We start from the raw sequence: 56,159 nt of genomic DNA, 5'->3' as shown, positions 1-56,159 counted from the left end.
ACTGGTGGAGGGCCCGGCCCAAAAGTTGCTGAGGCGCCGACTCAAGACCGCCCTCGCACAGATCAGTGCCGGTGGCGGCAGAGGGCCGGATCCGAACAGATGATCTGGGCCCCGGCAAGGCGCCTGCGGTTGCGCGGTTGACGACAGGTCCCCGTCGGTACCGGTGCCCCGCATCGGGTTGATCCTGAGGGCATGCCACGTGTGCCCTTATGCTCCCTAAGCGATGATCTCCTCCCGCGCTGACCGTTTCCGCGCGTTCGGCGCCGCACACTGGCCCTTCCTCACCCTGCTGGTGCTCGGTGCGCTCCTGCGAGTGGTGGCCGTGCTGGGCTACCGCTGGGCGAACTGGTTCCCGGACTCGTTCGAATACCTGGCCGGGGCGATGGAGCCGTCTCCGCACCCGGCCCGCCCGGCCGGCTACTCCCTCTTCCTGCGGGCACTGTGGCCGTTCCACAGCTTCGAACTGGTGATCGTTGTCCAGCACCTGCTCGGGCTGGGCGTGGCCACGGCGGTGTACACGCTGCTGCGCGGCCGGTTCGGCCTGCCCGGATGGGGCGCGGCGCTGGCGGCCGCGCCGATGTTGCTCGACGCGTACGAGATCCAGCTCGAGCACATGGTCATGTCGGACACGCTGTTCACCGCGCTGCTGATGGGGGCCGTCACCGCGGCGCTATGGAACCGGAGACCCGGGCCGGCGGCGGCGGCCACGGCAGGCGGCCTGCTCGCACTGGCCACGCTCACCCGTGCGGTGGCGCTGCCTCTGATCGTGCTGCTGCTCGCGTACCTGTTGATCCGCAGGGCCGGATGGCGGGCGGTGGCCCTGGCGGTCGCCGCCGCGGCGCTGCCACTGAGCTTGTACGCGACGTGGTTCTCCTCCGAACATGACCGCTACGCGCTCAGCAACAGCCGCGGGATCTTCCTCTACAGCCGGGTCATGACCTTCGTCGACTGCGCAAAGGTCGACCCACCGGCCCGCGAGCAGCCGTTGTGCCCCCACCGGCCGCCAGGAGAGCGGCCCACCTCGCACTACTACATCTGGAACGGTAAGGCGGCGCTGCGCAGCGACCCCCGACTGCCACCATGGTTCTCGGCCGAGCAGGAGAAGCTCGCCGGCGACTTCGCCATCCGCGCCATCCGTGCCCAGCCGGGCGATTACGCCTCAACGGTCTGGGAGGAGATGCAGCTCGGTTTCTCCTGGACGCGGCCTCTTTTCCCGGACAAGGTGACCTATCGCTATTACGAATTCGGCCGTCAGGAAAGGTCGCTCCCGCGTTTCGTCAAGGTCGACGTGGCGGCGTACGACGCGGGCCGGGCCAAGACGCGCATCATCGAGCCGTACGCGGGGTTCATGCGCGGCTACCAGGACCGGGTCTACATGCGCGGGGGCATTCTCACCGGCCTGCTGGCCATTGGCCTGATCGGGGTGGCGGCCGGATGGCGGCGGCGTGGCGGGCCCGCCCTGCTGCCCTGGAGCATGGCGCTGGCGCTGACCGTGATCCCGCCTATCACGGTGATGTTCGACTACCGTTACCAACTTCCCGTCGTCCCACTTGTCTCCCTGGCGGCGGCCCTCGCCTTCCCGCTGAAGAACCGGCGAAACGGCGCGGATCACACGGCGCGGCTCAAGACCGGTCTCGGACAAATCCGAGCGGACGGCACCTCCTGATGACACGTGTCCGCGGCCGAATACGGTCACGGACCACAAGGCAGGCCCAATCCTTTCCTGCGATTGTTCGGGACGTATGGAGTGGCGCATCTTCCTTGCCGGTGGCGTGCACTACGGGTTTCCCGCCGCGCTCATTTAGGGCTCGGGAGCAGCGCGGTGGTGACGGCATGCCTTGGCTTTCAGTCGCGGTGCTGCCGCGTGGGCAGAGGGCGACCGGACGGTCGTCTGGTGTTTTCGTTGGCGATTGGCAGCGTTGCAGAGGTTTCCGAAGTCCCTGCTTGTTTCCTGCAGCGTGGCGGTCAGGCTCGGTCCCGCGCTTGGGCGAGAGCGGCCTTGTATTCGTCTAGCCATTCGGCTTCGGCCTGGTCTGCGGGCATTCCGGTTAGGCCGGCGTTGAGCAGTGCTGCGGCGTCGCCGTACTCGCCGATGTTGTTGTGGATCATGCCGATGTTGAGCTGGAAGAACGGCTCGGAGTACCAGTAGACCGGCGGCGGTGGTTCGATGTCGTCTGCGGCTCGTTCGGTGGCCGTGTCGAGCAGGCGGCGTGCCTGGTCGATCTCGCCGAGGGCCGCGTATCCCTGGGCTGCCTGCAACTGGTCGAAGGTTCGTTGAACGGGATGCCCGCCCGGGGTGGCCAGAGCTGCGGACGAGGCGCGTACGACCGCGCGGGGGCGACCCTGCTGGCGGGCCACATACCCACGGAAACTGGTCGCGATCCCGGCGATGGTGCCGTCCGCGAAGTCGTCGCCCAGGTCCTCACCTTGCGCGAACAGGTTCAGTGCCTGGCCGTCCTGACGGACTGCGGCGTGAAGCCACCCGGCGTACACCGTCCACTCGGCCACGAACCGGCCGAGCCGGTCACGCAACGGACCGGACGCATCCCGGAGCATCGCCACGAGGGCGTCGAGTTGGCCGGTGACCGGGCCGAGCAGTGCGGTGGGGCCGACGGCGTCTTCAAGGCGTCTCTGGCCGGCGAGCACGGTGGCGAGGGCATTCAAGGTGCCCACGTCCAACCTTGATGGGCGCCGGACAACCTGCGTGACGCGCTCTTTGTCGTCGGGCGTGAGGGTGGTGCCGAGTGGCCTGGGAGCCGGTGAGACGGCGAGCGTCACCAGTTCGCCATCGGCGCCCAAGGCGTCGTCGAGTTCCTGGGCGAGTTTGGCGGACGGGGGCTTGAGATCCCGGGATATGCGGCTGAGATGGCCGACGTCATAGAAGGTGGCCGCTGCCAGCCTGCGCAACGACATGCCCCGCTCGGCCATGAGCGCGCGCATCTTCTCGCCGAACGTCATCCGCTTGCCACCGTTTCGCCCCGGTGTGCCCCGTTGTCTCTGTTGACCAATCCCGCAGGGCAACAGGTCAACGGCTTCCACGGTAGCCGCCGGTGGGCTCGGCTGGTGCCATGAACGTGCCGCACGGCACGAAGAGCGGCCCCGGCTGGTGGGTGAACACCAAGAGCCCCAGGGCCTCGACCCGACAGGAGGCGTCGGATCCATGTCGAATCGTACGAGCGCACAGCAGAGGCTCGCTGCCCTGGGCGCACGGCTTGGTGCACGCGGCTTCACCGTGGAGCTGGCTGCGGACGGGCTCCGGGTCGCGAACTGGGACGTGACCGGCTGTTGTGACGAGGTGGCCTGCGCGGCGGACACCGTCACCTGCCGTGCGCGCCCGGAGGACGGCGGCCGGATGTGGTTCTGGACGTCGTGGGGCGCGCCGCTGGCCGGGACTGACCGACTAGATGACGCGGTCAGCGCCGTCATACGGAACCTGCTCACTCGGTCCGAAGTGGCGGGATCCGGACGGTGACGCTGGCGGCGCCGTGGGCGTACGTCGACATCGACCCCGAGTTCGCGGTGGCGGAGCTGTTGCGCCGGTTCCCAAGGGCTCGGGCTTGGAGGGGTGAATTCACTGGCTCTTGGTGGGCGATTACGCGGGACCTGGATGGCCGGGACCGGTTGATCGAGGCGGCCGACCCTGCGGAGCTCGCGCGGCGGCTGGAGGTGGTCATCGGCCGGTTCGTCCCGCAAGTCAGTCGTACGGGACCTCAGGCCGGATCGGCGATGCGGTCGACGTCTGCCTCGCCTTGGGAGGCCCGTCCCGCTGCTCATTCAGTTGAAGCAGGGCGGGGACGGCGGCGTCAGGCGGCTCGGCGTCGAGGGTGGGCGGGGCGCTTGTTCGGTCGATAGCCCAGCCGTAGGGCCGTGACTTCCAGGCTCCGGGTGCGGGTGCGGGTGAACGGTCCAGAGCGACTCTTCGGGCGTTCAGTTGCTGCGGGGTCTCGGCGGAGCTGGGGTGGGTGAGCAGGAACGTGTGCCTCTGCAGGGGATGCCGCTGCAGGTGGTTCTGAGGTGGCGGTTCAAGGGCACTCACGCTGACCGGGGCCGCTGGGGGGTTGGCCGGATGTGGTCAGGGGCCGCAATGGGGGTGCCCGATCTTTCCCCCAGGTGACCCTGATGACCGAAATGACGCCCAAAGTGGGCCATCGGGGTCACTGTTCGGTTGAACGGGGCGCGCGGATCGCGGATCCTCTTTAGTCTGTGCTGAGGAGGAGTCCACCCCTGATACCAGGCGTTCCACACCATCCCGTTACACCCAGAGGTCTCTCGACGTGACGGATATGGCGAGCGGGTCCGCGATGGCGCGGTTTGTTCAAGCCGGCCGCGTCTATGTGGGCTGGCGCTACGCACAACAGCATCCTGACCCGGGGCCACCGCCCGGGCGGCCTGAGCCGCCGGAGCCGGTACGGGCCCCGCCGCCCGAGCGGCGTCCCGGCGAGTACCTGGCGGTGCGTCCGTTGCGGATCGCGGCCGTCGGTGCCGGGGTCGGCATGGTCCTGTTCCTGCTGTGCGGCATGTTCGGCGTGCTGCCGTGGGAGTTCGCCGTGGTGGCGATGCTGGCCTGCGGGGTGGCCGTGGGGATCCCCGGCTACCTGTTGTGGCAGGACGAACGTGCCGTACGGGCGAGGCTCGTACGGGAACGGGTCCAGAGCGAGCGGGAGCGGGCCGACTGGCAGCGGCGGCGGGATGCCGCGGAGTCGGAGTACGTCGAGGCCTACCGCGAGTGGGAGCAGCGCCAGCGGGCGTACGCGGGACAGCGCGAGTGGTATCCCGTGGCGGTTCCGCCCGATGTGGACCGCGTCGATGTCGTAGGCGGCACGCTGGCCGGGTGGTCGGCGGCGGTGACCACGATGGGGGCGGCCCGGCTGGCGGTGGGCGCTCGGGTGAGTGTCATCGACCTGTCCGAGGGGGCCGTTGCGCATGACCTGCTGCGGCTTGCGGCGGCGCGGGGTGATGATCCGCTGGTGTGGGTGCTGCCCGATGACCTGCCGCGGATGGACGCGACGCGTGGGCTCGGGCCCGAGGCCTTGGCGGACGTGTTGTCGCTGGTGGTCGGGGCGGGCGAGGAGCAGAGCAGTACGCGGGACCTGTCGTTCGACAACTCCATCCTGGAGCGGATCATCGAGGTGCTCGGTGAGGGCGCCACGATTCCGCGGATCACGGCGGCGCTGCGGGTGCTGGCTCAGGTCGGGGACCCGCGCGATGATCTGCGCAAGGGGTTGCTCACCGATGAGCAGCTGGAACGGATCGCCACGCTGTTCGGGCGGGACGCCACGGACCGGATCGTCGTCCGGCGGGCCTGGGCGCTTGAGGCGCAACTGCGCAAACTGGAGAAGCTCGCCGCTGAGCCGGTACGGCTGCCGCCGTCCAGGCTGCACGTGGTGTCGATGGACCGGCGGGCGGGCGTGCTCACTAACCGGGTGCTCGGTACGTACGTCACGACCGCGCTGACCCACCGGATCCGCGAGGCGCCGCCCGGCAGCCGCTGGGACCACACGCTGTTCCTGTGCGGCGCCGAGAAGCTGCGCGGTGATGTTCTCGACCGTCTGATCGACGCCTGCGAGGCGACCGGGACCGGTCTGGTGCTGATGTACCGGTCGATCCCGCAGCACGTACGAGAACGGCTCGGACGGCGCGGCCACGCGGCCGTCGGCTTCATGCGGCTCGGCAATCCCGAGGACGCGCGGGTCGCCGCCGAGCACATCGGGACCGATCAGCCGCTGCTGGTCGCCGAGATCACCGACTCGGCCGGCGAGGTCCTCACCGATGTGGCCGCCGGAAGCTACGCCAGTACGGTCGCGTACTCCCGAAAGCGTGGGGACGAGCTGAACGATCCCGCGTGGTCGCCTCTGCCCGCTCCGGTCGACGACGACAGTGCGTTGGTCGAGGGCATCAGCTCGGCCACCGACTGGGGGCGCGGACTGGCCGCCACCGAGGGACGGCGCCGCGACGGCGGGGGCGAGCTCAAGCAGGGCTTCCGGGAGCTGCTGATCGAGCCGCCGCAGCTGCAGGAGCTGCCGCCCACCGCGATGGTCTTCACCCATTCCGGCGCGACTGGACGGCGCATCCTGCTGGTCGACGCCAACCCCGGCATCATCACCCTGCCGACCGCGCACTCCATCGAGTTCGAGGAGTACCTGCGCCAGCAGGAGCAGAACGGCCATGCCAACGGCGAGGCCGTGGTCGAGGAGACCGAGGACGAGCCCGGCGACGACGTCGAGGGGACGCCGATGCCCGCTCCGACCGGGTCGCGCGCGCAGGGTTTCCCCTGGACGTCCCGCGCCCGGCACGCCCTTCCGCGCGGTACGGGCTCGCGCAGCACCAACCCGCGCGGGACCCGGATCGTCCCGCCCATGAAGTCCAACGGCAAGCACGCCGCCGACCCGCCCCCTTGACGCCCACCTCGTTGACTCGTGGCGTGTTCGCCCTTCCCCGGGGTCCGAAAAGGCGAACACGCCACGAGTCGACGGGGGAGGCGGTGGCGCTGGGTGGCGTACCGGAGTAAGGATTCTCGGGTGACCACGCCCCCGCGCTCGCACATGCCCGTGCCCCCGCCCGTACGGCCTGTCCTGCCGGGGCCCTGGTACCGGATCCAGGCGATTCCCGCGCCTGAACGGGCTGCTTCGGCGGAGTGGGACTTCGTGAGCGTGCTGCCCGCCGCGCTGTCGGCGGCCCGGCTGCGGCGGCCGTTCGTGGTCGGCTGGCTGTCGCCGGGCGGCGGCGCCCCGCTGGAGCTGATCACGAACGCGGGGCCGATCAATCCCGCGCCGGGCGGGCGCCAAGGACTGCTGTTCCCCAGCGGTGCGAGGGGTGTGCCGGTCGGGGAACGGTGGATGCGGCAGGCCGAGCGGATGGTGTGGACGCGCTGCCCGGGACGGCTGGCTCCGCAGGTCGCGCGTTCGGAGGCCGGGGCGACCCTGTTCGAGTCGACGCTGGTGACGTTGATGGAACGGCCGTTCGGCTGGTTCGTGGTGGCCGAGCCGTGCGACGAGCGCCGGCTCGAGACCGAGATGCGCGAGCTGCAGCACGACCTGCGGATGCTGCGGCGGGGCGAGGACGAGCGCGCCGGGCTCGAGGTGGCGCGTGCGGATCAGCGGCTCGCCGAGCTGGACGCGTTCCGCGAGGCGGGGCTCTGGGAGGTACGGGTCGTGGCGGGCGCCGCCGACCGGGCCGAGCTGGGCCAGATCGCCCCCGTCCTGGTCGGCTCGATGGAACTCGGGCACCATCCGTACCGGCTCAGGTCGGGGCACGGCGGCGGTTCGTTCGGCGAGGTGCTGCGTCCTGAGCCGCTGCCCGCGACGCAGCGGGGCGTGGTGGAGTCCGCCGACCGGTACCCGTTCGTGGCCACCGCCGGGGCCCTGGCGGCCCTGGCCGGGCTGCCGCGCCGCGAGGTCCCCGGGCTGCGGGTCCTGGACGCCGGCTACTTCGACGTGACCTCCGAGACCGAGGAAGCCTCGACCGGGACGCCGATCGAGCTGGGCGCGATCCTGGACGGGCAGGACCGGGAGGTCGGCCGGTTCACCGTGCCGCGCTCGACGATCAACCGGCACGTGTTCGTCACCGGGTCCACCGGGTCCGGCAAGTCGCAGACCGTACGGCACCTGCTGGAGCAGCTGACCCGCGCGGGCATCCCGTGGCTGGCGATCGAGCCGGCGAAGTCGGAGTACGCGGCGATGGCCGGCCGGATCCGCGATCTCGGCGGCCCGGTCACGGTCGTCAACCCGTCCGATCCGGGCTCGGTGCCGCTGTCGGTCAACCCGCTCGCACCCGAGCCTGGATATCCGGTCCAGGCCCATATCGACATGGTCCGGGCGCTCTTCCAGGCCGCGTTCGACGCCGAGGAGCCGTTCCCGCAGATCATGGCGCAGGCACTCCAGCGAGTGTACGAGAGCAACGGCTGGGACGTGGTCACCGGTGGCGGCGTCCCCGGTTCGCTGATCGAGCCTGCCGTACCGACCCTGGAGCAGCTGCAGAGCGCCGCGCTGCAGGTCATCAGTGACGTCGGGTACGGCAGGGAGCTGATGGCCGACGTCAAGGGCTTCGTGGACGTACGGCTGCGGTCGCTGCGGATCGGCTCGGCCGGACGGTTCTTCGAGGGCGGCCACCCGGCCGACATCGGCGGGATGCTGCGCGACAACATCGTGCTGGCCATCGAGGACGTCGCCAACGACGAGGACAAGGCGTTCCTGATGGGCACGCTGATCATCCGGATCGTCGAGCATCTGCGGATGCGCGAGCGGCGCGGTGGCGGTGGCGCCGACCCCGGGCTGCGGCACGTGATCGTGATCGAGGAGGCGCACCGGCTGCTGCGCAACCGCGGGCCCGAACGCACCAGCTCGCACGCCGTGGAGCTGTTCGCCGGGATGCTGGCCGAGATCCGCGCGTACGGCGAGGGCATCATCGTCGCCGAGCAGATCCCGACCAAGCTCGTCCCCGACGTCATCAAGAACACCGCCCTCAAGGTCGTGCACCGCCTGCCGGCGTTCGACGACCGGCACCAGGTCGGCTCGGCCATGAACCTCGACGAGCACCAGTCGCGCGAGGTGGTCTCGCTGCGGCCGGGGGTCGCCGCCGTGTTCGCCGACGGGATGGACCGTCCGCTCCGGATCCGGATTCCCTTGGGGGAGGGCAGGGAAGGCGCGATGCCCGGCCCGCCGCCGCCGGTGGACGGGCGCCGTTCGGCCGCGTGCGGGTGCGAGTGCCGTTCAGGACGGGCCTGCACCCTGTACGAGCTGCGCGAGGCCGACCTGCTCGCCAGCCACCACGACTGGGCCTGGCTGCGCTTGTGGGCCGACACGCTCGTCCTGGCCCACGTCGTCAACCGTCCACTGCCCGCCGTACCGCAAGAGCTGGGCCGCGCCTGGTCGCGCCTTGCCCCGCGCCTGCGCGAGTGCACCCTGGCGACCATGCTGGAAGGGGCCGTCACCCGCCGCTCGTGGGCGCTCCGTACCGTCTACGCACCGTCCGAGCTCACCGCTGCCGCCGCCGCTGTGGCACAACGGCTCCTGGGTGGCGACACCGCGCCGACAGGCACGCTCCCAGGGCCGAACTGGGTCATCCCCCAAGTGCGGTGGCTGCACGAGATGGACCGCCTCTTCCCGTACGGTGCCGGCGCCCCCGACAAGCACAGCCCCGCGCCACCGCTGGAGTACCAGCTGCCCGGCCTGAAGCAGCCCCCGGAGCCCAAGCTCGGCCACCGCCTGCGCGCACTGCGCCGCCACCCCCTGTCGATGGAGCTGGAACGCAACCGCCCCGTCGCCATCACCGCCCTGGGCGGCGAGGACGACAACGCGAGCTTCTACAAGGACCTGACCGTCGTCGCGATCGGTGTGGCCGAAGAGGACCAGATCGCCGACGCCGCCGAGACGATGCGCGTCGGGGCCTGGCTCGAACCCGTCCTGAGCTGGCCCGAACGCCTCGTCATCCCGTTCGCCGACCCCTCCGGCGCCCTGCCCTTCCTGCACGGCTGACCATTCCTTCTGCGGCTGACCGCCTCCGATCAGGCCGGACCGTGACGGTTCTTTGCAGGCCGGATGTGACAGCTCTCCGCGGGTTCGAGCCGTGACGACGGCTCCCTGCGGGCTCGGTCCGTGACCGGCTCCTCGCCAGGCCGGACCGTGACGGCTTCCTGCGGGCTCGGTCCGTGTCGGTTCCGTCACGATCCGGTGCCGACCTACGAAACTGTCAGCCCCACGGGTTAATTTCTTTCCCGTCCGCCCCCTTCCCCGGAGATGGTCATGAGCGCCGAGGCCGCAGAGCCGTTCTTCCGGCACGCGTCGCCTGGTGCGGCCATGGCCGGGGAGCCGCTGCAGAACGACACCCGCTACCTGGCCGCCGCCATGTACCTCGACCGCAGCCTGGCCGACCGGGTGATCCACGAGTACGTGGACGACGACAACCGCGCGGTCGTCCCGTCGTTCGGATTCGACCTGCGGCCGGTGATCCTGCACGCGCTGCGGGCCCGCCGCCTGCGCCTCTACCGGGATCTCATCCTCGCCGCGGTGTGGATCGTCGCGTGGATCCTCGTCCCCGCCGGAGCCTTCGTCTACGGCTTCCTGGCGCTCTACGCGGCGCTGCTGTACGCGATCCCGTGGCGGCGGATGCGCTGGCGCTGGCGGCTGGTGGCGATCTGGTTCATCCTCAACCTCGGGATACCGCTGGCGTGGCTGGGCATCAACGGATTCCGGGATCTGCGCGACTCGTCCTCCTCCCTCAGCGGCTATGACCAGCCCATCGAGGAGCCGGGGCTGCTGGACTCGTTCGAGACCGAGCACCCGTTCCTGCTGATGCTGGCCTTCACCGCGGCGTTCGCGTTCGTGATCATCGGGCATCTCGCGCTGGTCTTCCGGATCCTGGCCCGCGACCTGGGCCCCGAGGCGACCGGCCCCGGGCCCGCCTCGTACGGCGAACGGGTCGGCGGCCTGCTCGACCGCGTCGACTCCGCGCAGCGCGGCAACGTGACCCTCTACTCGGGCGAGAACCCGTTCATCGGTGCCGGAGACGTGAAGGCGCCCTGGGCACGGGCCTGGTCGGTGGTGCTGGAGCTCGACCGTCCCGCCTCCGGAGTACTGGGCACGCTGCAGAAAGCCATGCCCGTCGACCCTGTGGTGATGCACCAGCGGGTACGCACCCGCCTGCAGGAGATGCGTGACGAATGGCCGCCGCGTGAGCCGGGCGCCCCTGAGCCCGATCGGTCGCTCTGGCTGCCGCCGAACGAGCGGATCGCCGGACTGGTCACGGACGTGCACATCGTCGGCCGCGGCGAGTGCGCGCAGCGGCGGCGCCCGCTCGACCCCATCAGCGGGCGCTACTTCGACGGGCATCCGCTGATCGACGCGCAGGCCGGGGTGCCGTTCTCCGTCGCTTCACCGGAGGCGGTGGAGGCGATCATCCGGCATCCGCAGGGCGGCGTCCGCTGCTACCAGCGCGTGACGGTCGGCGCCCGGGGTCAGGCGATCATGGGTCCCGGCGACCGCGCGGTGGCGCCCGCCGAAGACCAGGACATCGCGCTGTCGGCGTTCGTCTACCTCGCGGTCGAGGGCCGGATGCTGTACGCGCAGTTCGTCGCGACCGTGCTGCCGCCCATCCGGCGCGAGTTCCGGCTGATCGACTTCCTGCCCAACTGGAGCGTCCCGACGCTGCTGGCCAAGTCCCTGCGGGCCGGCTGGAGGAGTGTCCTGAGCGGCCTGCTGCTGGCCGTCCCGAGGATCCTCTCGTCCTGCTGGGCGATGTCGCGGGGCGTCCGGGCCGGCCTGACGTCCCGGCACCCGTCCAGGTACATGGCCTACGACTACGGCGCCCGCATCAGCGTGCGCGAGCTGGCCGCCGAGGAGGAGTTCCACACGTTCCTCCAGGAACTCGACGCCGACAAGTACACCCGGCTCATCGAGCGCCGGGTGAACGAGGCGCTGCTCGACCACCTGGAGGGCGAGTGCGGCATCGACGTCTCTGCCTACCGCACCCAGGCCGGCGTCATCCTGAACGAGGGAGTGATCATGACGGGCGGCAGCGTCAGCGGCCAGATCGCCGTCGGCGGCGAGGGTGCCCGGATCGAGCAGCGGCAGACCCGGCAGCCCCCGCGTACCGGAACATCGGGCATCAATCCCTGACTTCTCGAGGAGCGACATGACGCAGCACGGTGGCGAGCGGAGCGTCAACATCGGCGGGAACGCCAGCGTCTCCGGCCAGATCTCGACCGGCGACGACACCGTCCAGATCCAGCGGACCGAGGCGCCGGTGTCCGCCGCCGCCGAGTCGCTGGACCGGGTGGAACGGCTGCTCGAACGGCACGCGGCCGAGATCGCCGAGGTCGACAAGGCGCGCCGGGACCTCGCCGACATCCGCCGCGAGATCGAGGAGAGCGACCCCGACTCCGAGCGCATCGGCGGCGCGCTGGACCGGCTGGGCCGCCGCGTGGCCGGGGTCGCGGTCCTCACCGAAGCGGTCGGCCAACTGACCACCACCCTCGGCCTCGGCTGACCACCGGCTCGGGTCAGATCGTGTCGGCGTTGCGGACGGCGAGGCCGGCCTTCTCGGCGTTGGGGCGCCAGTAGTCGATGAACTCGCGCTTCGCCTGGCTGGCCCGCTCGTTGATCGGCTGGACGGTGTCGTCCGACGGGCAGCCGGGGCCGATGTCGACGTAGCGCTGGTTGGACTCGACGGAGGCCGTGAGCGCCCGGACGAGCGCGGACCGCATCTCGGTGCCGTTCTCCATGGCGTCCACCTCCAGGGCCCTGGCCTTGTCGAGTTGCTCCTTGCGCTGGTCGCGGACCCGTTCCATGTCCGAGATCGCGCAGCCGCCGGTCACGACCGAGCCCAGCTCCGTACGGGTACTGGACATCTCGGTCAGCAGCGCGTCGACCTGGCCCGCCTGCTTGTTGAGGCCGGCTCCGCTGTCCGTGGCGCTGGGGTCGCCGGCGGACTCGGAGCCCGGGCTCTCACCGGCTCCGGCGGTCGGGGTGTTCGCCGCGGACGTGCCGGACTGCTGGGAACTCGGCCAGAAGATGATGGCGAGCGCGATGGCCATCAGTAGCACCACGCCGCCGCCGGCCAGGATGTACGGGAGTGCCTGCTTCTTGGGCGTGGGGCCGGGTGCCCAGACCTCCTCCGCCCACTTCTCGTGCTCCCAGGGCTCCTCCGACAGCGAGATGGTCCGTTCGCCGGAGTCACCGGGAGGCGGCCCGTGCGGGGGAGTCCCGTGCGGGGGAGTCCCGTGCGGGGGAGTGCCCCAGCCGGGGGGATCGGAGGGCGGGGACGACCAGGGCGGTGGGACGGGAGAGTCGGGACCTGGCCCGGATCCCGCGAAAGGGTCGGGTGTGGTGCCTTCCTCGCCGTGTACGCCGCCCAGCGGAGCGTTGCATCGCGTACACCGCGGCAGCGACGGGGTGGTGTCGCTCCCGCATCCTGGGCACCGCATGCCAGAACCTCCCCCGTGAAGCCTCGACGCAGTCAAGATACTGCGCAGTGGACGAACGGGGAGCTTCCCGGCCATGGTTGCAATCCGGTTGTGATCGGACCCCTACAAGCCGTTCCATTGCCGTTGTGGCTGCCCCGCCGCGCGAGCCACAGGATTCCACATCGCGACGAAGTTCTTCTTGGCGATGGTGGCGCGGCGTTCGGCGGAGATCCGCCCGGGCGCCTTCGCGACATTGGGACGGGGCTTGCCGCGGCACTTGCGCTTGGCCTTGTCGGCCCACACCAGCAGGCGCTGGTCGGCCTCCAGCGAGGCCTTGAACGCCTGGTACAGCGTCAGCTTCATCTTCGCGCCGTTGCGCAGCTTGTCGACCTTGAGGGCCTTGGTACGGCGCATCTGGTTCGAACGCTGCTGCGCCACTCCCTGGAATCCCCTGATGGCGGCGGGCAGGGTCTCGCACTTGGCGGTGCCGTTGAGGGCCCCGGCGAGCGCGCGCCGGGCGCTGGCGCTGGTGTTCAGCAGCTCGTTCACCTTGATGGCCTGCTGCCGCGCCGGGCCTATGGGCTTGTTCTGGGCGACCGGAGTGTTCTTGCTCGCCGAGGGCGTCGGCTGGGCCGCCGGGGGCTTGGCGTCGCCGCCGGGCCACAACACCAAGCCGACCGACACCACCGCCACCGTGACAAGAGCGGACACGGCCACGAGGAGCGGTTTGCTGGCCTTGCTGCCACGCGATGCGGGCGGGTACCCGTGCGGCCCGTCCTCATAGCCCATCGGCCCGTACGGCCCTACGGGCCCGAGGGACGAGTCCATGGGGCCTGTAGGCCCGCCCATGTTCATGGGCGACTGGTCGAGCTGGGTCGCGCCGCCACCCGGGTAGCCGGAGTCGAGGAACGTCGCCTGCCCGTTGTCCATACCGAAGCCCTGCGGCTGGGGAGCCCACTGCTGGACGCCCTGGTCCTGCTCTGACTGCGCGCCAGGCTTGCGGGGACGCGCGTACCAGGACTCCGGGACGATCGACTCGGGCGCGCTCACCGAGGGGTCTCCCAGGCCGCCGGGCGACGGACTGCCCATGGGGTTCGCCTGCAGGCTGCCCACAGGCGCCGGGGGCGCCGGGGGCGGCGCAGGCGCCGAGGGGGCTGGGGGTGCCGCAGGGGCGTTGTTCACGAAGTTGCCGCCGGACGGCTGCTCGGAGGCCGCCCAAGCGGGCGGAGGGGGCGGTGCCGTCTCGTAGCCCCCGGTGTCCTCTTCCGCCTCGAAGGACCAAGGCGCGGTCGACTCCGAAGGTCCGTTGGCCGGCCCGAGCGCGCCGTTGTCAGGCCCGAGCGCGCCGTTGGCGAGGGCACTCGCCGGCTCCGCGGGCGGGTCCATGCTCCACGACGGCATGGGCGGCACCACCATGGTCTGGTCGCCCAACGAGGAGGCCGCAGGAGGTCCTATGGGCGCGCTGAGCGGGTCAATGGGTGCGTTGCAGTTCGGACACGTGTCGAGCGTCCCGGGCGTGTTCGTACCGCACGTCGGACACTGCATCGCTCAGACCTCGCCTTGTCGCCGCTTCGTCCGCCAGAGCGCGGGGATCCTTCCCCCGCCGAAACCGCAGGGCTCCCGACAAAGTACTGGCTCGACGCCTCACTCAGGCGTGCTCATGGGTATCCGAGACCCCATTGTTCGGGCTGCCGCGGTCGCACCGAATCATGACATGTTCACATAGGTCAAGATTGGGTGGGACGGTTTACACCAAATGCTGTGATCCTCCTCGCAGTCCGTCCCAGCGGCCCGGGACTGGTCGAGGATCGGCCGAGGACCGGTCGAGGGTCGGCCGACAGACCCGGCAGAGGAGCGGCAGGGAGCCAGAGTCGCACCGCTAAGTCCCCGTACCGGCTAGGCTCGGACCGGTTCCAGAGGCGCTACCGGAGAAGACGGAGTCCATGAGCGATCTTCCGCTGCGTTCGCAGCTGGCCGTCGCGCTCGGGCGCACGGCGGCGAGAATGTCCCGGCTCGCGGGCAAGGGCGACGGCTCGGTGATCGGAGGCCGGATCGGCCTGCGGTTCGACCCCGAGCTGCTGACCCGGCTCTCCCGGGACCGCAAGCTCGTCCTCGTCAGCGCCACGAACGGCAAGACGACGACCACTCGGCTGATCACCTCGGCGATGACACCGCTGGGCGAGGTCGCCACCAACGCGTTCGGCGCGAACATGCCCACCGGGCACGTGTCCGCCCTCGCCTCGGCGCGCAGTGCCCTGTACGGCGTGCTGGAGTGCGACGAGAAGTACGTCCCGATGGTGCTCGCCGAGACCGGTGCCAACGTGGTCGCGCTGATGAACCTCAGCCGCGACCAGATGGACCGTGCCGGGGAGATCTGGCAGCTGGCGGGCAAGTGGCGCAAGGCCCTGGAGGCCGCGCCGCACAGCCACGTCATCGCCAACTGCGACGACCCGCTGGTCACCTGGGGCGCCTCCACCGCCAAGAGCGTGACCTGGGTGGCCGCCGGCCAGCACTGGCGCGAGGACTCGTGGTGCTGTCCCGAGTGCGGCGGCCCGCTGGACCGCCAGGACGCCGACGAGGACAGCGACTGGCGCTGCCGCGAATGCCACTTCTCCCGGCCGCGTCCTGACTACATCCTCAAGGGCGACCAGGTCACGGTGCCCGGCGGCAGGACGTTCCAGCTCTCGGAGCTCTCGCTGCCCGGCCGCGCCAACCGTTCCAACGCCGCGATCGCGCTGGCCGTGGTCGCCCAGTTCGGCGTACCGCCCGAGCAGGCCCTGCCGCTGCTCAGCCAGGTCAGCTCGGTGGCCGGCCGCTTCACCACGGTCGAGCACCAAGGCCGCCAGATCCGGCTGCTGCTGTCGAAGAACCCGGCGGGCTGGCTGGAGGCGTTCGACGTCCTGGACCCCGCGCCCGGCCCGGTCGCCCTGTCGATCAACGCGCAGGGCCCCGACGGCCGCGACACCTCCTGGCTGTGGGACGTCGACTACCGGATCCTGCGCGGCCGCCCGGTCTGGGTGACCGGCGAGCGCCGGGTCGACCTGGCCGCTCGCCTGGAGGCAGCCGAAGTGCCGTTCACCGTGGTGGACGACATCGACCAGGCCGTCATGGCGGTCCCGCCGGGACGCCTCGACGTGATCTCCAATTACACCGCCTTCCAGGACATCAGAACGAGGTACGGCCGTGTCGTCTAGCAGTGAGTATGGCCAGGCCACACCGCCTTCCAGCCGAGTCGTCCAAACGAGGTACAGCCGTGTCGTCTAGCAGTATCAAGATCGTCTGGATCTACCCGGACCTGCTCAGCACGTACGGCGACCAGGGCAACACGATCGTCCTGGAGCGCCGGGCGGCGCTGCGCGGCATCCCGACCGAGACCGTCCATGTCCGGTCCGACGAGCGGGTGCCGGCCGACGGCGACATCTTCCTGCTCGGCGGCGGCGAGGACCGGCCGCAGATCCTGGCGGCCCAGCGGCTGAGCCGCGACGGCGGCCTGCTGGAGGCGGCCGGGCGCGGCGCCGTGGTGTTCGCGGTCTGCGCCGGCTACCAGCTGCTCGGCCATGAGTTCGGCGGCGAGGAGGGGCAGCCCGTCGCGGGGCTGGGCCTGCTCGACATCCGCAGCGGCCGCGGCGACACTCGCGCGGTCGGCGAGATCGTGGGCGATGTCTCGGCCGAGCTGAACGTCCCCCGGATCACCGGCTTCGAGAACCACCAGGGCGTCACCCGGCTGGGCCCGAGCGTCCAGCCGCTCGCCAGGGTGGTCGCGGGCGTCGGCAACGGCGACGGGAACGGCTTCGAGGGCGCCTACCGGGGTCACGTGCTCGGTACGTACATGCACGGCCCGGCCCTGGTCCGCAATCCGGGCCTGGCCGACCTGCTGCTGCGCTGGGCCGTGGGGCAGGAGCTCCAGCCCATCGACGACTCCTGGGCCGGACGGCTGCGCGAGGAGCGCCTGAAGGCCGTCCTGCCCTCCTGAGCCGATCGGTCCGGATCCAGGCCGTCCAGGATCCGGCCGGTCGGGATCCGGCCGTCCAGGATCCGGCTTTCGGGACGAGGACTTCCGGGATCAGGACGAGGAGCTGCGTTCCTCGTCCTGCTGCTTCTTGGACTTGCTCGCCCGCAGCGCCCCGGCGTGCGCCTTCTCCTCCGGGTGCACCCGTACACGCAGCAGGCTGGCGATCGTGGTCGCGACGAGGATCACCAGGATCACGACCAGCGAGACCGGCGTCGCGATGTGCGGGATCGACTCGTTGACGTCCTCGTGCAGGAACTGCAGGATCAGCTTGACGCCGATGAAGGCCAGGATGAGCGACAGGCCGATCGACAGGTAGACCAGCCGTTCCAGCAGGCCCTCGATGAGGAAGTACAGCGCGCGCAGCCCGAGCAGCGCGAACGCGTTGGCGGCGAAGACCAGGAACGGGTCCTTGGTCACGCCGAACACGGCCGGGATCGAGTCGAGCGCGAACAGCAGGTCGGTGCTGCCGATCGCGACGAAGACCAGCAGCAGCGGCGTCATCACGCGCTGCCCGTCCTCGTGCGCCAGCATCCGGCCGCCGTGATAGTCGTCGGTCACCGGCATGATCTTGCGGGCCCGCCGGACCAGGAAGTTGTCCTCGACGTCGGGTTCCTCGTTGCGGTGCCGGATCAGCTGGACGGCGGTCCAGATCAGGATCAGCCCGAACAGCAGGAACGTGAACGAGAACAGCGAGATCGCCGCCGCCCCGACGGCGATGAAGATCGACCGCAGTACCAGCGCGGCCGCGATCCCGAACAGCAGCACCTTCTGCTGGTACTCGTCCGGGACCGTGAACTTGGCCATGATGATGACGAAGACGAACAGGTTGTCGACCGAGAGACTCTTCTCGACTATCCAGCCGGCGAAGTACTCCGTACCGGCCGTACCGCCGAGGAATCCCCACACGGCGAGGCCGAACAGGATCGCCACCGTGATGTAGAACACCGACCAGAACGTGGCCTCACGCAGCCCGACCGCGTGCGGCCGCCGCACGGCCACCAGCAGGTCGAACACGAACAACCCGACGACCAGGACGATCGTCGCCACCCAGAACCACACGGGGATATCGATCAAGCCGCTCACTCCCTCCGCACGCCCCTGCTTATGTCCGCTGGAGTGGAGATCATTCGGATCCCAGGGCCCTCAGTACACGAGGGCCTGGACGCCGTCGGCGCTGATCTCCTCGACGAAGGTGGGCGCCCCGGCGATCCGGACGCCGGGGATCACGTCGTCGGGGCCGATCTCGCGGCGGGCCGCGCACTGCGTGCAGACCGTCACCGTGCCGGCCGCCAGGACCACCGCGAGCAGGTCGTCCAGCGGGGTGGCGTGCGCCAGGTCGAACTCCTTGGCGCGGCCGGGCAGCGCGTACCAGGCCGACTCGCCGGTCAGCCACAGCGACACCGCCAGCCCGCTGGCCACGGCCGCCGCCGCGACCGTGAAGGCCTGGTTGCACCGCTCGGGAACGTCCGCGCCCGCCGTCGCCTTGATCACCAGAGCTCTCGCCATACCGGCAGCGTAACCCGAGGCCGGCCGGGCCGGGCGGTACGGCCCGGCGGGTCGGCGGCGCGGCCCGGGGTACGGCCCGCGGGGCGGGCATAGGATCGGGCACCGTGGGCGGAATGGTGAACGCGGGCGTGCTGGTCCTGGTCTTCGCTCTGATCGTGGTGGGCGCGGTCCTGCTGGTGGTGAAGCTGTCCCGGCTCAGATGAGCGGGACGGCCATGATGTCCCGCCGCGGCCGCGGCGCCGCTACGCTCGGTTGTCATGTCCATGGAGCTTGAGCTGCATCCCGATCTCGAACCGCTGACGTTCCTGCTCGGTACGTGGGAGGGCGCCGGTGTCGGCGGCTACCCCACGATCGAGGGGTTCAACTTCGGGCAGGAAATCTCGTTCAGCCATATCGGCAAGCCGTTCCTGATCTACGCCAGCCGGACCTGGCTGATCGAGGAGGACGGCGCGCTGGGCCGCCCGCTGGCGACCGAGACCGGGTACTGGCGGCCGCGTCCCGACCATCAGGTCGAGGTCACGCTGGCCCATCCGACCGGGATCGTGGAGATCTACCTGGGGAACGTGGCGTTCAACCGGGTCGAGCTGGTCACCGATGTGATCGCGCGGACCGACAGCGCCAAGGAGGTCACCGGCGGCAAGCGGCTGTACGGGCTGATCGGCGAGGACCTGGGCTGGGCGTACGACATGGCGGCGGTGGGCCAGGAGCTCCAGTCGCACCTGTCGGCGCAGCTCAAGAAGGTGGCGTAGAGGCGGAGAAGGGCCCGGACATGAACGATCCCCGGACCTCCCCGCCGGGTGGCGGGAGATGGACAGGACTGATCCATCGGTCCGGGGACCGGGTAACTGCCTGGTAGTGCCGGTCACCGACCGGCCACGCCGGCCCCCGAGGGGGACGGTTCCGAGGCGGAACGGCGACTAGCGGACAGCCACCTCGCGAGTCCCAGAATAATTAATTATCTTGGACCACCTCCTTTCGCGCGTCCTCGCAAACTATGCGAGCCGCCGCGATCGTGGCAAGCGTGTTTTCCGTGATCTCGTTCGTGACGCCGGGCACATACACTCGGGGCATGTCCGAGACGTGGCAGGAGGAGCTGCGGGCCAAGGGATACCGGGTCACCCCGCAGCGCCAGCTGGTGCTGGAGGCCGTGACCGACCTTGAGCACGGGACTCCGGAGGAGATCTGCACGCAGGTGCAGCGCACCGCGCAGGGTGTGAACATCTCCACGATCTACCGCACGCTCGAGCTCCTGGAGGAGCTCGGGCTGGTGAAGCACGTCCATCTGGGGCACGGCCCGCCCAACTACCATCTGGCCACCGACGCCGACCACATCCATCTGGTGTGCCGGGGATGCGGCACGGTGAACGACGTGGATCCGGAGGCCGCCGCCGGCCTGGCCGAGCGGCTGGAGAGCACGTTCGGGTTCGAGACCGATGTGCACCACCTGACCGTGTTCGGGCGCTGCAAGGACTGCCGGACCGCAGGGGGATAGGCCGCGCTCGCGCCGCATAGTGTGGGCGTATGAAGAGCCCGCTGTTGCAGACGCATGGGGCCGTCCCCGCGGACGCGCCCGATCAGGAAATCGCCGCGCACTACGGTGAGCCGTCGCAGGAACAGCGCGCGCTCGAAGCCGGTACGGCGTTCGTCGACCGGAGCAACCGGGGTGTCGTCCGGGTGTCCGGGCCCGACCGCCTGAAGTGGCTGCACAGCCTGCTGAGCCAGCATCTGGAACGGCTGGCGCCGGGCGAGGCCACGGAGGCACTGCTGCTGAGCCCCAAGGGCCATGTCGAGCACCATCTGCACCTGGTGGACGACGGCGAGGCCACCTGGGCGCATGTGGAGGTGGGCACGGCGCCCGATCTGGTCGCGTTCCTGGACAAGATGCGCTTCATGCTGCGGGTCGAGGTCGAGGATCTCAGCGAGACCCACGCCGTGGTGACGACGCCGCGCGAGGCGCCTGCCGGGACCCCGGTGTTCCCCGATGTCGCCGGTACGGCCCAGATCGTCGAGCGCGACGCCCTGCCAGGGCTGGTGGACGGGCTGCGTCCGGCCGGGCTGTGGGCGTACGAGGCGTTGCGGATCGCCGCCCACCGGCCGCGCTTCGGGCTGGACACCGACCACCGCTCGATCCCGCACGAGATGGGCTGGATCGAGGACGCGGTGCATCTGCAGAAGGGCTGCTACCGGGGCCAGGAGACCGTCGCCCGGGTGCACAACCTGGGACGCCCGCCGCGCCGCCTGGTCTTCCTGCACCTGGACGGCAGCGCGGACCGCCTGCCCCTGCACGGCGACCCCGTCGAGATTCCCGGTGGTAAGCAGGTCGGCTTCGTGGGGACGGCTGCTCGTCACCATGAGCTGGGGCCGGTCGCGTTGGCGCTGGTGAAGCGGAACGTCCCGGTGGACGTCACACTGCAGGCGGGCGGGGTCGCGGCGGCCCAGGAGGTCGTGGTGTCACCGGAGACCGGCTCCAACGCCAAGATCGAGTTTCGGCGACAAGCGGCGAATCGCACGTAAAGCGCCTGGGGCACGGGCAAAATCGACACTGGAAAGTGCGCTGCCGCTCGGGTGAGAAAGGTGGGTCCCGCCCGATGGTCATCAGCCCGGGGAACGAGGAACCGCCCCGCCCGGCCGAGGAACCGCCCGGCCCGGCCGGGTCGCCGCGCCCGGACGAGGACGCACCCGGCGCGACCGAGCCGGCAGGGCCGGACGAGCAGCCGCGTCCGGCCGAGGTCCCGCGTCCGGCCGAGCCGAGGGAGCCGTCCGGGGTGCCGCGTCCTCGGTTTCCGGGGAGCGCGCGAGCGCCGCGGAAGGGCGGGGCGGCGCGGCGGCGGCGTCCGCGCCGCGAGTCGGCGCTGGTGTGGTGGGCGGTCTTCGCGGTCTGGGCCGGGGCGGCCTGGTGGCAGCGGTCCTGGCGGCTGGCGCTGCTCGGGCTGCTGCTGTGGTGCCTCTACCAGTTCCTCCTGGTCCCGACGATCTGCCGGGTGATGACCCGGCAGGGCTACTCGTGCCGCGAGCCCGTACGGGGACGCCTGTTCGCCTGCCGGGTCGAGCACCAGCGGGTCAAGAACGGCGGGCTCTGGCGGGTGATCGGCATGAACGATCCGTTCCGCCGCCCGGCCGAGCCCGGTTCCGAGCGGGAGACCGGCCAGATCGTGGTCTCCCCGGCGGTACGGGGGCGGCTGTCGCAGATCGACCGGACGATGATCCTGCTCGCCGCCGCCGGGACGCTGGTGACGATCGCCGGGATGATCTACGGCTACAGCTGAGCCCGGCCGCCAGGGCTCCAGGACCAGATCGGTCAGGGCGGATCCCCAAGGGCAGACCCCCATGGGCGGATCCCCCGGTTCAGATCTCCAGGGTCAGGGTGATCGGGCCGTCGTTGACCAGGGCGACCTTCATGTCGGCGCCGAAGATCCCGGTCTCCACCTTGGCGCCCAGCGCGCGCAGTTCGGCCACGACGGCGTCCACCAGCGGTTCGGCGACCGGTCCCGGCGCCGCCGCGATCCAGGTCGGGCGGCGGCCCTTGCGGGCGTCGCCGTACAGCGTGAACTGGCTGATCACCAGTAGTGGCGCGTTCAGGTCCGAGCAGGACTTCTCGTCCTGCAGGATGCGCAGCCCCCACAGCTTGGCGGCGAGCCTGCGCGCCTGTACGGGCGTGTCGTCGTGCGTCACCCCCACCAGGACCAGCAGGCCCGGACCCTCGATCGACCCCGCGACGCGACCCTCGACGGTCACGCTCGCCTCGCTCACCCTCTGGACTACGGCACGCATGACCATGCATTCTGCCTGGCATGGGAGCAACGACGCTCATCACGGTGGCGCCGACAGGCGCCGAGTCCGCCAAGGCCGATGTGCCGGCCTTGCCCGTCACGCTGGACGAGCTCGTCCGGACGGCCAAGGAATGCGAGGCCGCGGGAGCAGCGGTCGTCCATGTGCACATCCGGGACGGGGACGCGAGACCGACACTGGATCCGGTCAGGCTGCGGGACACGGTCGTCGCGCTGCGGGAGGCGACGGGCCTGATCGTCCAGCTGTCGACGGGAGGCGCGGTCACCGATCCGTACGAGGACCGGCTGCGGGTCCTGGACGCCGAGCCGGACGGGTGCTCGCTGACCTGCGGGACGGTCAATTTCGGCGACGACGTCTTCATGAACCCGTGGCCGTTCATGGTGGAGCTGTACCGGCGCACGCAGCAGCTGGAGATCGTTCCGGAGTTCGAGCTGTTCGACCTCGGGCAGGTCGCGGCGCTGCACCGGCTGCTGGACAAGCACGGCGCCCCGTACGGCGGCCATGTTCACTGCGACCTGGTGATGGGCGTTCCGGGCGGGATGCCGGGGGACGCCAGGACGCTGGTCGCGGCGGTCGACGCGCTGCCTGAGGGCGCGACCTGGTCGGCCACGGGCGTGGGCCGGACGTCGCTGCCGGTGATGCTCGCGGCGCTGTCGGCGGGCGGGCATCTGCGGGTCGGCATGGAGGACACGATCACGTACGCGAAGGGCCGTCCGGTGGTCGCGAACGCGGAGCTGGTCGAACGGGCCGCCGCGCTCGCCGGGCTCGCCCAGCGCCCGCCGATGCCCGCGGCGGAGGCGCGCGGGCTCCTCGGCGTCAAGCGGCGCTGACCCGGTGCGGATCGACACCGTGTGACCGGGGAGGATGAGGGCATGGTGGAGATCAATCCGGTCCTGGTGGAAGTGGAGCGCTCGGGCTTCGTGGAGTCGCGGCACCGCGGCTGCGCGGCCGGTCTGGACGCCGGCGGCGCGGTCGCGGTACGGCTCGGGGCGCCCGAGGAGCCGATCTTCCCGCGTTCGGCGAACAAGCCGCTGCAGGCGGTCGCGATGCTCCGGTCCGGCCTCGACCTGGACGATCAGCCGCTGGCGCTGGCCGCGGGCAGCCACTCGGGCGAGGACTTCCATGTGGAGGGCGCGGAGAAGATCCTCGCCGGGGCGGGGCTGTCCGCCGAGGCGCTGCGCTGCCCGCCGCAGTGGCCGCTGGACCGGGCGGTCGCGATGGAGGCGGCGCGCGGCGGGAGCGGCAAGTCACGGCTGCGGATGAACTGCTCCGGCAAGCACGCGGCCATGCTCGCCACCTGCGTGGCCGCCGGCTGGCCGACCGAGTCCTATCTGGACGTCGATCATCCGCTGCAGGCGGCCGTCCGTACCGCCGTGGAGGACCTCAGTGGCGAGCGGGCCGTCACGGTCGGCGTGGACGGTTGTGGCGCGCCGCTGTTCGCCGTGTCGGTGACCGGGGTGGCGCGCGCGTTCCGTGCCCTGGTGCTGGCCGCGCCCGGCAGCCCGGAGCGCCGGATCGCCGACGCGATGCGCGCCCATCCGCACTGGACGTCCGGTACGCGGCGCGAGGAGTGCCGGCTGATGGACGCGGTGCCGGGGCTGCTGGTCAAGTGCGGTGCCGAGGGCGTGGACGCGTTCGCGCTGGCCGACGGGCGGGCCGGGGTCGTGAAGATCGACGACGGGGCGATGCGGGCCCGTACACCGGTCACGGTGGCGCTGCTGCGCGCACTGGGCGGCGGCACGGTCGAGGGTACGGACCAGGCGGTCCTTGAGGAGCTGTCGACCGTTCCGCTGTACGGCGGCGAGCAGCAGGTGGGCGCGATCCGTCCAGCGCCAGGAGTCTTCTGACCTCGCCTGCCCGAGATGTTGACTCGTGGCGTGTTCGCCTCAAACGACATCGCCAGAGGCGAACACGCCACGAGTCAACGGGAGGGGGGCGGGGCGATGGAGTGTGATCACTGCGCTGGAGGGCCTCATCACCCTGGTTCGTCGCCCGGCTTCCACTTGATGCCGCAGCCCAGGCTCGGGGCGTGCGGCTCGGGGACGGGCTTGCCGGCCAGGACGTGATCGAGGGCCGAGCGCAGGGTGGCGCCGTCGGACGGGACGTCGTTCCTCGGCCGGGCCCCGTCGAACTCGCCGCGGTAGGCCAGCCGGCGTCCGGCGTCGTACAGGAAGAAGTCGGGCGTGCAGGCGGCCTTGTAGGCGCGGGCGACCTCCTGCGTGCCGTCGATCAGGTACGGGAAGCCGAATCCGGCCCGTTCCGCCTGCTCCCGCAGGTGCGGGACGCCGTCGTCGGGGTAGTTGGCCACGTCGTTGCTGCAAATACCGACGGCAGCCAGCCCGCCGGCCGCGTACTCGGCCGTCGCCGCGCCGATGCCGTTCTCGATCCGGCGCACGTACGGGCAGTGGTTGGACAGGAACACCACCAGCAGCGCGGAGGCGCCGGAGAAGTCCTGGAGCGCCACCACCGTACGGCCGTCGGCCGACGGGAGCGCGAAGTCGGGAGCGGGGGTACCGAGGGGGACCATGAACGATGCGATCGCCATGGCCCCATTGTCGCCCGGCCCTCCGCGCGGACTCTCCTCAGGTCTCTGACCAAGCGTTCGCTTGCTAATCTCACCTCGACACGAAAGGCGGTCGGACATGCCGACACAGGACCAGATGAAGCAGGCACTGCAGGCCTACATCGACGGCTTCGCGGCCGGCGACGCCGCCGCCGTCGCGGCGCTGTTCGCCGATGACGCCGTGGTCGAGGACCCGGTCGGCAACCCGCCCATCTCGGGCCGGGCCGCGATCGAGGAGTTCTACACCAACGCGGTCGGCGCGGGCAGCAAGCTCGTCCTGGAGGCCCCGATCCGCGGCTCGCACGGCAACGCCGCGGCCATGGCCTTCACGGTCGAGGTCCCCGAGATGGGCCTGCGCATCCGGGTCATCGACGTGATGACGTTCAACGAGGACGGCAAGATCGTCGCCATGCGCGCCCACTGGGGTCCCGATGACGTCGAGCAGAGCTGACTCGGAGCCCCGGCGGTCGGGTCCGACACGGCGTGAGGTGGTGATTCCCGGAGTCCATGTGAACGGTTAGAGTTTAAGCGTTCATACGGACCGGAGGGCGGAACGCTTATGGCCGAGTACGTGGACGCCTTGTGGCCCGGCACGCCCAATGGTGTTACTCGCGCCGAGCGACGGTCCGGCGGCTACCGGGTCTACGTTCCCGACGCCCTCGTGGGCCGGCCGCTGATGCTGACGGCCGAACGGTCGGCGGACATCGCGGATGTGGAGCGCCAGGTCGTCGCGCTGAACGCGGACGAGCACACGCTGGTCGGCCTGGAGGCGCTCGCACGCCTGCTGCTGCGCGCCGAGGCGGTGGCGAGCTCGTTCATCGAGGGCCTGCAGATCAACGTGCGCCGGCTGGCCAAGGCCGATGTCGCGGAGAAGGCCGGGCTCGGCGGTTATGACGATACGGCGCGCGCCGTCCTCGGCAACGTTCGCGCCATGGAGTCGGCCCTGAGCCTCGCCGATGGCGGCGACGTGACCGTGGGCGACATCACCGAGCTCCACCGGCGGCTGCTCGCCGGAACCCGCGACGAGCGGTGGGGCGGCGTGATCCGTACCGAGCAGAACTGGGTCGGCGGTGGCGGAGTGACGCCCTGTACGGCCGAGTTCGTGCCGCCACCGCCGGACATGGTCCCGGACCTACTGGACGACCTGTGCGCCTACGTGTCGGGCGATGACCATCCCGTCCTGGTTCAGGCGGCGCTCGCCCACGCCCAGTTCGAGACCGTGCACCCGTTCGCCGACGGCAACGGCCGTACGGGCCGGGCGCTCATCCATCTGATCTTGCGCAGGCGCGGTCTCGCTCCGCGGTTCGTGCCGCCCCTCAGCCTGATCCTCGCCTCGCACGCCGACGCCTACATCGCCGGGCTCACCGGCTCCCGCTACGAAGGCCCCGCCGGCTCTCCGGGCGCGCAGGAGGCCATGGGACTCTGGATCGATCGGTTCGCCGCCGACACCGCGAGAGCGTGCACCGATACCGAACGGTTCCGTGCGGAGCTCGATGAGCTCGAGACCGCGTGGCGCGGGCGGCTGGGCCGGGTGCGGGCCGACTCGTCGGTGGATCTCCTGCTCCGGGCGCTGCCGTCCGCGCCGGTGCTGACCGTCGCGACCGCCGCCGAGCTCATCGGCCGCTCGGTGCAGCGAGCCAACGACGCCATCGGCCGGCTCGTCGAGGCCCAGGTGTTGAAGCAGACCACCGTCGGCCGGCGCAACCGGGCGTTCGAGGTTCCAGAACTCGTGCAAGCCCTCACCGGATTCGAGCGTGCTCTGGCCAGCCCTGTCGGAGATACCCGGCAAGCGCCACCTGCGCGTCCCGTTCCGTACCGAGCATAAGCCCGACTGAACGACAGCCTCGGCAATCACGCGAGCGCGTTACCTGCCCGGTGAGACGACGCCGGAGGCGAGTCTCACCGGGCAGATCGCGAAGCGATGCAGCGCCCGCACAAGGCTCGGTCAGGTGTGAGCCGCTAGGCGAGCGCCTGGGCCGGGACTATGGAGACACAGCGGCCAGGGGGCCGCCCAGGGCCGGGAGGGCGGCCGGGAGTTTCTCGCCTGAGCCGTCTCGGCGGCCCAGCTCGGCGGGGACATCGAGGGGCTTGCCGGTGGTGGTGGCCGCCTTGACCGGGGCCGGGCCGGCCCAGGCCATGATCAGGGTGTCCTCGCCCTTGAGGAAGCGGTGCGAGCGTACGCCGCCGGTGGCCCGGCCCTTGGCGGGGAACTCGGCGTAGTCGGAGACCTTGATCGAACCGGTCTGGGTGCCGGGCAGGGCCGAGGACGAGCCGGAGATCGTCACCACGCGGGACTCGCGGGACGGGTCGAGCGTGCCGAACCAGATGACCTTGGCGTCGGCGGCGAGCTTGATGCCGGCCATGCCGCCGGCGGCGCGGCCCTGCGGACGGACGTTGGACGCGCTGAAGTGCAGCAGCTGCGTGTCGCTGGTGATGAAGACCAGGTCGTCGTCCTCGGAGACGGTGGCGGCGCCGAGGACGCGGTCGCCCTCCTTGAGGCCGATCACCTCGAACTCGTCGCGGTTGGGCGGGTAGTCGGGCACGACGCGCTTGACCACGCCCTGCTCGGTGCCCAGGGCCAGCGAGCCGTCCATCGAGCCCAGGCCGACGATCTTCTCGTCGGGTTCGAGCTGGACGTACTCGGTGACGGGGGCGCCGCCGGCCAGCGACGGCGGTGAGTTCGAGGGCGGCAGCGTCGGCAGGTCGATGACCTCCACCCGGATCATCCGGCCGGCCGAGGTGACCGCGCCGATCTGGGCGCGGGCGCTGGCCCGGACGACCGACACGAGCACGTCGTGGTTGGCGCGGGCGCCCTCGTCGGCCAGCGGCTCGGCGCCGTGCGTGCGGGCCATCAGGCCGGACGAGGACAGCAGCACCAGGCAGGGCGTGTCCTCGACCTCCAGCGGGACGGCGGCGGTGGCCGTCTGCCCCGAGGACTCCAGCAGCACGGTGCGGCGCGGGGTGGAGTACTCGGCGGCGACCTCGCCCAGCTCCTTGGAGACCAGGTTGCGCAGCTTGCGCTCGGACTCCAGGATCGCGGTCAGCTTGGCGATCTCCTTGGTCAGCTGGTCGCGCTCCTTCTCCAGCTCCAGCTTGTCGAAGCGGGTCAGCCGGCGCAGCGGGGTGTCCAGGATGTACTGGGCCTGGACCTCCGACAGCTCGTAGATCTCGATCAGCCGCTGCTTGGCCTGGGCCGCGTCGTCGCTCTCCCGGATGACGCGGATGACCTCGTCGATGTTGAGCAGCGCGATCAGGATGCCCTCGACCAGGTGGAGGCGGTCCTCGCGCTTCTTGCGGCGGTGCGCCGAACGGCGCCGCACGACGTCCAGGCGGTGGTCGATGTAGACCTGGAGCAGCTCGCGCAGGCCCAGCGTGCGCGGCTGGCCGTCGACCAGCGCGACGTTGTTGATCCCGAACGACTCCTCCATCGGGGTCAGCCGGTAGAGCTCGGCCAGCACGCCCTCGGGGTTGAAGCCGTTCTTGACCTCGATGACCAGCCGGAGGCCGACGTTGCGGTCGGTGAGGTCCTTCAGGTCGGAGATCCCGTTGATCTTCTTGTTGTTGACCAGTTCCTTGATCTTGGCCTTGACCCGCTCGGGGCCGACCGCGTACGGCAGTTCGGTCACCACGATGCCCTTGCGGCGGGCCGAGACGTCCTCGATGTGCACGGTGGCGCGGGTACGGAACGTGCCGCGGCCGCGCTCGTAGGCGTCCCTGATGCCGTCCAGGCCCACGATCCGGCCGCCGGTGGGCAGGTCGGGCCCGGGGACGAACCGCATCAGCTCGTCGAGCCCGGCGTCGGGGTTGTCGATCAGGTGCCGGGCGGCGGCGATCACCTCGCCGAGGTTGTGCGGCGCCATGTTGGTCGCCATCCCGACCGCGATCCCGGACGCGCCGTTGACCAGCAGGTTGGGGAACGCGGCGGGCAGGACCTCGGGCTCCTGCTCCTGGCCGTCGTAGTTGGGCCGGAAGTCGACGGTGTCCTCGTCGATCGAGCCGACCAGCAGCATCGCGTCGCGGCTCAGCCGGGCCTCGGTGTACCGCATCGCGGCGGGCAGGTCGTCGCCGCCGAGCGAGCCGAAGTTGCCGTGCCCGTCGACCAGCGGCATCCGCATCGCCCAGCGCTGGGCCAGCCGGACCATCGCGTCGTAGATCGCGCTGTCGCCGTGCGGATGCAGCTTGCCCATCACGTCGCCGACCACGCGGGCGCACTTGACGTGCCCGCGGTCGGGGCGCAGCCCCATCTCGTTCATCGAGTACAGGATCCGGCGCTGCACGGGCTTCATGCCGTCGCGCGCGTCGGGCAGTGCTCGCTGGTAGATGACCGAGTACGCGTACTCGAGAAAGCTGCCGCGCATCTCCTCGGAGACATCCACATCGATGATGTTCTCTTCGAAGTCCGGCAGGGGAGGGGCCTGGGATCCGCGTCGTGCCATGTGGGACATTGTGGCGGGTCCCTGAGACAGATTCGCACCGGACCCGCATCCGGCGCGCCGAAAGACGCCTTTCCGATAGGTCCGCGGCGTCGTTCCGGTCGCACCGGCGGCGGTGGCGTGCGGATCCACGCGAGGAGGTTCAGATGAGCCCGCTGGCCGACTTCCAGAACGAGATCTACCTGAAGGGGCTGGGCGACGTCCTGCCCGAGCTGCCGACCGACCTGACCAAGCTGGAGGCCCTCGCTGAGGCGCGCCTGTCGGCCCGGGCGTTCGGGTACGTGGCGGGCTCGGCGGGCAGCGAGTCCACCGCGCGGGCCAACCGGGCGGCGTTCGAGCGCCTGCGGATCGTGCCCCGGATGCTGCGCGACGTGGGCCACCGGGACCTGTCGGTGGAGGTGCTGGGGACGGCGCTGCCGGCGCCGGTGCTGCTCGCCCCGATCGGCGTCCAGTCGATCTTCCACCCGGAGGGCGAGCTGGCGGTGGCCCGCGCCGCCGCCGCGTGCGGGGTGCCGATGGTGCTGAGCACGGCCGCCTCGTTCGCCATGGAGGACGTGGCGGAGGCCAACGGCGCGGACGGCAAGCGCTGGTACCAGCTGTACTGGCCCAAGGACCGCGACCTCGCGATCAGTTTCCTGCAGCGGGCCAAGGCGGCGGGCTACACGGCGCTGGTGGTCACGCTCGACACGTTCACGATGGCCTGGCGGCCCCGCGACCTCGACCAGGCGTACCTGCCGTTCCTGCGCGGGATCGGTACGGCCAACTACTTCAGCGACCCGGTGTTCCAGAAGGCGGTGGGCGGGCCGGTCACCGACGCCAACCGTGACATGGCGATCCTGCACTGGGTGGCCAATTTCGGCAATCCCACGCTGACCTGGGACGATCTGGTGTTCCTGCGCGAGCACTGGGACGGCCCGATCGCGCTCAAGGGCATCCAGCATCCCGACGACGCCCGGCAGGCCGTCGACGCGGGGATGGACGGCGTGATCGTCTCCAACCACGGCGGCCGGCAGGTGGACGGCGCCATCGCCTCCCTGGACGCGCTGCCGGCGGTCGCCAAGGCCGTGGGCGACCAGGCCACGGTGCTGTTCGACAGCGGTATCCGTACCGGTTCCGACGTCGCCAAGGCGCTCGCGCTCGGCGCGAAGGCGGTGCTGGTCGCGCGGCCGTACGCCTACGGGCTCGCCCTCGGCGGCGAGGCCGGTGTACGGCACGTGCTGCGCTGCCTGCAGGCCGAGCTGGAGCTGACGATGACGCTGTCGGGGCACAAGACCCCGGACGAGCTCACCCCGGAGATCCTCGTTCCCGCCCACTGAGGGCCGCTCGAACGCCGGCCCATGACGGATGTCATGGGCCGGCCCCGCGAAACTCCCGGCGCACTCCTGACGCCCGTGACTGCAGGCTCTCGCCGCACGGCGCGAGAGTGGAGACATGGGCGTGAACGTGATCGAGATGCGCGGGGCAGGGGTCCGGTTCGGGGAGCGGTACGCCGTGCGCGACGCCTCGTTCGAGGTCGGCGACCGCGAGATCTGCGCGCTGCTCGGCCCGGTCGGTTCGGGCAAGACGACGCTGCTGGAGCTCGCCTCGGGGATCCGGCGGCCGACCTCCGGCGAGGTGCGGGTGCGCGGGGCCGACCCGTACCAGGACCGGGCGGAGCTGCGCACGGGCATCGTCTGGCGGGAAGGCGGGCTGTTCCCCGGCCTGACCGTCGCGGAAGTGGTGGACACCTGGCGGCGCTGGACGGTCGATCCGCTGTCGCGGGACGACGCCCTGCGCCTGACGGGTCTCGGCGATTTCGAGGACGTGCTCTTCGAGCGGCTGTCCCCCTGCGGGCAGCGCATGCTCGACCTCGCGCTCGCGCTGGTCAGGGGGTCTGACGTTCTCTTCCTGGACGAGCCGTCGGCGGGCCTGGACGACGTGGCCGCCCGGCAGGTCTGGTCGGTGCTGAGGAGACTGGCCGGGGACGGCGTCACGATCCTGCTGGCCACGCGCCACCCGCACGAGGCGCGGTACGCGGACCGGATCGTGGTGCTGGAGGAGGGACGCCTCGCGGCGACCAGAGCCTCCGTCCCGGCGCACCGGGCGGCCTGAACCACCGTGTCGCCCGAACCACTGGGCTGTCTGAACGCTGGGCGGCCGGATTCTTGTCGTGCCTGACACCGCCGGCGTGATCCTGGGCCGAGCCTTCGTCCGTATCAAGGCGTATGCGTACTCTGGGGTCCTTCCGCGACCCCAGAGCGCCGAGGCGGAGGCAGGCAGGCACGTGCAGCCCAGTATCCCGAGGCCGACCCGCATCGCCCTGACCATCGTGGGGCTGACGCTGGTCACGCTGGCGGGGCTCCTGCTGCCCGCGCTCTGGTACGAGCTGTTCGAGCGGCAGGACCTGGGCCGGGTCCTGCTGGGGCTGCTGTGCGTGACGGTGGTCTTCGCCCTCTACTCACGGCTGCTGTGGCTCAACCTGATGCGCCGTACCGTCCCGGCACACCGTCTGGGGCTGGCGACCATTACCGCCGTCTGCTGGTTGCTGCCGGCGTTGATGGGAGCAGAGTTCGGCTGGGGGAACGCCCTTGTCGTACCGGCGGGGCTCATCGCCGTGGTGCTTCCGCTGCGCGAGGCCATCGCGGTCACGGCGGCGGTGACGGTCCTGACCCCCGCCTATGGGCTGATGCTGGGCCTGCCTGCGCTCAACATCCCGTACCAGGCGTTCGGGATACCGGTCGCGGCGTTCTCCGGCTATGTGACCGTGTGGTTCTTCCACGTCGTCCAGGAACTGCGCGAGGCGCGTGCCGAGCTGGCCCGTTCCGCCGTGGGGGAGGAGCGGCTGCGCTTCGCCCGCGACCTCCATGATGTGCTCGGCCATAGCCTGCAGGCGGTCGCCCTACGCGCCGAGGTCGCCGAACGGTTCGTGGACCGGGACCAGGAGCGCGTCCGTAAGGAGTTGGTCGAGATCCAGCGAATGGCCCGGGAGTCCGTGCAGGACGTCCGCGAAGTGGTCCGCGGCTACCGGGCGACCTCCCTCCGTACCGAACTGGAGGGCATGTCGGCCGTCCTGCGTGCGGCGGGCATCAAGTGCGAGCCACCGGAGATCTCTCCCGACCTGCCCCCGCACGTCCACGAGCCGCTCGGGTGGGCCGCCAGGGAGGCCGCGACCAACGTGCTGCGGCACAGCGGCGCGACCTGGTGCCTGATCACGGTCTGGACGGACGGCGTCCAGGTCTGGCTGGAGATCGCCAACGACGGCGCGGGCCGCCGGTCGGTGTCATCCGGGTCCGCCGGGCCGGCCGGCAGCGGGCTGGCGGGGCTGGCCGAGCGGATCGCCGCCGCGAACGGGGAGTTCACCGCGGGGCCGGTCGGCGACGGCACGTTCCGGCTGGCCGCGGCCGTCCCGGTCGTCCCGGCCGCCGCGCCGGCGCCCGTGGTGAGGGAACCCGTGGTGAGGGAACCCGTGAGGGAGCCCGTGGTGGGGCCCGTGGTGGGGAACGAGGGAGCGGAATGATCCGGGTCCTGCTGGCCGACGACCACCTGCTCATCCGGGAGGCGCTGGTCCTGCTGCTGGAGACCGAGGACGGCATCGAGGTGGTGGCGGACGTCGGCCGCGGCGACGAGGCCGTCGAGCGCGCGCTGCGGCTCAAGCCGGACGTGGCGGTCCTGGACATCGACATGCCCGGCCTGGACGGGCTGGCCGCCGCCGAACGGCTGTCGGGCGAGCTGCCCGGCTGCCGGCTGGTGATCGTGACCGCGCACGGCCGGCCCGGCAACCTGCGCCGCGCGATGGCCGCGGGCGTGCGCGGCTTCCTCGGCAAGGACGCGCCCGGCCGGCGCCTGGCCGAGGTCATCCGGCAGGTCGCCGCAGGGGCCCGCTACATCGACCCGCAACTGGCCGCCGACGCGCTGGCCGCCGAGGAGTGCCCGCTGACGCCGCGCGAGCTCGACACGCTGCGGGCCGCCGCCGACGGCGTCCCGGTGGCGCGCATCGCCCGCTCGCTGGGGCTGTCGGAGGGCACGGTGCGCAACTATCTGTCGGCCGCGGTCACCAAGCTCGGCGCCGAGAACCGGCACGCCGCCGTTCGCGCGGCCCGCGATCTCGGCTGGCTGTGACGCCCCGCCTCCGGTGACGCCGAGCCTCCGGTGAGTCCGGTGAGCAGGGTCAGGCGCGGGCGAGGGCCTGGTCGAGGCTGAGCGTCTCCAGAACGGCGCCGTCGGCGTCCAGGGCCTCGATCGCCGGGGCCCGGCGGGCGCCCCAGACGACGGCGGTGTGGCCGTGGTCGGGCACCGGGAGCACGCGCTTGCCGACCCGCAGGTGGGTGACCTCGGCGGCCACGCGCAGCCGGACCTGGCTGACCCACTTGGCGCCCCAGGGCAGCAGGCGGTTGGCGTTGCGGACGGTACGGCCCGCCCCGTACCGCTGGAGGTGGGCGCCCAGATCGGCGGCGGAACGGCGGGCCAGGGGCTCGTCGGGGGCGCTGCCGCCACCGCCGCCCAGCTCCATCCACTCGCCGTCGCGGCGGTGGTACGTCCAGCCCTCGATGAACGGCGGAACGTTCCGCGGGATGGGGCTCTGATACCTCAGGAACGTGACAACGGCGATGTCACCGTCGACATCGAGGCCGAGCGGCAGGAACTCCATGCCGTCGTCGAAACCGGCCGGAGCGGACTCGGGCAGTCCGTCCTGCAGCACGCGCAGGCATTCCGCGTGCACCTCGTTGTCGTTCATCTACGGGGACCTCGGATCGAGCAGACAGGGGGAAGGGCCCTCCCCGCAGAGAAGGCCCTACGTCGGATTCACTCTAAAGGTCTGGGTCACTATGTTTCATCCGTCTCTTTGTACTCCCTGTCACCACGCTCGTTGTCAGGATGGGACTCCTGGTGGGCCAGGCCGCGGACGGCGAGGACGGCGCAGAGCGCGGCGGCCGGAAGCTCCGCCCCTGCGGCGAGGGCGATGGCGCCCGCCCGGCCGGACTCGCCGGCGGTCGTCACGTCGAACCAGGCGTCCATGACCAGGAGCGCTCCGGTGGCCGCGGCGGTCAGCGTGTGACGGTTATCACCCCTGATCAGAAGCGTCCCGGTGGCGACCAGCCCGGCGGCGATCACCGCGTCCAGCCCGACCCAGGCCAGCGCCCAGTTCGATACCTGGGCCGTGTCCGGAAGCCGGACCGCGAGCACGCCCATCCAGGGGATCAGCGCGGCGCCGCCGGCCATCAGGCCCCAGGCCGTCCAGCGCGTACGTCCCGCCGCGGCCCGGGCGCGGAGCGGGCGGCGACCGGGCCGGCCGGGAGGGGACGGCGGGCGGGAGAGCGGGCGGCGATCAGGGCGGGGTCTGGTCGCGGTGACGGCCATCGGAGATCTCCTCGGTAAGGGTGTCCGACCAGCCTTGCGGAGCGCGCCGTCACCGTCAGTAGCGCGGAAGTCCGGTTCGAGGGTGGTACCAGGTACACCCCGGTACTGGAGAACGCCGGATGGCGGCGCCGCGAGCCGGGCCATACGGTTCGTGCATGGCATCGGTCTCCCTGCTGCGGCGTGCCCGCGTGCACGCTCCGTGGTCGGCGGCGGCATGGCGGGACACCGTGTTCGCCGCCTCCGGCGTACCGCTGCAGTTCGGGGCCTGGACGATCATCGGTCTGCCTTGGCTGATCTGGGAGCCGGATGCCCCGCCGGCGCTCCTGCTGGCCTCCCTCGTCCCGCTGGCGGCCGTCCTCATGCTGACCCGTCCGCTGGCGTCGGCGCAGCGCGAACGGTGCTGGGCGATGCTCGGCCTGCACGTACCGGCGCCGACGGAACGGGCCGTACAGGCGATGTGGCGGCCGCTGGTCTACCACCTGGTCGCGGGTCCGGCGCTGGCCTTCGGAGCGCTGCTGGTGATCGCCGCCTGGACGGGCGGGGCCGGGCTGGCCGGGATCCTGGCGTACGCGTGGGCGCTGCCGGCGGTCGACCCGTTCCAGGCGGTCCCCCTCACACTGCTCGGGCTGGCGCTGCTGGCCGCCGCGCCCTGGCTCGCGCTGACCGTACGGCGGCTGGACACCCGGGCCGTCGCGGCCCTGCTCGGCCCGGACCGGGCCAAGGAGCTGGAACGCCGGGTCGAGGACCTGGCCGAGAAGCGCGCCGGGGTGGTCGACGCCGCCGACATCGAGCGCCGCCGGATCGAGCGCGACCTGCACGACGGCGCCCAGCAGCGGCTGGTCTCGCTCGCGATGAACCTCGGGCTGGCCCGCGAGACGCTGAAGGGCGTCCCGGACGAGGCCATGCAGGTGATCGTCGAGGCGCACGAGGAGGCCAAGGAGGCGATGGCCGAGATGCGCGCGCTGATCCGCGGCCTGCATCCCGCCGTCCTGGAGGACCGCGGCCTGGACGCGGCGCTGTCGGGCATCGCGGCGCGGGTGCCGCTGCCGGTACGGCTGCGGGTCGACGTCCCGGAACGGGCCTCGTCCACGGTCGAGGCGGTCGCCTACTTCGTGGTCTCCGAGGCCCTCACCAACGTGGTCAGGCACGCTCGGGCGTCCAAGGTCGAGATCGACGTCGAGCGGCGCGGCGACCTGCTGTTCCTGAGCGTGGCCGACGACGGGGCGGGCGGCGCCGATCCGTCCCGGGGCTCGGGCCTGACCGGGCTGGGCCGCCGGGTCCGGTCCGTGGACGGTACGTTCCGGATCGTCAGTCCCGCCGGGGGACCGACCACCGTGACCGTGGAGCTGCCGTGCGCATTGTGATCGCCGAGGACTCGGTGCTGCTGCGGGCCGGGCTGATCAAGCTGCTGGAGACCGCCGGATTCGAGGTCGTGGCCGCGGTGGGCGACGCGGACGCGCTGCTGGCGGCCGTCGAGGAGCACCGGCCGGACGCGGCGATCGTGGACGTGCGGATGCCGCCGGCCTTCACCGACGAGGGCGTCCGGGCGGCGCTGGTGATCAGGCGCCAGTGGCCGGAGGTGGCACTGCTGCTGCTGTCGCAGTACGTGGAGGAGCGGTACGCGACCGACCTGCTGTCCACCAACACCAGCGGGGTCGGCTACCTGCTCAAGGACCGGATCGCGGACGTGTCGACGTTCCTGGACGCCCTGCGCCGGGTGGCCGGCGGCGGTACGGCGCTGGACCCGGACGTGGTCGCCCAGCTGCTGCTGCGCCGCCAGAGCGACCCGCTCGACCGGCTCACCCCGCGCGAGCGGGACGTGCTGGGGCTGATGGCCGAGGGCCGTTCCAACGCGGGCGTCGCGGCCGCGCTGGTGATCAGCGAGAGCGCGGTCGCCAAGCACATCAACGGGATCTTCGCCAAGCTCGACCTGCCCCATGCCGAAGGCGACCATCGCCGGGTGCTGGCGGTGCTGCGGTTCCTGGGCGGTGATGCGTGACCGGTCCGGGGACGGGGCCGCGGCGGCGCGGCGTCTGGGTGGCGCTGGCGATCGGGACCGCCGTGGTCGTGGTGCTTCCTGCCGCGCTGTGGGTGTGGGGGATGGCGATCAGGCGGACGGCCACGGCGACGGACACCTACCGCCGCCCGATCACCGACGTGGAGATCGACGGGGGCGGCGCCCGGGTGACCGTCGGCCCCGGGACGGCGCGGCCTGGCACTGCGCAGGAGACGAGAGCGGCGCAGGAGACGAGAGTGGTCAGCCGGCTCACCTGGGCGCTGAGCAAGCCGAAGGTCGAGAAGATCTGGGCCGGCGAGCTGCTGCTGATCCGGTTCTCCTGCGACGGGGGCCGGTGGGTGTACCGCGACCTGGAGTGCGGGGCGAACATCGACGTCCAGGTCCCTCCCGAGGTGCGCGTACGGGTGCAGACGGGGTCGGGCCACGTCAGTGTGCGCGGGATCACCGGAGACCTCCGGCTGGAGGCCGGCTCGGGTGCCGTCGACCTGGCCGACGTGCGCGGGCGGATCTGGGCGCGGTCGTCCTCGGGCCAGATCAGCGGAACGGGCCTCACCTCCCCCTTGGTGGAGGCCGATGTGGGCTCGGGGCGGCTGGAGTTCGGCTTCGCGTCGCCGCCCCAGCGCGTGAAGGTGTCGGCCGGGTCGGGTTCGGTACGGGTGACCGTGCCGAGGGGCTCGTACTACCGGGTGGGCATCGAGGCGGGATGGGGCGCGGTACGGGTCGATCCCGCGCTGAACGATCGCTCCTCGCCCCGCGACATCGTGGCCAAGACCGGATCCGGGCAGGTCAGCATCGGTTACCCGGAGAACGGGTGAGCCGGGGGCACCCGCGCGCCCGAGATTTGCGTCATCTGCATGGGCCGGGTTTACTGATGACATGACCGCCGTACGCCGCCACCCCACGTGCCACCGCCCGCGCCATGCGCAGGCCATGGTGTGCCGTGCGCGCGGCCGGCGAATGTGTGAGCGCTGAGGGCCCCTGATTCGAGAGCCTCGCGCCCCGAAGCGAGTCACCGCCGACCCTGGCAGCCACACATGATCTTCGAACGCCACCGGCTGGGCCACGCGCCGTTCCCGCCCGGCCGCTCCTGACCGCGCGCCGCTCGTCCCGACCGCCCTGACCACCCGGGTCGCCGGCCGTTCCGGCCCGCCCGCATGCCCGCACGGATGATTCCCTGTGATTCAGATCAACAAGCTCCGGAAGGTCTACCGCAGCCGCGGCCGCGAGGTGACCGCCGTCGACGGCGTCGACCTGTCCGTCCGCGAGGGCGAGGTGTACGGCGTCCTCGGCCGCAGCGGCGCCGGCAAGAGCACCCTGCTGCGCTGCGTCAACCTGCTCGACCGTCCCGACGAGGGCCGGATCGTCGTCGACGGCCAGGACCTGCTGGCGCTGAACGGCGGCGAGCTGCGCGCCGCCCGGCAGCGGATCGGCATGGTCCACCAGCACTTCGGCCTGCTGTCCAGCCGCACGGTCGCCGGCAACGTGGCGTTCCCGCTGGAGGTCATGGGCGTCCCGCGCAAGGAGCGGGCAGGGCGGGTCGCCGAGCTGCTGGAACTGGTCGGCCTGACCGAGCACGCGGCGGTCTACCCGGCACACCTGTCCGGCGGCCAGAAGCAGCGCGTCGGCATCGCCCGCGCGCTGGCCGGCCGCCCCAAGGTGCTGCTGTCGGACGAGGCCACCTCGGCGCTCGACCCCGAGACCACCGCGTCCATCCTGGGTCTGCTGCGCGACCTCAACCGCCGGCTCGGCCTCACGATCCTGCTGATCACCCATGAGATGGACGTGGTCAAGCGGATCTGCGACTCGGCCGCGATCATGCGCGAGGGGCGCGTGGTGGAGTCCGGCCCGGTCCGCGACCTGCTGCTGCGTCCCGGTTCCGAGCTGGCCCGCGACCTGCTGCCGCTACCGGACACCGGCCCGTCCGCCGAAGACTCGACCGTGGTGGACGTCACGTTCGAGGGCGACAGCGCGGACCGCCCGTTCGTGTCCTCGCTGGCCCGTACCTACTCCATCGACGTCAACATCCTCGGCGGCTCCGTCGAGGAGATCGCCGGTACCCGGATCGGCCGGCTCCGGATCGAACTGCCCGGCGACCCCGACATCAACGCCGCCCAGCTCGCCCACCTGCGCGAGGCGGGGCTCACGGTCGAGGTGCACACTCCGGCCACGGCGTTGCCCGCCACCGGTCTCACACCCACCGGGCCGGCCACCACGGGCACTGGACTGGAGGCCCTGTCATGACCTGGGACGAGATGCTCCCACTCCTCCAGGAGGGCACCCTGGAGACCGTCCAGATGACGGTCTGGTCGACGCTGTTCACCGCCATCGGCGGGATCCTGATCGGCGTGTTGCTCGTCGTCACCGACCGGGACGGCCTGCTGCCCTCGCGGCCGGTCAGCGCCGCCCTCGGGCTGGTGGTCAACATCGGCCGTTCGATCCCGTTCATCATCCTGATGATGGGGATCATCCCGTTCACCCGGCTGGTGGTCGGCACCTCGATCGGGACGCAGGCGGCGATCGTCCCGCTGACCGTGTCGGCGATCCCGTTCTACGCCCGGCTCGTCGAGACCGCGCTGCGCGAGGTGGACCCCGGCACGGTCGCGGCCGCCCGCGCCATCGGCGCGTCCCGGCTGGAGCTGGTCCGCAAGGTCCTGCTGCGCGAGGCGCGGCCGGGACTGATCGCGGGCCTGACCGTCACCGTCATCGCGCTGATCGGCTACTCCGCCATCGCTGGCGCGGTCGGCGGCGGCGGCCTGGGCGACCTGGCCGTCCGGTACGGCTACCAGCGGTTCGAGACCACGATGATGATGGCGATCCTGGTGCTGCTGGTGGTCCTCGTGGCCCTCATCCAGCTGGTCGGCGACCTGTTCGTACGGCGCCTCACGCACAAGTGACGCCCCGTTCCTGAATTCCCTCACCTGCACCCTTCACCTTCACCGAGAAAGGCACCTGCCGTGCTGCGCAAGATCACTGTCGCCATCGCGTCCACCGGGCTGCTGTTCGGCCTGGCCGCCTGCGGCGGTTCCGGCAACGACGCCGGCACCCTCAAGGTCGGCGCCACCTCCGTCCCGCACGCCGAGATCCTCACCTACGTCAAGACGGACCTGGCGGACAAGGCCGGGCTCAAGCTGGAGATCGAGGAGTTCAGCAACTACGAGCAGCTGAACCCCGCCCTCAACGACGGCCAGCTCGACGCCAACTACTTCCAGCACCGCCCGTACCTGGCCGAGTCCAACCAGAAGACCGGGCAGAAGCTGGAGTTCGTGGCGGGCGTCCACCTGGAGCCGCTCGGCGTCTACTCCAAGAAGGTCACCAAGCTGCAGGACCTGCGCCAGGGCGCCACGGTCGCGCTGCCCAGCGACCCGTCCAACCTGGCCCGCGCCCTGAAGCTGCTGGCCGACAACGGCGTCGTCACCCTCAAGCCGGGCGCCGGCGAGGAGGCCACCGAGAAGGACGTCGCCGGCAACCCCAAGGCGATCAAGTTCCTGCCCACCGACGCCGCCGCGCTGCCCCGCCAGCTCGCCGACGTCGACGCCTCGGTCATCAACGGCAACTACGCCCTGGAGGGCGGCCTGACCCCGGCCAAGGACGCGCTGGCCGCCGAGAAGGTCGAGAGCAACCCGTACGTCAACGGGCTGGTCACCAAGGCCGAGGACAAGACCGACGCCGACGTCAAGAAGCTCGTCGAGCTGCTGGGCGGTCCCGAGGTCAAGAAGTTCATCGAGGACAAGTACAAGGGCTCGGTCCTGCCCGCCGCCTGATCGCGTGACCCTCAGCCGTCCGGGACGTTCCGCGGAACGTCCCGGACGGCTGAGGACTGTCCCGGGCGGCTGATAGGAATGCGCCCCATGGGTGTACATCAGAACCTCACGTCGTTCGCGGGGAAACCGGTCGTCGGCTTCGACGCTGAACAGGGCACGATCGAACCGGGGAGCGAGGCCCGGGCCGCCTGGCGGATCCGGACCGGGTTCGAAGGCACGGCATTCGACGAGATCTTCGCGCGCTTCCTGGACGCGGTGGAGTCCGCCGAGGTGACGGATCTGACCATCGGCTACTGGGGCGCCTCGTACGACAATGGCACCGTCGACCCGGTCGAGCCGCTCGTGGCCGCGATGGGGCGCCTGCCCAACCTGGAGGCGCTGTTCCTCGGCGACATCGTCGCCGAGGAGTCGGAGATCTCCTGGATCGAGCAGTCCGACGTCACCCCGCTGCTCGAGGCGTTCCCCCGCTTGGCGCACCTGGAGGTACGCGGCGGCACGGGGCTGGTGCTGCGCCCGTTCAAGAGCGATGTCCTGAAGACGCTGCGCTTCGAGGCCGGCGGGCTTCCCAGTGAGGTCGTACGGGCGGTCGGCGACGGCGAGCTGCCCCATCTGGAGCATCTCGACCTGTGGCTCGGCGCCACGGAGTACGGCGGGGACGCGCGGGCCGAGGACCTCGCCGGGATCCTGGGCGGCGCCCGGCTGCCGGCGCTGCGGCGGCTGGGCCTGGAGAACAGCGAGATCCAGGACGAGATCGCGGCGGCGGTCGCGGGCGCGCCGGTCGTGGCGCGGCTGGAGTCGCTGAGCCTGGCCATGGGGACCCTGACCGACACCGGCGCCGAGGCGCTGCTGTCGGGCCAGCCGCTCACCCATCTCCAGCGGCTCGACCTGCACCATCACTACTTGAGCGAGCCGATGATGGAACGCGTCCGCGCGGCCCTTCCCGGCGTCGGGATCGACCTGGAGGGCCAGGAGGAGCCCGACGAGGACGACGGGGAGGAGTGGCGGTACGTCGCGGTGTCCGAGTGAGTATGGAAATGTCCCGGTTCAACGGCGGCGGATCAGCGGTGGCTGGTAGGACGGTTCCCGACGATCACTCGAACGGGGACCCATGACGATCCACGAGCATCTGACCGACTTCGACGGCCTGCCGGTCAGGGAGTTCCTCGGCGCCGCGGCCGATCTTCCCGCCGCCGGCGAGGTGGCCTGGCGGCTGACGATCGACGAGGACGAGGAGGGGCACTTCGGCGTGCTCTTCGAGGAGTTCCTCGGCGCCGTCGACACCGAGCGCGTCACCCATCTGGTCATCGGCTGCTGGACGGTCACGCTCGACGCGGGCGACCCGTACCCGCCGGACCTGCTGATCAAGGCCGCGGACCGGTTCCCGGCGCTGCGGGCGCTGTTCTTCGGTGACATCGTGATGGAGCAGCAGGAGATCTCCTGGATCGAGCATGGCGACATCACCCCGCTGCTGCTGCAGTTCCCCGGGCTGGAGCGGCTGGACGTGCGCGGCGGCGCGGGCCTGGAGTTGCGGCCGTTCCGCAGCGAGGCCCTGAAGGTGCTGCGGTTCGAGTCCGGCGGGCTGCCGCCGCAGATCGTCCGTACCGTGGCCGGCTGCGAGCTGCCCGCGTTGGAGCGCCTGGACCTGTGGCTCGGTTCCCGGTCCTACGACGGCGACACCGCGGTGCCCGATCTCGCGGAGATCCTCGGCGGCGAGCGGCTGCCGGCGCTGCGGCATCTGGGCCTGGAGAACAGCGAGATCAGCGAGGAGATCGCGGTGGCGCTGGCGGGCGCGCCGGTCGTGGCGCGGTTGGAGTCGCTGAGCCTGGCCAAGGGCGTGTTCGGCGACGCCGGCGCGGAGGCGCTGCTGTCCGGGCAGCCGCTCACCCATCTCCAGCGGCTCGACCTGCACCATCACTACCTGGGCGAGCCGATGGTGGAACGCCTCCGTGCCGCGCTGCCGGGCGTCGAGATCGACCTGCGTGAGCCGCGGCGGCCGGCGCGTGCCGACCAGCGCTACATCTACGTCGCGGAATGACCGTCCCCCCACTTGGAAGACACCATGAACGATGACTACCTGACCGAGTTCGCCGGACTGCCGCTGGTGAACTTCACGCCCGAGACCGAGCCGGACGAACCGCTCCCGCCCGCAGCGGACGTCGCCTGGGCCGTACGCGGCGACTGGGGGGACGAGCGGTACCCCGACCTGTTCGCGCGCTTCATGGACGCCGTCGACACCAGCCAGGTCACCGCCCTGGTGATCGGCTTCTGGGGCTGGGACGACGTCGCCGGGCTCGGCGCGCGGACGCTGGTCGAGGCCGCGGACCGCTTTCCGAACCTGCGGTCGCTGTTCCTGGGCGAGATCGTGGACGAGGAGTACCACGTCTCCTGGATCCCGCACGAGGACATCACTCCGCTGGTCGAGGCCCTTCCGGGCCTGGAACGGCTGGACGTGCGCGGGAGCGCGGGCCTGGCGCTGAGCCCGTTCCGGAGCGAGCGCCTGAAGGTGCTGCGGTTCGAGTCGGGCGGGCTGCCCGTCGAGGTGGTGCGGGCGGTGGCCGCCAGCGACCTGCCCGTCCTCGAACACCTCGACCTGTGGCTGGGCGACCAGATGTACGGCGGCGACGCGGACTATGAGGACGTCGTGCCGTTCCTGGAGGGGGTCCGGTTTCCGGCGCTCCGCCGGCTCGGCCTGTGCAACAGCGATCTCCAGGACGAGATCGCCGAGGGGATCGCGTCCGCCCCGGTCGTGGCCCGGCTGGAGTCGCTGGACCTCAGCCTGGGGGTGCTCACCGACCGGGGGGCCGAGCTGCTGCTGGCGGGGCAGCCGCTGACCCACCTGACGAGCCTCGACCTCCACCACCACTACCTGTCCGAGCCGATGATGGAGCGGCTCCGTGCCGCGCTTCCCGGCGTCGAGGTCGATCTCGGCGAGCACCAGGGCGAGGCGGAGTGGGACGGGACCGACTGGACGACCTCGATGTACGTCGCGCTCGCCGAATGAGATTCGCCGTCGTCGGGACGCCGGGGGACCGGCGGGCGGACCTCTTCGCGGCCGCGTGCCGGTCGGCCGGTCTGGCCGCGCCACAGGTGATCGCCTGGCGGGACGTGCTGCGCGGCACCGCGCCCGAGATCGCGCCGGGCTCGCTGGTCCGCGCCGACTCGCCGGGCGAGGACGCCGAGGTCGACGCGATGCTGCGCGGCCCCGGCGATCCGGCCCGGGTGGGCGGCGGGGCGCGATGGTACGCCTCGTTCACCGCCGGTCTGGAACGGGTCGCGGCGGCTGCGTCCCGGTCGGGCGCGCGGCTGCTCGGGGACGTGGACGAAGTCGCGGTGATGTTCGACAAGCGGCGCTGCCATGCCCTCCTGTCGGCCGCCGGTGTCCCCGTACCGGAGGCCCTGCCGCCCGTGTCGTCGTACGCCGAGCTGCGCGAACGCATGGCGGAGACGCGGATGCACCGCGTGTTCGTCAAGCCCGCGCACGGCTCGTCCGCTTCCGGTGTCGTGGCGTTGCAGACCGCGCCCGGCCGGATCAGGGCGACCACGTCCGCCGCGCGTGCCGGCGCGGGCTACGTCAACTCGCTGCGCGTCCGGACGTACGAGACCGGGCCCGAGGTGGAGCACCTCATCGGCGCGCTCGCCCCGGACGGCCTGCACGTCGAGCGCTGGCTGCCCAAGGTCGCGCTCGACGGCCGCGTCCTGGACCTGCGCGTGGTCGTCATCGCGGGGGAGCCGACGCACGCGGTCGTCCGTACGAGCCGTTCGCCCATGACCAACCTGCACCTGGGCGGGGCGCGCGGCGATCTGGGCGCCGTCCGGCAGGCCATGGGGGAGGACGGCTGGCGGCGAGCGCTCGACGTGTGCGCGCAGGCGGCGGCCTGCTTTCCCGGCAGTCCCATGGTCGGTGTCGATCTCCTCGTCCGACTCGGCTGGCGCGGGTGCGCGGTCGGCGAGGTCAACGCCTTCGGTGATCTACTGCCCGGCCTGACCGGATTGCCCGGATCCGGCGCCGATGGGTTGGACACCCACACTGCCCAGGTCAGAGCCGCCCTGCGGAGGAATCAAGCCACATGTACGACATGAACGAGATCATCGGCGGCCATGATCTGCTGCTGGTGACACTCGACACCTTGCGCTACGACGTGGCCGCCGAACTCGCCGCCGCCGGCGAGACCCCGACGCTCGCCGGGCTGCTCCCGGACGGCCGCTGGCAGAAGCGGCACACGCCCGGGAGCTTCACGTTCGCCGCGCACGCCGCGATGCTGGCCGGTTTCCTCCCGACGCCCGCCAGCCCGGGGCCGCACCCGCGCCTGTTCGCGGGCCGCTTCCCCGGCAGCGAGACGACCGCGCCCGGCACCTGGACGTACGACGCCGCCGACATCCCCACCGCCCTCACCGCGATCGGCTACCACACGGTCTGCGTCGGCGGCGTGGGCTTCTTCAACAAGCGCACACCGCTCGGGTCCGTCCTCCCGGGCATGTTCGCCGAGAGCCACTGGGAGCCGGAGTTCGGCGTGACCGACCCCGCCTCGCTGGAGAACCAGATCGCCCGGGTGGCCGAGATCGTGGCCCGGCAGCCGGACGGCCGGCGCCTGTTCCTCCTGCTGAACGTGTCCGCCCTGCACCAGCCCAACTGGTTCTACCTGGACGGCGCCACCCGCGAGCACGGCGACACCCGGGAGAGCCACGCCGCCGCGCTCCGCCACATCGACCGGCATCTGGGCGCGCTGTTCGCCCTGATGCGCCGCCCGTCCTTCGTGATCGTCTGCTCCGATCACGGGACCGCGTACGGCGAGGACGGCCATACCGGGCACCGGATCGGCCACGAGGCCGTCTGGACCGTTCCGTACGGGGAGTTCACGCTGACATGACCGGACCCTACGAGAGCTACGTCTACGCATACCCGCACAAGACGGCCTACCGCCCCCTCGATCCGCGCCCCTCGCTGCACGACGTGTGGGCCAAGGAGGAACGCGACGCGCTCTTCCTCTACGTGCACATCCCGTTCTGCGAGATGCGCTGCGGGTTCTGCAACCTCTTCACCCGTACGGGCGCGCCCGAGGAGCTGACCGGCGCCTACCTCGACACCCTCGAACGCCAGGCCGCCGCCGCGCAGGACGCGCTCGGGGACGCCACGTTCGCGACGGCCGCGTTCGGCGGGGGCACCCCGACCTACCTGAACCCGGACGAGCTGGAACGGCTCTGCGACATCGCCGGCCGCTTCGGCGCCCTCGGCTCGATCCCGCTCGGCGTGGAGACGTCCCCGGCCACCGCCACCGCCGACCGCCTCGCCGTCCTCGCCGACCGCGGCGCCACCCGGATCTCCATCGGCGTGCAGAGCTTCGTCGACGCCGAGGCCCGCGCCGCCGTACGCCCCCAGAAGCGCGCCGAGGTCGAGGCCGCCCTCGACCGCATCCGCGCCGCCGGATTCCCGACGCTCAACATCGACCTCATCTACGGCATCGACGGCCAGACCCCCGCCACCTGGCTGCACTCCCTGGACGCCGCCCTCGCCTGGCGCCCCGAGGAGCTGTACCTCTACCCCCTGTACGTACGGCCCCTCACCGGTCTCGGCCGCCGCGCCCAGACCGTCCGGGACTGGGACGATCAGCGCCTGGAGCTGTACCGCATCGGCCGCGACCATCTCCTCGCGCGGGGCTACGAGCAGGTCTCCATGCGCATGTTCCGCCTCCCGGGCAGCGGTGCCTCCGGGACGGAGTACTGCTGCCAGACCGACGGGATGGTGGGGCTCGGCTGCGGCGCCCGCTCCTACACCTCCGAGCTGCACTACTCGTTCGAGTACGCGGTGGGGGCGGGCCAGGTGCGCGCGATCATCGACGACTACGTCCGCGAGACCGACTTCACGACCGCCCGCGTCGGGTTCGCGCTGGACGCCGCCGAACGCCGCCGGCGCCATCTGATCCAGTCACTGCTCCAGGTCAGCGGGGTCGACCGGGTCGGCTACAAGGAACGCTTCGGTGCCGACGCCGCCGACGACTTCGATCTGACGCCCTACGCGGACAGGGGCTGGCTCCAGCAGGACGAGTCGGTCATCCGGCTCACCCCCGAAGGGCTCGCCCACTCCGACGCCATCGGCCCCGCCCTCTTCTCGCCGCGCGTCCGTGCGCTGATGGACGCCTACGAGGCCCGCTGATGGAGCATCTGACGATCCTCTACCGGGGGCCGCTCGAGAGCTGCGACTACGACTGCCCGTACTGCCCGTTCGCCAAGAGGCGCGACACGCCCGAGCAGCTGCGCGCCGACCGGGCCGCCCTGGAGCGCTTCACCGGCTGGGTCCGCGAGCAGGAGCACAGCGTATCCGTGCTGTTCACGCCGTGGGGCGAGGGCCTCGTACGTTCCTGGTACCGGCGAGCCCTCGTGGACCTCAGCCACCTTCCCCAGGTCGAACGCGTCGCGATCCAGACCAATCTGAGCCACCGGATCGACTGGACCGCCGACGCCGACCTCTCCCGGCTGGCGCTGTGGGCCACGTACCACCCGGGTCAGGTCCCGTACGAGCGGTTCCTCGGCAAGTGCCGCGACCTCGCCGCGCGCGGTGTGCGGTTCAGCGTGGGCGTCGTCGGGCAGCCGGAACATCTGGGCGCCGCCCGCCGCCTGCGCGAGGAACTGCCGTCCGAGGTCTACCTGTGGGTGAACGCGGCAGAGGGCCGTACCTACACCGATGCCGAGGCCGCCGAATGGACGGAGCTCGACCCCCTCTTCGGTCACAGCCGCGACCCGCATCCGAGCAAGGGACTGCCCTGCCGTACGGGCGAGACGGTCATCTCCGTGGACGGCGAGGGGACGGTACGGCGCTGCCACTTCGTCCCGGCGGTCCTGGGCAACCTCTATGACGGGACGTTCCGTACGGCCCTCCGGCCCCGGCCGTGCCCCCTCGACGTGTGCGACTGCCACATCGGCTATGTCCACCTGGAGCCGCTCGGCCTGTACGACGTGTTCGCGGGCGGCGTTCTGGAGCGCATCCCCGTGTGGAGAAGCCCCGTGTGGAAAAGCATGGAGCGGATGTCCCCTGATGGTTAGGGAAGTGCCATCGGGAGACACCCGCTCCATGCGGGCCGGGACGGGCCCGGCCGGTCTCGGTTGCGCCGGTCCCGGGCGCTGTCAGGTCTGCCGTTCCGGCTGGTAGTCGCGCGCTTCCAGCCCGAACGTCCAGGCGACGCCCTGCCGCGCGGTCTGCGTGGTGGGCGGGACCCGCAGGTAGTAGGTACGGGAGGTGCCGTCCGGCTCGGGGGTGGAGTTGACCACCTCGACCATGAGGATCGGCTCGTCCCCGGGCATGTCGATCTGCCAGAGCACCCCGGTGCTGTCGCGCTGCCTGGGCGTGGCTCCGGATTCGGCCAGGTAGCGGTCATAGCCGTAGATCTCCAGCATGACCCGGCGCTGCTCGGCGTTCTCCTCGGCGCGGATCCGCTCCAGTGACAGGTCGGTCAGCGACGCGATGAACCCGGCGGGCATCGGCATGCCGCGCCAGGCGTGCAGGGCGAACCCGTCGGCGTAGCCGAGGGCGGGGCCGTCGCCCCGGTGCAGCCGCCCCGGCTCGTCGCGGTGCAGGTCGAGCGGCCGCTCGGAGACGATCGCGATCCGCTCGTACGGCCACCACCAGCCCGCCGCCCGCGCGACCGCGGCCATCCCGGCCGGGGCGCCGTCGAGCCGGCCCAGCGTGTCGGCCAGGGACAGGAAAGGGGCGTCGTGCTGGCCGAGCACGGCGTCGAGGGTCGCGGCGCGCAGCAGGGACGAGGTCGGGAAGTCGTCCCCCGCCAGGTCGCCGATGCCCTGCCTGATACGCGCGACCAGGTCGCTGACGGGCCCCCAGAGCCGGCCGCCCGTCTCGGCCCAGGTGCGCGCCCACAGCTCCGGCCCCAATTCCTCGGCGATGGCCGTGCGGGTGCGTTCCCACGCGACGGTGCGCACGGCGTCGCGGACGCTCGCGCCCGCCTCGCCGGGATCGAACAGCGCCAGGACCGGCTCCACGTACTCGCCCAGGTCCGCGCCCTCCAGAGCCTCCCGGTGGCCGCCGATCAGCGCGGCGGCGAACGCCCCGTACACGGGCGAGGGGACCCAGACGATCTGCTCGGGTGCCGCGAGACCGGCGGCGGCGTAGGCCGTGCGGACCCCGGCCTCGGCGCGCTCGCGCTCCTCGGGACCGGTCGGGCCGGAGGCGAACGCGGCCGCCTGCCAGCCGAGGACGATGTCGGCGCGTGCGGTCATCGGAGTGGTCGTAGGAGTCGTCATCGGATCAGTCCGCCACGACGCGGACCGAGCCCGGCACGTACTCGCGCTGCCGGATCACCCGGAACCAGCCCTTGGGCAGCACGATCTCGGCGTGCTCCTCATGCACGAGCCGCCCGCCCGACGGCAGGTGCAGGTGGTCGGGCGTGCTCGGGTCGCCGTCGCTCAGCAGCGTGCCCGGCGAGCTGATCGCGTGGGCGTGGCCGGTGGCCTCGCCCAGCGCGAGCACCATGCGCCCCCGGCCGTCGCGCGGCGCGGCGGGCTGATCGCGCACGGCCTGCGGCACGTCCTCCTCGGGGACGGGCAGGACGAGAATGTCTCCCTGTCGGTACATGCGCCGCAACGTACCTGCCCCCACCGACATTTCGCCGTGGCGGAAGGAAGGAACAGTCGCCGTGGCGGATCGGCGGGTCAGTAGCCGCGGGTCCGGCGGGCGGCGGGACGGGCCCAGCGGCCGGAACCGCCGAAGCCGACGCGCTGGAAGGCGCGGACGAGTTCGCCGCCGAGATTGACCCCGGCGCCGAGCGCGAGCGCGACCGACAGGGCCCCGATCAGGCTGAGCATGCCCTCCTGCGGGTCGCCGGTGTTGAGCTCGACCAGGCCCCGGTACAGCAGCGTCCCCGGCAGCAGCGGGGCGATGGACGGGACGACGTAGGGCAGCACGGGGGCGTGCCGGCGGCGGGCCAGCATGCTGGCCAGCAGGCCGATGATGATGGCCGCGATGGCCGAGCCGAGAACGGGGGTCACGTTCCAGCTCCGCAGCACCACGTACATGGTCCAGATCAGCGCGCCGCCCACCGCCGCGGCGAACAGCACCTTCCTGGGGGCGGCCAGGGACACCGCGAACGCCAGCGACACCGCCGCAGCCGCGAGGATGGGGATCGGCGCGAAAAGGGCCGGGGCCTGCGGCAGATGGTCGACACTGACATCGACGTTCAGCCGGACTGCCACGTACACGACCATGCCCAGGCCGGCCACGATCGCGGCGATGATGAAGAAGACCTCCAGCAGCCGGGCGCCCGCGCTGACCAGGTCGCCGGTGATGCCGTCCTGGATGCTCGCCACCAGCGGGCGCCCCGGCAGCAGCGCGAGGATGGCGCCGGTGACCACGCTGGAGGCCTCGCCGGGGTTGCCCAGCGCCACCACCGTGACGGCGGCCGTGGCGGCGATCGCCGAGGCCACCAGCAGCTGGAAGAACTCGGCCATGCCGCGGCGGGCCAGCGCGGCCGCGGCGCGATCGCCGAGCATCGTGGACACGAAGGCGGTCAGCGCGATCAGCGGCCCGCCGCCGACCAGGATGGCGGCGGAGGCGGAGATCAGGCCGAACGAGACCACCAGCAGCCAGGGCGGGTACGGGGCGCGGCCGCGCTTGATCTCGTTGAGCCGCTCCAGCGCCTCCTCCTGCTCCAGCATGCCGATCGAGGCGTCCTGGACGAGCTGGTGCAGGGCGGTGAGGCGCCAGTACGCGGGGGTGCGGCGCCGGATCGCGCGGGCACCGGTGACCGGCAGCGCGCCGCCGCCCGGATGCGCCGAGACGAGCAGGCTGGTGAAGGAGACCTGGACCTCGCAGCGGGGCAGCTCGTAGGCGACCGCGATGCCGAGCATCGCCTCGTTCACCCGCTCGGTGGACTCGCCGCTGGCCAGCAGGAGCTCACCGACGCGCAGCACGAGGTCGATGGTCCGGGCGTTGACGATCTCGCTGGGCTCGTCTTCGGGCGGTTCGGGTGGGGCGCCCTCCATCAGGGTGTGCCACGTCTGCCGCAGGCGTTCCGCCGCCCGCCCCATGACCGGTGCCATGTCCTCCGCCCGTTTCCCCACTGATCCGTCCGGAAGAGTACCCCTCAAGCGATCATGCTTAAGCCCACAGTAGGGCTGGCGTTGTCCACAGAAGCGCGTTCGGGCGCGGGCTGTCGTCCGGGGCTGGTAGCAAGGACGGGTGAGCACACCGGAGAACCTGCGCGACGACGCCGAACGCTGCCTGCGGGCACTGGCCGGGGAGGGGGCGCGGCTGCGCGACGACCAGTGGACGGCGATCCACGCACTGGTCGTGGAGCGGCGCCGGGCCCTGGTGGTGCAGCGCACCGGCTGGGGCAAGTCCGCGGTCTACTTCGTGGCGACCCGGCTGCTGCGCGAGCGCGGCGCCGGGCCGACGGTGATCGTGTCGCCGCTGCTGGCGCTGATGCGCAACCAGATCGAGGCCGCCGAGCGGGCCGGGATCGCCGCCCGGACGATCAACTCCGCCAACACCGAGGACTGGGAGCGGGTCTTCGCCGAGGTCGAGGCCGGCGAGGTCGATGTGCTGCTGGTCAGCCCCGAGCGGCTCAACAACCCCGACTTCCGCGATCTGGTGCTGCCCAAGCTGGCCGCCGGGGCGGGCCTGGTCGTGGTGGACGAGGCGCACTGCATCTCCGACTGGGGCCACGACTTCCGGCCCGACTACCGGCGGCTGCGCACCCTGCTGGCCGAGCTGCCGCCGGGCGTTCCGGTGCTGGCCACCACCGCGACCGCCAACGCCCGCGTCACCCAGGACGTCGCCGAGCAGCTGGCCGCCGACGACGCGCTGGTGCTGCGCGGCGCGCTCGAACGCGACTCGCTGCACCTGGCCGTCGTCCGGCTGCCCGAGGCCGAGCGCCGGATCGCCTGGCTCGGCGAGCACCTGGACGCGCTGCCCGGCTCGGGCATCATCTACACGCTGACCGTCGCCGCCGCCCACGAGATCGCCGGCTACCTGCGCGAGCGCGGCTACGAGGTGGCGTCGTACTCCGGCCAGACCGAGCCCGCCGAGCGGCTCCAGGCCGAGCGCGACCTGCTCGACAACAAGCTGAAGGCGCTGGTCGCGACCAGCGCCCTGGGGATGGGCTTCGACAAGCCCGACCTCGGCTTCATCGTCCATGTGGGCGCGCCGCAGTCGCCGGTGGCCTACTACCAGCAGATCGGCCGCGCGGGCCGCGGCGTCGACCGTGCCGAGGTGATCCTGCTTCCCGGCGTGGAGGACCGCGACATCTGGGCCTACTTCGCCAGCCTGGCCTTCCCGCCCGAGCCGGTCGTACGGGCCACCCTCGACGTCCTGGAGGAGGCCGGCCGCCCGCTGTCGACCGGTGCCCTGGAGCCGCGCGTCGACCTGGGCCGGGCGCGGCTGGAGATGATGCTCAAGGTCCTCGACGTCGACGGCGCCGTCCGCCGGGTCAAGGGCGGCTGGACCGCCACCGGGCAGGACTGGGCGTACGACCGCGAACGCTACGAGCGGGTCGCCGGCGAGCGCGCCCGCGAGCAGCGCGCCATGCTCGACTACCTGGCCTACGAGGGCTGCCGCGAGGAGTTCCTGCGCCGCCAGCTCGACGATCCCGCGGCCGAGCCCTGCGGCCGCTGCGACAACTGCACCGGCCGGCACTGGCCCGCCGACGTGTCCGACACCGGCACCGCCCAGGCCCGCGAGCGGCTGCGCCGTCCCGGCGTCGACGTCACCCCGCGCCGGATGTGGCCCACCGGCGTCAAGGACGACCCCGGCGTCTCCGGCCGCATCGCCGCAGGTCAGATGGCCGAGACGGGCCGCGCGCTCGGGCGGCTCACCGACATCGGCTGGGGCAACCGGCTGCGCGAGCTGCTGGCCGGTCCCGACACCGAGATCCCGGCCGAGATGTTCGACGCCGTGGTCAAGGTCATGGCCGCGTGGGACTGGCCCGCCCGTCCCGCCGGTGTCGTGACGATCGGCTCGCGTACCCGGCCGCGGCTCGTCGGCGGTCTGGGGCGGCGGCTCGCGGAGATCGGGCGGCTGCCGTACCTGGGCGAGATCGTCCCGCTGGGGGAGCCGGTGCCGCGCCGCCACAACAGCGCCCAGCGGCTGCGGTCGGTGTGGCACGCGCTGACCCTGCCCGACGACGTCGCGGCCGCCGTACGCGACGCGGGCGGCCCGGTCCTGCTCGTCGACGACCGGATCGAGACCGGCTGGACCATGACGGTGGCCACCCGGATCCTCCGCGAGGCCGGCGCGCCGTCCGTCCTACCGCTGGTCCTGGCCGTGACCACCTGACGCCCCGGCACGTTCGAGGCTGGCGCGTTCGAGGCCGGCAGGTTCGAGGCCGGCAGGTTCGAGGCCGGCACGTTCGAGGAAGGTGCGGACCTCCGCGGCCTCCGGGACACCGAGCTCCTCGTACAGGTCGAGGGCCGGCCGCCCATGCTCGCGAGCCCGCTCCGAGTCCCCGAGTGCGAGGTGGGAGCGTGCCAGTCCATCGTGGGCGCGGGCCTGCTCCGGCCGGTTGCGGGTCAGGTCGGCGAGCGCGAGCGCTGCCGTGTGCTGCTCGACCGCCCGAGCCGAGTCGCCCGCCGCCTCGGCCAGCCCGTTGAGCGCGGCCGCCTCGTCGGTGGTGTTGCCGAGCGTGCGGTAGAGGGCCGCGGCCTGCTCGTGGCGGGTGCGCGCCTGAGCGAGCTCGCCCTGGTGCCGGAGGACGACGCCGAGGTGGTTGAGGATCGCCGCCTCCCCGGCCGGGTTGCCCACCTTGCGGTGGAGCGCCAGCGCCAGGTCCAGGTGGCGGCGGGCCTCGTCCGGACGGTCGGCCCGGTCGAGGACGAGGGCGAGGATGCCGAGCACGTGGGCCTCGCCCCAGGTGTCGGCGCCGATCCGGGTGAGGTCGAGTGCCTGCTTGAGGTACTGCTCCGCCTGCCCGTCCTGGCGGCGGCGCAGAGCCACGTTCCCTAGGGTGAGCAGTGCCCGGGCCCGTTCGAAAGCCTCCTCGCAGGCGTCGAGGGCCTGGTGAGCGTGCTCCTCCGCCCGCTCGTACTCGCCGAGCCGCCAGTAGGTCCACGCCAGGTCGGAGAGCGCCCCCTTCTCGAACTCGTGGTGGCCGAGCCTGCGGCTGCGCTGGAGCGCGAGGGTGTGCAGCGTGAGCGCGTCGTCGTGGTGCGCCTGCGCGTCGAGGTAGGGGCGCATCGCCAGGGCCAGCATGCCCAGGCAGATCTCGGGTCCGTGGACGGCGGTCGCGATGATGTTGGAGCGCTCGGCGTCGAGCCAGGCGAGCGCCTCCGCGGCGTCGCGGACGGGTGCGATCGGGGTGGGCGGCTGGGGGATGCCCTCCCGCTGCCCGACGCTGTGCGGGAACAGCCGGTCGATCGCCGCGCGCGAGCGGTGCAGGTAGTAGGTGAGCAGCCGCAGGACGGCGCCGTCGTCCTCGGCGATCGAGCGGGCGTGCTCGCGGAGCAGGTCGTGGAAGGTGTACCGGCCCGGCTCGAGCTGCAGCAGCATGTGGGCGTCGAGGAGGCCTTCGAGGAGATCCTCCGCCTCGTCCTCCGGGATCCCCGCCAGGGCCGCCGCGCCGTACGGATCGATGTCGCGGCCGGGCGCCGGCCCGAGCAGGCGGAACATGCGCTGCTCCCCGGCGCCGAGCTGCTCGTAGGACAGGGCGAAGGCCGCCGACACCCCGTCCAGGAGCCGGCGGTGGTCCCGCAGCCGATCCGCCAGGTAGGCCACGGTCCAGCGCGGGCGGTGCTGGAGGCGGGCGGCCGAGATCCGGATGGCGAGCGGGAGGTACCCGCACAGCCGCAGCGCCTCGCGTACGGCGTCCGGCTCCTGGCGGGCGCGCTCGCCCACGATCCGCTCGAATAGTCCGGCGGCGTCGTCCTCGCCCAGCACGTCCACCGACAGCGCGTGGGCGCCGTCCAGGTCGACGAGCCGCCGCCTGCTGGTGATCAGGACGAGGGTGCCGGAGTGCCCCGGCAGCAGGGGGCGCACGTGCTCGGCGTCGAGGGCGTTGTCCAGGACGACGAGGACGCGGCGATCGGCCAGCTCGGCGCGCCAGAGGGCACCGCGCTCGGCCGGCGTGACCGGGATGCGGTCGGCGGGCACCCCGAGCAGGCGGAGGAGGGATTCCAGCGCGGCGGCGGCGTCGATCGGCTCCCGGCCCGCGGTGTGGGCCTGCAGGTCGATGAAGAGCCGGCCGTCCGGATGGCGGGCGGCCAGCCGGTGGGCCACGTGCACGGCGAGCGCGGTCTTGCCGATCCCGGCCATGCCGTCGATCGTGACGACCGCCGGCCTGCGGTCCTCGTCCAGGAGCCGCTCGAGCTCGGCGGTCCGGCCGGAGAAGTCGGGAATGTCGTTAGGTAGGAAGGTCGGGCGGAGCGGCGGGCCGGAGACCACCGGTGCGGCGTCGGCCAGGCGCAGGGCGGGATCGTCCGCCAGGACCGCCCGTTCCAGTTCGGTGAAGGCGTGTCCGGGGTCGAGGCCCTGCTCGTCCGCGAGGGCCGTCCGGTACGAACGCGCCGCGGCCAGGGCGTCGGCCTGCCGTCCCGCCCGGTGCAGGGCCAGGACGAGGTGCCCGTTGAGCTTCTCGCGCAGCGGATTCGCGGTCACCTGGGCGGCGAGCCCGTCGAGCAGATCGCCGTGCCGCCCGGCGGCGAGGTCGCCCTCCACCAGGCGCTCGTACGCCGACAGCCGCCGGTCGTTCCAGAGCTCCCGCACGCCGGTGACGTAATGCGCGTGCACGTCCTCCAAGGCTTCGCCTCGCCACAGATCCAGGGCCTCGCGCAGCTTTCCGGCGGCCACCAGTTCGGTGAACTCCTGCGCGTCCACCTGTCCGGGCTCCGGCCGCGCGACGTAGCCGCCGGCACGGGTCTCCAGCAGCCCCACGGCTCCCGCACCGCGCAGTACCTTGCGGATCGCGGTGATCGAGGCGTGGATCTGCGATCGGGCGGTGTCGGGCCGGTCGTAGCCCCACATCGCGTCGATCAGCCGGTCGATGCTGATCACCCGGCCGGCATTGAGCAGGAGGTGGGCCAGTACGGCCCGGTGACGTGGGGCGATGCCCGCCATCGGCTCGCCGTCGACGGTCATCTGGACGGGTCCGAGCAAGGTGAAGCGCAGCATCGTCCCCCCGATAGGCATTCCGATATGCGGCGATAGGCGGCACATCGCACGCGCATAGCGAATCTATCAATCCGGGCATCCAACCTGATCTCACACGAACCGAACACGGAACACCCGAGACACGGAACACCCGAGACACGGAACACCCGAACACCTGAGACGCGGAGGAAACGCCATGGAAGCCCGGATGAAGAACCCCGCCACGATCATCCCCGCCGCGATGAAGCCGATCATGGAGCTGATGACGGCCGCCCAGTCCCAGGGTCTGCCGCAGGAGCTGATGGAGATGATCCACCTGCGGGTCAGCCAGATCAACGGCTGCAGCTTCTGCGTCGACGCCGGCCTGAAGAACCTGCGCAAGCTCGGCGAGAGCGACGACCGCATCGGCCTGGTCATCGCCTGGCGCGAGACGCCGTACTACACCGATGCCGAGCGGGCCGCCCTGGAGCTGGCCGAGGCCGCGACCCGGCTGGCCGACCGCGCCGACGCCGTCCCCGACAAGGTCTGGGACAACGCCGCCGACCACTTCGACGAGCAGCAGCTGGCCTCGATCCTGCTGATGATCGCCACCTCCAACCTCTTCAACCGCCTCAACGCCCCGATCCGGCAGACCGCCGGCAGCTGGTAGGCCCGATCCACGTACAGGCCCGGGCCCACGTACAGGCCCGGGCCCACGTGCTGGTCCGGCCCTACGTGCAGGTCCGGCCCTACGTACAGGAGGTACCGACATGTCCGTCGTC

50 protein-coding genes (2 of these 50 only partly in view) are annotated in these 56,159 nt (G+C 71.7%); 36 read left to right on the top strand and 14 right to left on the bottom strand.

Going from position 1 to position 56,159, the window contains the following annotated elements:
* A protein-coding gene (locus tag ACH34Q_RS09220) for an acyltransferase family protein (RefSeq protein WP_395982366.1) crosses the window boundary here: on the top strand, positions 1-103 show its end. 1,058 nt of this gene lie to the left of the window's left edge; 103 of the gene's 1,161 nt are visible here — the last part of the coding sequence; its start codon lies off the left edge, out of view; its stop codon occupies positions 101-103.
* A gap of 120 nt (positions 104-223) precedes the next feature.
* Positions 224-1,666 carry a hypothetical protein gene (locus tag ACH34Q_RS09215; RefSeq protein ID WP_395982365.1) on the top strand — a complete coding sequence of 481 codons (1,443 nt, stop codon included), beginning with the start codon at positions 224-226 and terminating at the stop codon, positions 1,664-1,666.
* 299 nt (positions 1,667-1,965) lie between these two features.
* On the opposite strand, the gene ACH34Q_RS09210 is transcribed toward ACH34Q_RS09215, so the two are convergent.
* A complete protein-coding gene (locus ACH34Q_RS09210) occupies positions 1,966-2,958 on the bottom strand; it encodes a helix-turn-helix domain-containing protein (RefSeq protein WP_395982364.1) in 993 nt (330 codons plus the stop codon).
* Positions 2,959-4,301: 1,343 nt separating this feature from the next.
* Here ACH34Q_RS09210 and ACH34Q_RS09205 point away from each other — a divergent pair.
* The 4 genes from ACH34Q_RS09205 to ACH34Q_RS09190 all read left to right on the top strand — a co-directional run bounded on the left by ACH34Q_RS09205 (position 4,302) and on the right by ACH34Q_RS09190 (position 11,982).
* On the top strand, positions 4,302-6,398 hold the full coding sequence (locus ACH34Q_RS09205) for a hypothetical protein (protein ID WP_395982363.1): 2,097 nt from the start codon (positions 4,302-4,304) through the stop codon (positions 6,396-6,398).
* 144 nt (positions 6,399-6,542) lie between these two features.
* A complete protein-coding gene (locus tag ACH34Q_RS09200) occupies positions 6,543-9,473 on the top strand; it encodes an ATP-binding protein (protein WP_395982446.1) in 2,931 nt (976 codons plus the stop codon).
* Between the two features lie 267 nt (positions 9,474-9,740).
* Entirely contained in the window at positions 9,741-11,612 is a 1,872-nt protein-coding gene (locus tag ACH34Q_RS09195; protein WP_395982362.1) for a hypothetical protein, read from the top strand.
* Between the two features lie 16 nt (positions 11,613-11,628).
* On the top strand, positions 11,629-11,982 hold the full coding sequence (locus tag ACH34Q_RS09190) for a hypothetical protein (RefSeq protein WP_395982361.1): 354 nt from the start codon (positions 11,629-11,631) through the stop codon (positions 11,980-11,982).
* Positions 11,983-11,995: 13 nt separating this feature from the next.
* Here the strand turns inward: ACH34Q_RS09190 and ACH34Q_RS09185 are convergent, their stop codons facing one another.
* Complete coding sequence (locus ACH34Q_RS09185; protein ID WP_395982360.1) at positions 11,996-12,919, bottom strand: hypothetical protein; 924 nt, start codon at positions 12,917-12,919, stop codon at positions 11,996-11,998.
* 102 nt (positions 12,920-13,021) lie between these two features.
* Complete coding sequence (locus tag ACH34Q_RS09180) at positions 13,022-14,299, bottom strand: hypothetical protein (RefSeq protein ID WP_395982359.1); 1,278 nt, start codon at positions 14,297-14,299, stop codon at positions 13,022-13,024.
* 542 nt (positions 14,300-14,841) lie between these two features.
* Here ACH34Q_RS09180 and ACH34Q_RS09175 point away from each other — a divergent pair.
* Together ACH34Q_RS09175 and ACH34Q_RS09170 are read left to right on the top strand one after the other, a co-directional pair.
* Positions 14,842-16,092: a MurT ligase domain-containing protein gene (locus ACH34Q_RS09175; RefSeq protein ID WP_395982358.1), complete on the top strand. Its 1,251-nt coding sequence runs from the start codon at positions 14,842-14,844 to the stop codon at positions 16,090-16,092.
* Positions 16,093-16,100: 8 nt separating this feature from the next.
* Positions 16,101-16,871, top strand: coding sequence for a type 1 glutamine amidotransferase (locus ACH34Q_RS09170; RefSeq protein WP_395982357.1), 771 nt, complete (start codon positions 16,101-16,103; stop codon positions 16,869-16,871).
* Between the two features lie 90 nt (positions 16,872-16,961).
* On the opposite strand, the gene ACH34Q_RS09165 is transcribed toward ACH34Q_RS09170, so the two are convergent.
* Both ACH34Q_RS09165 and ACH34Q_RS09160 read right to left on the bottom strand, forming a co-directional pair.
* Positions 16,962-17,984: a TerC family protein gene (locus tag ACH34Q_RS09165; RefSeq protein ID WP_395982356.1), complete on the bottom strand. Its 1,023-nt coding sequence runs from the start codon at positions 17,982-17,984 to the stop codon at positions 16,962-16,964.
* 69 nt (positions 17,985-18,053) lie between these two features.
* A complete protein-coding gene (locus ACH34Q_RS09160) occupies positions 18,054-18,416 on the bottom strand; it encodes a DsrE family protein (RefSeq protein WP_395982355.1) in 363 nt (120 codons plus the stop codon).
* 263 nt (positions 18,417-18,679) lie between these two features.
* Between ACH34Q_RS09160 and ACH34Q_RS09155 the strand changes: the two genes are divergently transcribed.
* The 4 genes from ACH34Q_RS09155 to ACH34Q_RS09140 all read left to right on the top strand — a co-directional run bounded on the left by ACH34Q_RS09155 (position 18,680) and on the right by ACH34Q_RS09140 (position 21,682).
* Positions 18,680-19,165 (top strand): FABP family protein, encoded by a 486-nt coding sequence (locus ACH34Q_RS09155; protein ID WP_395982445.1) that lies wholly within the window; start codon positions 18,680-18,682, stop codon positions 19,163-19,165.
* 320 nt (positions 19,166-19,485) lie between these two features.
* The gene (locus ACH34Q_RS09150; RefSeq protein WP_395982354.1) at positions 19,486-19,908 is read left to right on the top strand and encodes a Fur family transcriptional regulator; all 423 of its coding nucleotides are present in this window, start codon (positions 19,486-19,488) and stop codon (positions 19,906-19,908) included.
* 29 nt (positions 19,909-19,937) lie between these two features.
* Positions 19,938-20,930, top strand: coding sequence for a YgfZ/GcvT domain-containing protein (locus ACH34Q_RS09145; protein ID WP_395982353.1), 993 nt, complete (start codon positions 19,938-19,940; stop codon positions 20,928-20,930).
* A 74-nt stretch (positions 20,931-21,004) separates the two neighbouring features.
* Positions 21,005-21,682 carry a hypothetical protein gene (locus tag ACH34Q_RS09140; protein ID WP_395982352.1) on the top strand — a complete coding sequence of 226 codons (678 nt, stop codon included), beginning with the start codon at positions 21,005-21,007 and terminating at the stop codon, positions 21,680-21,682.
* Positions 21,683-21,761: 79 nt separating this feature from the next.
* Here ACH34Q_RS09140 and dtd read toward each other — a convergent pair whose 3' ends face one another.
* Positions 21,762-22,187 (bottom strand): D-aminoacyl-tRNA deacylase, encoded by a 426-nt coding sequence (gene dtd / locus ACH34Q_RS09135; RefSeq protein WP_395982351.1) that lies wholly within the window; start codon positions 22,185-22,187, stop codon positions 21,762-21,764.
* A 20-nt stretch (positions 22,188-22,207) separates the two neighbouring features.
* Here dtd and ACH34Q_RS09130 point away from each other — a divergent pair, with 20 nt between their 5' ends.
* Entirely contained in the window at positions 22,208-23,035 is an 828-nt protein-coding gene (locus ACH34Q_RS09130) for a 3-keto-5-aminohexanoate cleavage protein (RefSeq protein ID WP_395982350.1), read from the top strand.
* Positions 23,036-23,077: 42 nt separating this feature from the next.
* Entirely contained in the window at positions 23,078-24,052 is a 975-nt protein-coding gene (locus ACH34Q_RS09125) for an asparaginase (protein ID WP_395982349.1), read from the top strand.
* A 128-nt stretch (positions 24,053-24,180) separates the two neighbouring features.
* On the opposite strand, the gene ACH34Q_RS09120 is transcribed toward ACH34Q_RS09125, so the two are convergent.
* Positions 24,181-24,750 carry a thioredoxin family protein gene (locus tag ACH34Q_RS09120; RefSeq protein ID WP_395982348.1) on the bottom strand — a complete coding sequence of 190 codons (570 nt, stop codon included), beginning with the start codon at positions 24,748-24,750 and terminating at the stop codon, positions 24,181-24,183.
* A gap of 97 nt (positions 24,751-24,847) precedes the next feature.
* Here ACH34Q_RS09120 and ACH34Q_RS09115 point away from each other — a divergent pair, with 97 nt between their 5' ends.
* Entirely contained in the window at positions 24,848-25,219 is a 372-nt protein-coding gene (locus ACH34Q_RS09115; RefSeq protein WP_395982347.1) for a nuclear transport factor 2 family protein, read from the top strand.
* 108 nt (positions 25,220-25,327) lie between these two features.
* Positions 25,328-26,593, top strand: coding sequence for a Fic family protein (locus tag ACH34Q_RS09110; RefSeq protein WP_395982346.1), 1,266 nt, complete (start codon positions 25,328-25,330; stop codon positions 26,591-26,593).
* A gap of 157 nt (positions 26,594-26,750) precedes the next feature.
* Here ACH34Q_RS09110 and ACH34Q_RS09105 read toward each other — a convergent pair whose 3' ends face one another.
* A complete protein-coding gene (locus tag ACH34Q_RS09105) occupies positions 26,751-29,204 on the bottom strand; it encodes a DNA topoisomerase (ATP-hydrolyzing) subunit A (protein WP_395982345.1) in 2,454 nt (817 codons plus the stop codon).
* A gap of 143 nt (positions 29,205-29,347) precedes the next feature.
* On the opposite strand from ACH34Q_RS09105, the gene ACH34Q_RS09100 reads away from it, so the two are divergent.
* From ACH34Q_RS09100 to ACH34Q_RS09085, 4 genes are all read left to right on the top strand, one after another.
* Complete coding sequence (locus tag ACH34Q_RS09100; RefSeq protein WP_395982344.1) at positions 29,348-30,517, top strand: lactate 2-monooxygenase; 1,170 nt, start codon at positions 29,348-29,350, stop codon at positions 30,515-30,517.
* A 115-nt stretch (positions 30,518-30,632) separates the two neighbouring features.
* Positions 30,633-31,292, top strand: coding sequence for an ATP-binding cassette domain-containing protein (locus ACH34Q_RS09095; protein WP_395982343.1), 660 nt, complete (start codon positions 30,633-30,635; stop codon positions 31,290-31,292).
* 172 nt (positions 31,293-31,464) lie between these two features.
* Positions 31,465-32,697 carry a sensor histidine kinase gene (locus tag ACH34Q_RS09090; protein ID WP_395982342.1) on the top strand — a complete coding sequence of 411 codons (1,233 nt, stop codon included), beginning with the start codon at positions 31,465-31,467 and terminating at the stop codon, positions 32,695-32,697.
* On the top strand, positions 32,694-33,299 hold the full coding sequence (locus tag ACH34Q_RS09085; RefSeq protein ID WP_395982341.1) for a response regulator: 606 nt from the start codon (positions 32,694-32,696) through the stop codon (positions 33,297-33,299). Before ACH34Q_RS09090 ends, ACH34Q_RS09085 begins: the two co-directional genes overlap by 4 nt.
* Before the next feature lie 49 nt (positions 33,300-33,348).
* On the opposite strand, the gene ACH34Q_RS09080 is transcribed toward ACH34Q_RS09085, so the two are convergent.
* On the bottom strand, positions 33,349-33,915 hold the full coding sequence (locus ACH34Q_RS09080) for a hypothetical protein (RefSeq protein ID WP_395982340.1): 567 nt from the start codon (positions 33,913-33,915) through the stop codon (positions 33,349-33,351).
* An 89-nt stretch (positions 33,916-34,004) separates the two neighbouring features.
* Positions 34,005-34,538 (bottom strand): hypothetical protein, encoded by a 534-nt coding sequence (locus ACH34Q_RS09075; RefSeq protein WP_395982339.1) that lies wholly within the window; start codon positions 34,536-34,538, stop codon positions 34,005-34,007.
* A 155-nt stretch (positions 34,539-34,693) separates the two neighbouring features.
* On the opposite strand from ACH34Q_RS09075, the gene ACH34Q_RS09070 reads away from it, so the two are divergent.
* From ACH34Q_RS09070 to ACH34Q_RS09010, 13 genes are all read left to right on the top strand, one after another.
* Positions 34,694-35,902 carry a histidine kinase gene (locus ACH34Q_RS09070; protein WP_395982338.1) on the top strand — a complete coding sequence of 403 codons (1,209 nt, stop codon included), beginning with the start codon at positions 34,694-34,696 and terminating at the stop codon, positions 35,900-35,902.
* Positions 35,890-36,537, top strand: coding sequence for a response regulator (locus ACH34Q_RS09065; protein WP_395982337.1), 648 nt, complete (start codon positions 35,890-35,892; stop codon positions 36,535-36,537). The genes ACH34Q_RS09070 and ACH34Q_RS09065 overlap by 13 nt, the downstream gene beginning before the upstream one ends.
* The gene (locus tag ACH34Q_RS09060) at positions 36,534-37,370 is read left to right on the top strand and encodes a hypothetical protein (protein WP_395982336.1); all 837 of its coding nucleotides are present in this window, start codon (positions 36,534-36,536) and stop codon (positions 37,368-37,370) included. The genes ACH34Q_RS09065 and ACH34Q_RS09060 overlap by 4 nt, the downstream gene beginning before the upstream one ends.
* Before the next feature lie 361 nt (positions 37,371-37,731).
* Positions 37,732-38,796 (top strand): methionine ABC transporter ATP-binding protein, encoded by a 1,065-nt coding sequence (locus ACH34Q_RS09055; RefSeq protein WP_395982335.1) that lies wholly within the window; start codon positions 37,732-37,734, stop codon positions 38,794-38,796.
* Entirely contained in the window at positions 38,793-39,449 is a 657-nt protein-coding gene (locus tag ACH34Q_RS09050) for a methionine ABC transporter permease (protein ID WP_395982334.1), read from the top strand. The genes ACH34Q_RS09055 and ACH34Q_RS09050 overlap by 4 nt, the downstream gene beginning before the upstream one ends.
* 60 nt (positions 39,450-39,509) lie before the next feature.
* Positions 39,510-40,316, top strand: coding sequence for a MetQ/NlpA family ABC transporter substrate-binding protein (locus ACH34Q_RS09045; protein WP_395982333.1), 807 nt, complete (start codon positions 39,510-39,512; stop codon positions 40,314-40,316).
* 87 nt (positions 40,317-40,403) lie between these two features.
* Positions 40,404-41,342 (top strand): STM4015 family protein, encoded by a 939-nt coding sequence (locus tag ACH34Q_RS09040; RefSeq protein ID WP_395982332.1) that lies wholly within the window; start codon positions 40,404-40,406, stop codon positions 41,340-41,342.
* Between the two features lie 82 nt (positions 41,343-41,424).
* Positions 41,425-42,351: an STM4015 family protein gene (locus ACH34Q_RS09035; protein WP_395982331.1), complete on the top strand. Its 927-nt coding sequence runs from the start codon at positions 41,425-41,427 to the stop codon at positions 42,349-42,351.
* Positions 42,352-42,375: 24 nt separating this feature from the next.
* On the top strand, positions 42,376-43,317 hold the full coding sequence (locus ACH34Q_RS09030; protein ID WP_395982330.1) for an STM4015 family protein: 942 nt from the start codon (positions 42,376-42,378) through the stop codon (positions 43,315-43,317).
* On the top strand, positions 43,314-44,396 hold the full coding sequence (locus ACH34Q_RS09025) for an STM4014 family protein (protein WP_395982329.1): 1,083 nt from the start codon (positions 43,314-43,316) through the stop codon (positions 44,394-44,396). Before ACH34Q_RS09030 ends, ACH34Q_RS09025 begins: the two co-directional genes overlap by 4 nt.
* Entirely contained in the window at positions 44,393-45,184 is a 792-nt protein-coding gene (locus tag ACH34Q_RS09020) for an STM4013/SEN3800 family hydrolase (RefSeq protein WP_395982328.1), read from the top strand. The genes ACH34Q_RS09025 and ACH34Q_RS09020 overlap by 4 nt, the downstream gene beginning before the upstream one ends.
* A complete protein-coding gene (locus ACH34Q_RS09015; protein ID WP_395982327.1) occupies positions 45,181-46,467 on the top strand; it encodes an STM4012 family radical SAM protein in 1,287 nt (428 codons plus the stop codon). Before ACH34Q_RS09020 ends, ACH34Q_RS09015 begins: the two co-directional genes overlap by 4 nt.
* Positions 46,467-47,354: an STM4011 family radical SAM protein gene (locus tag ACH34Q_RS09010; RefSeq protein WP_395982326.1), complete on the top strand. Its 888-nt coding sequence runs from the start codon at positions 46,467-46,469 to the stop codon at positions 47,352-47,354. Before ACH34Q_RS09015 ends, ACH34Q_RS09010 begins: the two co-directional genes overlap by 1 nt.
* A gap of 81 nt (positions 47,355-47,435) precedes the next feature.
* Here the strand turns inward: ACH34Q_RS09010 and ACH34Q_RS09005 are convergent, their stop codons facing one another.
* From ACH34Q_RS09005 to ACH34Q_RS08995, 3 genes are all read right to left on the bottom strand, one after another.
* Positions 47,436-48,542 (bottom strand): DUF6745 domain-containing protein, encoded by a 1,107-nt coding sequence (locus ACH34Q_RS09005; RefSeq protein WP_395982325.1) that lies wholly within the window; start codon positions 48,540-48,542, stop codon positions 47,436-47,438.
* Between the two features lie 28 nt (positions 48,543-48,570).
* Positions 48,571-48,897: a hypothetical protein gene (locus ACH34Q_RS09000; protein WP_395982324.1), complete on the bottom strand. Its 327-nt coding sequence runs from the start codon at positions 48,895-48,897 to the stop codon at positions 48,571-48,573.
* 77 nt (positions 48,898-48,974) lie between these two features.
* On the bottom strand, positions 48,975-50,360 hold the full coding sequence (locus ACH34Q_RS08995; RefSeq protein WP_395982323.1) for a threonine/serine exporter ThrE family protein: 1,386 nt from the start codon (positions 50,358-50,360) through the stop codon (positions 48,975-48,977).
* Positions 50,361-50,499: 139 nt separating this feature from the next.
* On the opposite strand from ACH34Q_RS08995, the gene ACH34Q_RS08990 reads away from it, so the two are divergent.
* Positions 50,500-52,593, top strand: a complete 2,094-nt coding sequence (locus ACH34Q_RS08990) for a RecQ family ATP-dependent DNA helicase (RefSeq protein WP_395982322.1) — start codon at positions 50,500-50,502, stop codon at positions 52,591-52,593.
* Here ACH34Q_RS08990 and ACH34Q_RS08985 read toward each other — a convergent pair.
* Entirely contained in the window at positions 52,564-55,437 is a 2,874-nt protein-coding gene (locus ACH34Q_RS08985; protein ID WP_395982321.1) for a BTAD domain-containing putative transcriptional regulator, read from the bottom strand. The two genes, ACH34Q_RS08990 and ACH34Q_RS08985, sit on opposite strands and share 30 nt — an antisense overlap.
* A 157-nt stretch (positions 55,438-55,594) precedes the next feature.
* On the opposite strand from ACH34Q_RS08985, the gene ACH34Q_RS08980 reads away from it, so the two are divergent.
* Positions 55,595-56,047, top strand: coding sequence for a carboxymuconolactone decarboxylase family protein (locus ACH34Q_RS08980; protein WP_395982320.1), 453 nt, complete (start codon positions 55,595-55,597; stop codon positions 56,045-56,047).
* Positions 56,048-56,147: 100 nt separating this feature from the next.
* A protein-coding gene (locus tag ACH34Q_RS08975) for a hypothetical protein (protein ID WP_395982319.1) crosses the window boundary here: on the top strand, positions 56,148-56,159 show its 5' end (the start). Its footprint extends 279 nt past the window's final position; 12 of the gene's 291 nt are visible here — the first part of the coding sequence; it begins with the start codon at positions 56,148-56,150; its stop codon lies beyond the right edge, outside the window.

The sequence above is a fragment of the Actinomadura sp. 9N407 genome (assembly GCF_044326315.1).
In the GTDB taxonomy this organism is placed as follows: Bacteria; Actinomycetota; Actinomycetes; order Streptosporangiales; family Streptosporangiaceae; genus Spirillospora.
Note: the sequence above shows the minus strand (reverse complement) of the source record. Positions and strands in the feature narration are given on the sequence as shown.

What these genes read in the sequence shown, in the direction of transcription:
- ACH34Q_RS09215 (WP_395982365.1), top strand. Translation starts at nt 224, where the DNA reads ATGATCTCCTCCCGCGCTGACCGTTTCCGCGCGTTCGGCGCCGCACAC.
- ACH34Q_RS09210 (WP_395982364.1), bottom strand. Translation starts at nt 2,958, where the DNA reads ATGACGTTCGGCGAGAAGATGCGCGCGCTCATGGCCGAGCGGGGCATG.
- ACH34Q_RS09205 (WP_395982363.1), top strand. Translation starts at nt 4,302, where the DNA reads ATGGCGCGGTTTGTTCAAGCCGGCCGCGTCTATGTGGGCTGGCGCTAC.
- ACH34Q_RS09200 (WP_395982446.1), top strand. Translation starts at nt 6,543, where the DNA reads ATGCCCGTGCCCCCGCCCGTACGGCCTGTCCTGCCGGGGCCCTGGTAC.
- ACH34Q_RS09195 (WP_395982362.1), top strand. Translation starts at nt 9,741, where the DNA reads ATGAGCGCCGAGGCCGCAGAGCCGTTCTTCCGGCACGCGTCGCCTGGT.
- ACH34Q_RS09190 (WP_395982361.1), top strand. Translation starts at nt 11,629, where the DNA reads ATGACGCAGCACGGTGGCGAGCGGAGCGTCAACATCGGCGGGAACGCC.
- ACH34Q_RS09185 (WP_395982360.1), bottom strand. Translation starts at nt 12,919, where the DNA reads ATGCGGTGCCCAGGATGCGGGAGCGACACCACCCCGTCGCTGCCGCGG.
- ACH34Q_RS09180 (WP_395982359.1), bottom strand. Translation starts at nt 14,299, where the DNA reads ATGCCGTCGTGGAGCATGGACCCGCCCGCGGAGCCGGCGAGTGCCCTC.
- ACH34Q_RS09175 (WP_395982358.1), top strand. Translation starts at nt 14,842, where the DNA reads ATGAGCGATCTTCCGCTGCGTTCGCAGCTGGCCGTCGCGCTCGGGCGC.
- ACH34Q_RS09170 (WP_395982357.1), top strand. Translation starts at nt 16,101, where the DNA reads ATGGCCAGGCCACACCGCCTTCCAGCCGAGTCGTCCAAACGAGGTACA.
- ACH34Q_RS09160 (WP_395982355.1), bottom strand. Translation starts at nt 18,416, where the DNA reads ATGGCGAGAGCTCTGGTGATCAAGGCGACGGCGGGCGCGGACGTTCCC.
- ACH34Q_RS09155 (WP_395982445.1), top strand. Translation starts at nt 18,680, where the DNA reads ATGGAGCTTGAGCTGCATCCCGATCTCGAACCGCTGACGTTCCTGCTC.
- ACH34Q_RS09150 (WP_395982354.1), top strand. Translation starts at nt 19,486, where the DNA reads ATGTCCGAGACGTGGCAGGAGGAGCTGCGGGCCAAGGGATACCGGGTC.
- ACH34Q_RS09145 (WP_395982353.1), top strand. Translation starts at nt 19,938, where the DNA reads ATGAAGAGCCCGCTGTTGCAGACGCATGGGGCCGTCCCCGCGGACGCG.
- ACH34Q_RS09140 (WP_395982352.1), top strand. Translation starts at nt 21,005, where the DNA reads ATGGTCATCAGCCCGGGGAACGAGGAACCGCCCCGCCCGGCCGAGGAA.
- dtd (WP_395982351.1), bottom strand. Translation starts at nt 22,187, where the DNA reads ATGCGTGCCGTAGTCCAGAGGGTGAGCGAGGCGAGCGTGACCGTCGAG.
- ACH34Q_RS09130 (WP_395982350.1), top strand. Translation starts at nt 22,208, where the DNA reads ATGGGAGCAACGACGCTCATCACGGTGGCGCCGACAGGCGCCGAGTCC.
- ACH34Q_RS09125 (WP_395982349.1), top strand. Translation starts at nt 23,078, where the DNA reads ATGGTGGAGATCAATCCGGTCCTGGTGGAAGTGGAGCGCTCGGGCTTC.
- ACH34Q_RS09120 (WP_395982348.1), bottom strand. Translation starts at nt 24,750, where the DNA reads ATGGCGATCGCATCGTTCATGGTCCCCCTCGGTACCCCCGCTCCCGAC.
- ACH34Q_RS09115 (WP_395982347.1), top strand. Translation starts at nt 24,848, where the DNA reads ATGCCGACACAGGACCAGATGAAGCAGGCACTGCAGGCCTACATCGAC.
- ACH34Q_RS09110 (WP_395982346.1), top strand. Translation starts at nt 25,328, where the DNA reads ATGGCCGAGTACGTGGACGCCTTGTGGCCCGGCACGCCCAATGGTGTT.
- ACH34Q_RS09105 (WP_395982345.1), bottom strand. Translation starts at nt 29,204, where the DNA reads ATGGCACGACGCGGATCCCAGGCCCCTCCCCTGCCGGACTTCGAAGAG.
- ACH34Q_RS09100 (WP_395982344.1), top strand. Translation starts at nt 29,348, where the DNA reads ATGAGCCCGCTGGCCGACTTCCAGAACGAGATCTACCTGAAGGGGCTG.
- ACH34Q_RS09095 (WP_395982343.1), top strand. Translation starts at nt 30,633, where the DNA reads ATGGGCGTGAACGTGATCGAGATGCGCGGGGCAGGGGTCCGGTTCGGG.
- ACH34Q_RS09085 (WP_395982341.1), top strand. Translation starts at nt 32,694, where the DNA reads ATGATCCGGGTCCTGCTGGCCGACGACCACCTGCTCATCCGGGAGGCG.
- ACH34Q_RS09080 (WP_395982340.1), bottom strand. Translation starts at nt 33,915, where the DNA reads ATGAACGACAACGAGGTGCACGCGGAATGCCTGCGCGTGCTGCAGGAC.
- ACH34Q_RS09075 (WP_395982339.1), bottom strand. Translation starts at nt 34,538, where the DNA reads ATGGCCGTCACCGCGACCAGACCCCGCCCTGATCGCCGCCCGCTCTCC.
- ACH34Q_RS09070 (WP_395982338.1), top strand. Translation starts at nt 34,694, where the DNA reads ATGGCATCGGTCTCCCTGCTGCGGCGTGCCCGCGTGCACGCTCCGTGG.
- ACH34Q_RS09050 (WP_395982334.1), top strand. Translation starts at nt 38,793, where the DNA reads ATGACCTGGGACGAGATGCTCCCACTCCTCCAGGAGGGCACCCTGGAG.
- ACH34Q_RS09040 (WP_395982332.1), top strand. Translation starts at nt 40,404, where the DNA reads ATGGGTGTACATCAGAACCTCACGTCGTTCGCGGGGAAACCGGTCGTC.
- ACH34Q_RS09035 (WP_395982331.1), top strand. Translation starts at nt 41,425, where the DNA reads ATGACGATCCACGAGCATCTGACCGACTTCGACGGCCTGCCGGTCAGG.
- ACH34Q_RS09030 (WP_395982330.1), top strand. Translation starts at nt 42,376, where the DNA reads ATGAACGATGACTACCTGACCGAGTTCGCCGGACTGCCGCTGGTGAAC.
- ACH34Q_RS09025 (WP_395982329.1), top strand. Translation starts at nt 43,314, where the DNA reads ATGAGATTCGCCGTCGTCGGGACGCCGGGGGACCGGCGGGCGGACCTC.
- ACH34Q_RS09020 (WP_395982328.1), top strand. Translation starts at nt 44,393, where the DNA reads ATGAACGAGATCATCGGCGGCCATGATCTGCTGCTGGTGACACTCGAC.
- ACH34Q_RS09015 (WP_395982327.1), top strand. Translation starts at nt 45,181, where the DNA reads ATGACCGGACCCTACGAGAGCTACGTCTACGCATACCCGCACAAGACG.
- ACH34Q_RS09010 (WP_395982326.1), top strand. Translation starts at nt 46,467, where the DNA reads ATGGAGCATCTGACGATCCTCTACCGGGGGCCGCTCGAGAGCTGCGAC.
- ACH34Q_RS09005 (WP_395982325.1), bottom strand. Translation starts at nt 48,542, where the DNA reads ATGACCGCACGCGCCGACATCGTCCTCGGCTGGCAGGCGGCCGCGTTC.
- ACH34Q_RS09000 (WP_395982324.1), bottom strand. Translation starts at nt 48,897, where the DNA reads ATGTACCGACAGGGAGACATTCTCGTCCTGCCCGTCCCCGAGGAGGAC.
- ACH34Q_RS08995 (WP_395982323.1), bottom strand. Translation starts at nt 50,360, where the DNA reads ATGGCACCGGTCATGGGGCGGGCGGCGGAACGCCTGCGGCAGACGTGG.
- ACH34Q_RS08985 (WP_395982321.1), bottom strand. Translation starts at nt 55,437, where the DNA reads ATGCCTATCGGGGGGACGATGCTGCGCTTCACCTTGCTCGGACCCGTC.
- ACH34Q_RS08980 (WP_395982320.1), top strand. Translation starts at nt 55,595, where the DNA reads ATGGAAGCCCGGATGAAGAACCCCGCCACGATCATCCCCGCCGCGATG.